The following is a 57,146-nucleotide window of genomic DNA, read 5'->3' as shown; positions in this document are numbered from 1 at the left end:
AACAATAATCCGGTCTATGTCTCCCTTATTTCCGTAGCGGAATTCTCGCCAATCTTCCTGTTTGCTCTCATTGGAGGGACTCTGGCTGACAGATGGCAGCCAAAACGGACGATGGTGGGCAGTGATGTGCTTTCTGCCCTATCCGTAGTGGCAGTTCTGCTTGCTCTGATGAACGGCGGGTGGTTGGCCCTGCTTATCGGTTCCTTCGTGTCTGCCAGCCTGTCGCAATTCTCGCAGCCTTCCGGCATGAAGCTCTACAAACGCCATGTCCCGGCTGAGCAGCTGCAAAGTGTCATGGCGTTGTCCCAAACGCTTGTCGCCATCTTTATGGTTCTGGGGCCGGTGATCGGCACCATCGTCTTTCTGAAGCTTGGCATTCATATTTCGCTTATCCTTACGGCTGTCTTATTCTTGGGCTCGTCCATCATTCTTGCTACCTTGCCGAGAGATACCGTGGACCCAAGACCGGATGCGAGCACCAGCTTCGGCAAGGAACTGACGGCAGGCTTGCGTTATGTCAGGTCGAACACGGCTTTGCGAACTCTGTCCTTCAGCTTTGCGATAGTTGGCTTTGCTTCCGGACTCACTCAGCCGCTACAGATCTTTATCGTGGTAGAGCAGCTGGGACAGGATACTGGCTTCCTGCAGTGGCTCGTCATGACGAATGGCGCAGCGATGCTGATTGGGGGTATCGCCATAATGGGATTAGCGAAAAAGGCGAAGCCGCGGCAACTGTTTATCGGCGGATTGCTGATTACTGCCTTCTGTACGGTTGGCATCGGCGCATCGACGATGATCTGGCTCACCATTCTGCTGCTCGTCATCAGCGGTTTGGTATATCCGTCCATACAAGGCGGCATTCAGACGCTTATCGTGCAAAACACGGAGATGGCTTTTATGGGCCGGGTATCCGGAGCGATTATGCCTGTTTTTATGGGGATGATGGTCATTGGCATGTCCTTGTCCGGCTATTTGAAGCACGCCTTCTCTTTAATGGCTGTCTATGCGCTCAGCGGGGTCATAATTATGGCCGGTACTGCGCTGATGCTGCGTCTTGGAAGCAAAGCGGCAGGCAAATAGGCTGCGGCACATAAATTTCTCTGGTTCGTGCAGATTAAGGAAATCGAGCAGTTGACGAGAGGAGCATAACGATGTCGTATCATAAAGACCTGCCGCAGTTTCCGGAGTCCTACTGGACGGCAACCCAGGAGGAGCGCCCCAAGTGTCCGAAGCTGACCCAAGACAGCGAAGCGGACGTTGTTGTTGTGGGCGGAGGAATCTCCGGAATAACAACGGCGTATCTGTTAAGCCAAGAGGGACTGCGTGTCGTATTGGTGGAAGCCGGCGAGATCCTGAACGGGACAACGGCCCATACCACGGCGAAAATAACGGCGCAGCATGACCTGATATTCGACGAGCTTATCCGCTCGGAAGGCAAGGAAAAAGCAAGGTTATATTATCAGGCGGCCAAAGATGCCATGAGCTTTATCGAACAAACGATCGAGAAGCATCAGATTGAATGCGGCTATGCGAAGCAGGACGCCTACGTCTATACCCATCATGTGGACTATATCGTCAAGGTGGAGAACGAAGCGAAGGCTTATCAGGAGCTTGGCATTCCGGGTGCTTATCTGGATCGCATGCCGCTGCAGCTGCCGTTGTTTGGAGCAGTACGAATGGATGGTCAGGCGCAGTTCCACCCGCTTAACTATTTGCTCAAGCTGGTCCGGGAATTCCAGAAGCTAGGCGGCCGGATCTATGAGCATACGACAGCCGTGGATGTGGAGCAGGTGGATACGCCTAAAGTCATGACGAGCGACGGTCATCGGATTACTTGCAAATACGTCGTTTCCTGCACGCATTTTCCGTTCTATGACGGCATGGGATTTTATTTCGCCCGGATGCACGCCGATCGCTCCTATGTGCTTGGATTGCGGGTGGAAGACGAGTATCCCGGCGGAATGTACTTGAGCGCGGAGGATCCGAAGCGCTCCATCCGCTACGCGCCGCTGGATGACCAGAACAAGCTGATTATTCTAGGGGGACAGAGCCATAAGACGGGGCAGGGAATCTGTACGATCAATCATTACGAAGAGCTCAGAAAATTCGCGGAGAATCAGTTCAAGCTCAAAGAGATTGCTTACAGATGGTCGGCGCAGGATCTCGCTACGGCTGACAAGCTTCCTTTTATCGGTCGGATAACGGCTTCGGCTTCTAACGTATGGATTGCGACGGGCTTTCGGAAATGGGGAATGACCAACGGGACGGCGGCTGCCCTGCTGATCCGGGACCTTATCCTGGAGCGGGAAAATCCTTATGAAGGCTTATTCTCTCCTTCACGCTCCGTGTCGTGGAAGACGGTGGGCAAGCTGATAGCGGACAATGCGGATGTGGCGAAGCATCTGATCGCAGGAAAGCTGGAGTACGTCAAGAAACGTCCGGAACAGCTTGAGAAGGATGAAGGAAGCGTGGTGCAAATTCATGGCCGCAGGGCAGGCGGATACCGGGATAAAGACGGTCGGCTGTTTCTTGTGGATACGACCTGCACCCATATGGGCTGCGAAGTGGAATGGAACAACGGGGAGAGGACCTGGGATTGCCCTTGTCACGGCTCCCGGTTCTCCATTACGGGTGATGTGATTGACGGACCGGCCGAGAAGCCGCTGGTCCGGCTATAACATACTAACGAATAAAAACCAGCAAGTATTCCCTTTTCGGGAATCTGGCTGGTTTTTTCTGCTCTATAATCAATGGCCGGTAATAAAAGTATCGCAGAGATGCTCGAGAATTTGTTCCGTCGTGTAGCCGCGCACTTCCAGCTGAAACAGATAAGACTCGCTGCTAACGCCGTTTAGCAGCATGTCGGCGCGGAATACGCTGTTTGGTCCGGATTGTCCGGATACGGCCAGCATCTCATCAAACAGCTGGACTAGAATTTCATGCAGCTCGTGATAGAGAGGGCCTTTTGTTCTGGAGCTTGGCCGGTTGGCTTGGGAGGAATCTTCCACTCCCCGCAGCAGCTGGGATTTCTTCTCCCGGAACTTCATAAATAAGGCTAGAATTCCCCGCAGTCTGGAGCCAGGGGCGTCGCTGCGGTTATCTTCGAGGTAAGCGTAAATATCCTCGAACAAGATGACCAGATTATCCTTCATCAGATCCAGGCACAGCTCGCTCTTATTGCGGTATCTGCGGTATAAGGTTCCCGGTCCGATCTGGGCCTCCGCCGCTATCTGATTCATGCTGACTTGCTCCACGCCATGCCGTTCGAACAGCTGCAGAGCCGCATTCAGAATGCGCTGACGGTTCTCGGCAGCATCCCGGCGTTCTGGCTTTGGCGGAGGAGTTGTCTCTTCTTCGTTCATGCCGATTCACTTCCTTGCGAATTGGAGTAAAGTAGGTTTGGTTGACAAACGGAGAGGTCTCCGTTTACTATCAAGAGGAGAGTTCTCCGCTTAATATTATCATAATGACTAGGAGTGTGCATAACAAATGAGCCCGAAACCAAACACGGCATTATTGGTCATGGATTTGCAGAACGGGATAGTATCGCGATTTGCGGAAAACAAGGAAGTATTGGAGCCTTTCAAGAAAGCGATAGAAGCTGCAAGAGCAAAGGAGATTCCGGTCATTTACGTACGTGTGGCCTTTAATGAAGGATATCCGGAAGTAAGCCCCCGCAATAAGTCATTCTCAGCCGTTGCTCAATATGGAGGAATGACTATCCAGGACGAAGCCACTCAAATCCATGATTCCTTCAAGCCTCAGCCAGGCGAACCGGTTGTTACGAAGTTCCGGATCAGCGCCTTTGCGGGAAGCAATCTGGAGGTTATTCTGCGGGCCAAACAGATCAACCATCTTGTTCTCAGCGGCATCTCGACAAGCGGGGTTGTCTTGACTACGGTGCGCGAAGCGGCGGACAAGGATTATGCCCTTACCGTATTGAAGGATGCATGTTTGGATGCGGACCCGGAGGTTCACCGCGTTCTTACGGAGAAGGTCTTCCCGCGGCAGGCCGAGGTTCAGACCGTAGATGCTTGGATCGAGACATTATCGTAAGATTCGGCAGGGTGCATATTGAAGGGGGCTGACGGGTATGCCGATTTGGAAAAGAAACCTGTTCGTCTGCTGGTTCGGCGTGTTCGTCGCAAGCATCGGCATGAGCCAGATCGCCCCGGTATTGCCGCTTTATATCCATCAGCTTGGCGTTACGGATACCGCGAAGATCGAGCAATATTCCGGGCTTGCGTTTGGCATTACCTTTATTCTGTCGGCTGTGTTTTCCCCTATATGGGGAATCGCAGCCGATAAATACGGGCGAAAGCCGATGCTGCTGAGGGCCAGCCTTGGCATGGCCATCGTCATATTCAGCATGGGCTTTGCCCAGAATGTGTATGAACTGATTGGCCTTCGCTTGCTGCAGGGGATCATTACGGGATACGCCTCGGCCTGTACGGCGCTGATCGCTACCCAGACCGAGAAATCCCATGCCGGCTGGGCGCTTGGAACCTTGTCTACGGCAGGGATTGCGGGCTCCTTGCTAGGACCGTCCATCGGCGGATTTATTGAATTGCATGTTGGCATGAGGAACGTATTCTTTATTACCGGCCTGCTGTTATTGATTGCATTCATTACGACTCTATTGTTCGTGAAAGAGAATTTCGTTCGAGTAGATAAAAAGGCGCAGAAAATGAAAGAAATATGGAGCAGTATTCCCGAGAAGAACCTTACCGTTACATTGTTCATTACGTACTTTGCCTTGACGTTTGCCATGTATTCCATTGAGCCGGTGTTGACGGTGTATGTCACAAGTCTGACGAGCAATACCGAACATGTTGCCTTATTGGCAGGCTTCATATTCTCCGCATCCGGGCTGGCGAACATCATAGCTGCGCCAAGGCTAGGCAGGCTGTCGGACAAGATCGGCGCACATAAGGTCATGCTGTTCGCTTTGATTGTTGCGGGTCTGTTGTTTGCTCCGCAAGCCTTAGTCCATCAGCCTTGGGAGCTTATGGCGCTCCGGTTCCTCTTGGGGCTTGCGGCAGGGGGGCTTAACCCGTCCGTTAACATTCTGATCAAGAAGATAACACCGGATGCCCTGACGGGCAGAATGTTCGGATTAACGATGTCGGCAGGATATCTTGGCGTGTTCGGAGGCTCCGTGCTTGGCGGCCAGATTGCGGCATGGCTTGGTTTAAGATATGTATTCCTCACGACGGGCGCTATTCTGCTGCTTAACGCCATGTGGGTCTATTTCAAAGCCTATAAGAAGCTGAATGCGAGAGCGGCTGAAAGCCGTTAATTTTTTTGCGAAAATGGGTTTACCTCGGAATGGATTTTTGTTATTATAACTGCAATATGAAATGCATTGACGAGACGAGTAGATAAATCAATTCTTTCCCAGAGAGCTCCGGTACGCTGAAAAGGGGCAAAGAGTTATTTATTGAAGAAAGACTCTGAGCAGCGCATCGGAACCGGCAATCCAGGGGATGGTGCGACAGGAGCTCCTGTTACAGAGCTAGAGTATAAGCATCCGGATCGCAAGATTGCAATGCCGTACTCGAAGAGGCTGATATGGCGACATATCCGCGAATTTAGGGTGGTACCACGAGTATTCCAATCTCGTCCCTGAGACTACGGTCTTGGGGGTGGGATTTTTTTATTTCATTGCAAGCAAAGGGAAATATACCGCATACATGTAAGGTACGGCATATAAAATCAGACGGAGAGGATTTGAAAACCTTATGTCACAAAAACTTAAAGTTGGTATTGTTGGCGGAACGGGCATGGTTGGCCAGCGTTTCGTTCAATTGCTGGATCAGCATCCTTGGTTCGAAGTAACCGCGATTGCGGCGAGCGCAAGCTCGGCAGGCAAAACGTACGTAGAATCCGTTCAGAACAGATGGAAGCTTGATACACCAATCCCCGAAGCAGTGAAAAATATTGTCGTGCAGGACGCTTCGAAGGTTGAAGAGGTTGCCGCAGGCGTTGATTTCGTATTCTGCGCAGTAGATATGCCTAAGAAAGAAATCCAGGCGCTGGAAGAGGCTTATGCCAAAACAGGCACACCGGTCGTGTCCAATAACTCGGCTCACCGCTGGACGCCGGATGTACCGATGGTTATTCCGGAAATTAACCCGGAGCATCTCGAAGTGATCGAAGCGCAAAGAAAACGTCTTGGTACCGAAACGGGCTTTATCGCGGTTAAACCAAACTGCTCGATTCAAAGCTACGTGCCGGCGCTTAATGCTTTGCGCGAATTTAACCCGACTACGGTTGTCGCTTCGACGTATCAAGCGATTTCCGGTGCCGGAAAGAACTTTACCGACTGGCCGGAAATGCTGGACAACGTTATTCCATACATCGGCGGCGAAGAAGAGAAGAGCGAACAGGAGCCGCTTCGTATCTGGGGCACGGTAGAGAATGGCGAAGTGGTAAAAGCCAGCTCGCCGCATATCACGACGCAATGCATCCGCGTTCCCGTAACTGACGGACATCTTGCTACCGTATTCGTGAAATTCGAGAACAAACCTTCGAAGGAAGAGATTCTTGCCCGCTGGTCCGAGTTCCAAGGACGTCCGCAAGAGCTGGGTCTGCCAAGCGCGCCTAAGCAATTCATTACGTACTTCGAAGAAGAGAACAGACCGCAAACGAAGCTCGACCGCGATATTGAAAAAGGCATGGGCGTATCCGTTGGCCGTCTGCGCGAAGACTCGCTGTATGATTTCAAATTCGTGGGCTTGTCGCATAACACGCTTCGCGGTGCAGCCGGCGGCGCGGTATTGATCGCCGAACTGCTCAAAGCGGAAGGATACATTCAACCAAAATAATAAGATATGATGCAGCAAGCTCCCCCAGACCGATGGCAAGGAGCTTGCTGTTTTGCTATTTAGAAGAGGAGGAGTGTTATTATGAAATGCGCAATTCTCGATGATTACCAGAATGTGGCTTTAAGTATGGCGGAATGGTCGAAACTGACGGACCGTCTTGAGGTTCATGCGTTTAATCGTCATTTCGAAGATAGGGAAGAGCTTGTCGCCGCAATTGAAGATTGCGAGATTATCGTTATCATGCGCGAGAGAACGCCATTCCGAAGCGATCTCCTGCAGCGTCTGCCCAAACTAAAGCTACTGGTTACGACAGGAATGCGCAACGCCTCCATTGATCTTGCGGCTGCCGCCGAGCTAGGCATTACCGTATGCGGCACAAGGGGAGGAGGAGAAGGAACAACCGAGCTGACCTGGGCGCTTATTCTTGGTCTAGCGAGAAAGCTTGTTCTTGAGAATGAAGCCGTTCGCGGCGGCGGCTGGCAAAGCACGATCGGGGTGGATTTGAAGGGTAAACGTCTTGGTCTGATTGGACTCGGCCATATTGGTTCGAACGTAGCAAGGATTGGACAAGCCTTCGGCATGGAGGTTATGGCCTGGAGCCAGAATTTGACCCCCGACAAAGCGGAAGCGGCAGGTGTTCAGCTGGCTTCCTCTAAGGAGGAGCTGCTCGAGAGCAGCGATATTGTTTCCATTCATCTTGTGTTGAGCGACCGCACGAGAGGCTTAATTGGCGCGGAAGAGCTTAAGCGGATGCGTCCGACGGCCTTTCTTGTCAATACCTCGCGCGGACCCATTGTAGACCGGGAAGCCTTGATCGACGCTCTTCGCCGCGACGGAATTGCCGGGGCAGGGCTTGACGTGTTCGAGCAGGAGCCGCTGCCGCAGGACGATCCGTTCCGCTTGCTGTCCAATGTCCTTGCGACTCCGCATATCGGCTATGTAACGGAAGCGGCGTACCAGGGGTTTTACAAGGGGATCGTAGAGGATATTGAAGCTTACTTAGCCGGCTCGCCGGTGAACGTACTAGGTTAAGCCAAGGCCAAAAAAATCCGCTCCTTCGTCACGAAGGGGCGGATTTTTGAATTGTTACGGTTTCTTCACCGTAATGCTGCCATTGTCTGCAGTAAGCTTAATTAGAGTCTTTCCGTTTCCAATAACGCTGCTGTCTTTGTACTTGCCCAGGATATTCACTCTTCCGTTATCCACATGAGTGAGGAAGGTGACGTTTGCAGGATCCGTTTCGGTTTGAATCAGAATTCTGCCATTGTTGGTTTCAAGCGTGATGTTCTGATTTAACTCTTTGGTCAACACCGTTACGGAGCCGTTTTTGGTCCTTCCGTCGAGCACTCCCGTTACATGGTCCAGCTTAATTTTTCCGTTATCGGCTTTCAACTGTACATCTTGCGAGGATATGTCGCTTAATTCGATTCGGCCATTGTCCGTAGAGGCAACGACCGAGGCAACGTCAAGCTGTTTCCCTGCGATATAGCCGTTATTATTTGCGAGTTACAAGCTCTGATATTGCTTCTCCGGAAGAGTGATGGTCAGCGTTAACGTATTATCGCCGATATTGAAGTTGAACCATTTGTCCCTCTCTTTATCGACGGAAACAGATAGGGTCGAATCCGTTACATTAACGCTTAATTGCTGAAGGTCATTGGACATCGCTTTTCCGTTTAATTGAATATTTATTTCCTGATTGTCGGATGGCAATAGCTCAACGCGCGTATTATCGGTGCGGATATCAATGGCGGCAACCTGCGCGCCGGGGATCGTTTTTTGCTCCGCGATTTCAGTCCACTCATTGCCGAAACGGTAAGTAAGCAGACTGCCCGCAAGGCCAATAACAATGAGCGCCGCCGCTAGAGCCGATAGCTTTTTCCTAGTTGTCATGCCTCAGCCCTCCTTTAACAAGAGACACATTGTATTTCAGGTAACCGATCAGCGCTTTTTTCAACGCCTTGGTGACATACAGCATAACCATCCCGAGCAGGATGCCTATTCCGCACATGCCAATGGAGACGAAGAGATCAAAGAGCATGAAGCCGTCAGGGTAAAAAAGCCATTCGACAACAACCAGAAGCGGAGAGGCCAGGAAGGTCAGCGAGACAGCCCAACCCGCCAGTATAACCCCGGCTACTCCAAGAGCGGGGCCAAGCACGATAACCAGATTGAAAAAGCTTAATCCGATGACGGCCCATGCCGCGCGAATCACGCTTTCGGCCGACAAGTTTGCCGAAGCACGCTTCACATGATAACCGGCAAGGATTTCTTTAGCGATCTGGGAAGGAGAGCCTAATGCACCGGCAATTGCTTCTTCCGATTTGCCTTCCTCTAATCCGAACAAAAAATGCTCTTCGTAATCAAGCAAAATATCCGCGCGCTCTACAGGGGAGAGCCTCTTTAACTCGGCTTCTAATTGCTGCAAAAACTTATCCTTCGTCATTGTTCACACCTTCCTTAATCAATTGATTGACCCCGCTCGCAAATTCGTTCCATTCGGTTATGAGCTCATACAAGTAGGTTCTTCCTTTGTCCGTGAGCCGATAATACTTACGCGAAGGGCCTTCCGTGGATTCCCGCAAGTAGGTTGTGAAGTACTCTTCATTCGTCAAGCGGCGGAGAATCGGGTAGATAGAGCCTTCTGAAATCTCGATCTGACTGGATATTTTTTGGACCAGCTCGTATCCATACCGGTCTTTTTTATCCAGCATGACTAGAACGCACAGCTCCAAAACGCCTTTTTTAAATTGGACATTCAATGGGTGGACACCTCGTTTATTTATAGCATGGTACTATACATTGAACAGTACCTGTTTATAACTATTGATGCTGCCAATACAATATACCATTCAGTATTATTTATTGCAAGGTACTAAACAAAAGAAAAGACCTGCAGCAAGAAGGCGCATGAATAATTTTGCATCAATTGGAAGAAAATTAGAAAACCTTCCAAATCGGATAGCAAGGAGACGACAAACATGGCGAATGATAAACCGAATCAGCCTCAGGACGAATCGCGCAGAAGGTTTCTCAAATATTCGGGCACGGCACTTGGCGGGGTAGTTCTTGGGGGAGTTATCGGCGGACTCGTAGGCTCGAATCTGAACAAAACAACGGAGGAAGAAACGCCGGCTCCGGCAGCCAAGCAACCGGCAGCAGACGCCAAAGACTATAACCAGGCGCTGATGTTCTTCAATCAGGATCAGTTTCTAACAGCCGAAGCGGCTGCGGAGCGGCTGTTCCCCAAGGATGATCTGGGACCGGGAGCGAAGGAGCTGGGGGTAGCGTTTTTTATCGACCATCAGATGGCCAGCGCCTTTGGCACGAATTCCCGCGATTATATGCAGCCGCCTTATTATAAGGCGGAGGCCACGCAGGGCTATCAGCTGGTGTTTAAGCGCAGAGAGCTGATTGCGCTTGGTCTGGATGCCATGAATAAATACAGCACGGCGAAATACAAGAAGCTGTTCGTCGAGATTGCGCCGGAAGAGCAGGATGCCGTATTGACTGCTTTTGAAACGGACAAGACGGAGATTAAGGATGTTCCGGCTTCTAACTTCTTTGCCATGTTTCTTAATCTGACGCTGGAGGGGGCATACGCTGACCCTCTGTACGGAGGAAATCGAAATATGGCGGGCTGGAAGATGAGGAATTTCCCCGGCAACCAGATGAGCTACACCGAGTACATCGAGAAAGAAGAATTCGTAAAGCTTGAACCGTTAAGCTTGCATGATCATCTTGAACTAGGGTAGAGAAGGGGTGAAGCAGTATGGCGACTAAACTTCCAAAAGTACCTGTCGTAATTGTCGGTATGGGCTGGGTCGGCGGTATTATCGCTGCAGAGCTTACGAAAGCGGGTATATCCGTTGTTGGCCTGGAGCGGGGCAAAAGCCGCGATACGCAGGATTATTATCATGTTCATGACGAGCTCCGCTATGCCTCCCGTTATGAGCTGATGCAGGATTTGTCCAAAGAAACGGTGTCGTTCCGCAATACGATGAAAATGAGAGCATTGCCGATGAGGACCTATGGCTCATTCCTGCTAGGCGAAGGCTTAGGAGGAGCAGGCGTTCACTGGAACGGACAATACTACCGGTTCCTGCCTTATGATTTCGAAATCCGCAGCAAGACGGTTGAGCGTTATGGCAAGAAGAAGATTCCGGAGAACATGACCATACGCGACTGGGGGATTACGTATGACGAGCTCGAGCCGTATTTCGTGAAGTACGAGCAGATGGCCGGCATTTCCGGGGAGAAAGAGGTTCCGTCTAATATCGGCAAGATGTCAACTCCGTTCGCTACGGCTCCGATGAAGAAATCCCCGGGGATGAAGCTGTTTGAAGATGCGGCGAAGAAGCTTGGCTATCACCCGTATGTTATTCCTTCGGCCAACCTGACCGAGGTATACAAAAATCCGGACGGGATCGAGAGAGCGCCTTGCCAATATTGCGGCTACTGCGAGCGGTTCGGCTGTGAGTACGGCGCGAAGGCAGACCCCGTGGTTACCGTGCTTCCGGTCGCCAAGCAAACAGGAAAGCTTGATCTTCGCATGCATTCCAACGTGACCCAAATCATTCACGATGGCAAAAAGGCAACCGGCGTGACCTATGTACATACCCCTACCGGGGAAGAATACACGCAGCCTGCGGACGTTGTCATCCTGGCAGGGTATCTGTTTACGAATGTAAGACTGCTGCTTCTCTCCAAGCTGGGCAGACCTTATGATCCCGAGACCGATACGGGGGCTGTTGGGCGAAACTATGCCTATCAGGTGAACGGTGCCAGCACCAGCGCCTTTTATGAGGACCGGGAATTCAACCTGGCAATGGGCGCGGGGGCACTTGGCAGCAGCATCGATGATTTCAATGGCGACAACTTCGATCATACTGATCTCAAGTTCCTGCACGGCGCGAACATCCGCTTCACGCAGACGGGACTGCGGCCGATTCAGTATCAGCCGGTTCCGGCCGGTACGCCGAAATGGGGCGCCGAATTCAAGAAAGCTTCGGTTCACAACTCGAATCGGGTGTTGTCCGTTACCGGGCAAGGCGCCAGCATGCCAAACCGTTATCACTTTCTGGATCTCGATCCGGAATATAAGGATGCCTTTGGAATGCCGCTTATCCGGATGACCTTCGACTTCGAAGATCAGGACCGCGAGCTTGTGAAATTTATTGCCCAGAAAACGAAGGATATTGCCGATCAGATGGGAGCGACCAAAACCGAGGTTCATGATTCCATCAAGCAATATAACATTGTTCCTTATCAGTCTACCCATAACACGGGAGGAACGATAATGGGATCTGATCCCAAAACCTCGGTCGTCAACAACTACCTGCAAATGTGGGATGCGGAAAATGTGTTTATCTGCGGCGCCTCAAATTTCCCGCATAACAGCGGATATAATCCGACGGCAACGGTAGGCGCATTGGCATACCGGACAGCGGAAGGCATTCAGAAATATTTGGACAAAGGCGGTTCACTCGTGTGAGTAAAGAGACGGGTACGATCGACAGCGATCTAATCAGTCATCTGTCGGAGCTCCGCAAGCGTCTCATCTATGTAGCCGGCTGGTTTATAGCTTCCCTCTGCATAGGTCTCTACGCAGCGCCGAGAATACTGACCTTTGTAAAAGGACATTTGGGTTCAATTGAAGTGGAGTGGAGCGTGTTCGCGCTCTCGGACGGCATTGCGGTATACATGAAATGCGCGCTGCTCGTCGGAATCATCCTGACGCTGCCTTTTCTGATGTACCATCTGTGGGCGTTCGCCAGGCCGGGCATGACGGATGCCGAAGCAAAAAGCACGCTGGTGTACGTTCCAACTTCATCCGTTTTGTTCATTAGCGGTGTAATGTTTGGCTATACGGTTGCTTTGCCGATGATGATCCGGTTCATGGTCAAGCTGAATCAGTCGATGGGCGCGCAAGAGGTATATGGCATCCAGCATTACATGTCGTTTCTGATCAGCTTCCTTCTGCCAATGGGGGTGGCATTCGAAATGCCGCTGGCCATGACTTTTCTGACCCGAATCGGGATGCTCACTCCAGACAAGATGAAGCAGGTACGAAAATACGCGTATGTAGGTCTGGCGGTTGTGGGAACACTTATCTCACCTCCGGATTTTGTATCCCATTTGTCCGTGACCGTTCCACTGATCATACTCTTCGAGATCAGCGCTTTTATCTCGACGCGTTACTATAAGCGGAAACTTGCCGTACAAACAACTTGATTATGGAGGTATGTTATGTTTAACAACGTAGGGGTTTCTGGGCTGATTATTATACTGGCCATCGCATTGATCGTGTTTGGACCGGCAAAGCTGCCGCAGCTTGGGCGGGCCTTTGGCGATACGCTTCGGGAATTCCGGAATTCCACCAAAGGGATCGCGGACGACGAACCTGAAGCCAAATCCAACATTATCGAGCTGGACCAGTCCAAAAACTAACGCTAAAAGGAGACAGCTGCTATGAAGATCCGTAAGCTGCTTATGATCGCCGCGCTTGCCGTTACCGTAATGGGAACTGCTGCAGGCTGCGGTTCTAACTCAGACAAGAATGACAATACCGCCAATACCGGAACGGGCAATAATGCCGGAACGGGCAACAATGCGGGAACAGGCAACAATGCCGGGAATGCCGGCGCAGGAAACAATGCTGCGAGCGGAGGCGGACAGAAGGCAATTACCGTCAAAGCGGCAAACTTCGAATTTGACCAGCCCGAGATCCGAGTCAAGAAGGGCGATAAAGTCAAAATTACGCTAAACAATGCGGAAGGCTTCCACGGCTTCGCGATTCCGGACTTTAATGTAGACATTAAAGAAAATAACGGAACAGCCGAATTTACGGCAGACAAAGCCGGCGAGCATGAATTCCAGTGCTCCGTCGTCTGCGGTGCCGGACACAGCAAGATGGTTGGCAAGCTGATCGTTGAATAAAAGAATAAAAAGTTTTGAAAGCCGCGGATTTCGCGGCTTTTTGTTTTGTGGTTGAAGTGATAAGATTGTCCTTATACTTCAGGGAATTAGAGGAGAGGCAAGGGATATGAGCAACATTCAATCAACGCTGGTGTACTGGGATACCTTGGTTCATCCCGTTTTGCATCACCGGCCTATTTATCTGGTCGCAACCGACAAGGGTTTAGTTCAAGTAACGCTGCCTCACGAGTCGATTATGGAGAATGTTCGGGCATGGGTGACGAAGAAAATTCCGAATGCCATTCTTACGCAAGAACCAGCGAAGGTAGCGCCTTATAAGCTTCAATTGCAGGAATACCTGGAAGGTAGCCGGAAGAAATTTACCTTTTCCTTGGATTTCCGCGGAACTCCGTTTCAGAATTTGGTCTGGCAAGCTTTATTTAACATCCCGTACGGAGAGATGAGAAGCTACGCGGAGATCGCGGAGAGTGTCGGTAATCCTAAGGCTGTGCGGGCGGTTGGAACGGCGAATGGCAGGAATCCGATTCCTATCGTAGTTCCGTGTCACCGGGTAATCGGGAAGAACAATACGCTCACTGGCTTTAGAGGCGGATTGCAAATGAAGGAAGAGCTGCTTCATCTGGAAGGCGTGCAGTCTTTTAAGAACATTGGACATGAGAAATATCGGTTCTAATAAATATTGTTCAAATTGAAGTAGGGGTGAGATCATTCATGCAAGAAAAAGTCGTCCAAGCGTTCGACCAACTTGCGGCTGTGTATGAACAAGCCGTCGATCATAGCAGCGGGCATAATGCCTTTTACGAACGACCGGCGATGATGAAGCTGTTGCCGGTCGATCTGACGGGCAAGACGATCCTTGATGCGGGCTGCGCTGCCGGCTGGTATACGGCACAGTTCGCAGAACGAGGTGCGCAAGTGACCGCGGTTGATCTAAGTCCGGAGATGGCGGCTGCTTGCGCAAGACGGGTAGGGGACAAAGCCCGCATATCCGTCTGCGATCTCAGTCAGCCGCTGCCCTTTGAGGATGAATCCTTCGATGTCATCGTCAGCTCGCTCACCCTTCATTACGTCAAAGATTGGGGACCCACCTTTTCCGAATTTCGCCGCGTCTTGAAGCCGGGAGGCATACTGCAATTTTCGGTTCATCATCCGTTTATGGATTATCAGCAATTCGAAAGTCCGGATTATTTCGCTCACGAACTATTGACCGATGTATGGAAGAAGAAAGAAACGGGGCCGGTCGAGGTCACCTTCTACCGGAGACCGATGATGGATATCGTTAACGCGACCTCGGAGCATTTTACGCTGAATCAAATGATCGAACCGCAGCCAAGCAAGGCGTTTATCGATCTTCCCGGCGCAGCTGACTGGTATGAACGCTGGTATGATCGTTTGATGACGTATCCTTGGTTTCTCATTGTGCGAGCACAGAAATAACAATACGCTCAAAAGTTAATATGGATCTAACACAGGACAAATACATGGTTAATATAGTTCCTTTATGCTAGAAAAAAACATAAAGGAGCCCAAACAAATGATCAAACAACAAAAAAACGAACCCGCAAGAATGCCGGAATACCGGATCAGCGAAAGCGAATCGATGCAGTACAAGCTGCTTTATCAAATTCGAATGGGCAATATGAGCACAAGCGAACTGGATAAGCTTCAATTCCTTTGCAAGAATGATCTTCACCAGCTTCGATCCGAACTCGATACCATGCTGCAAGAGCTTCGCGATATGAATAATCAAATGCAAGGCAATACTAATGAAATAAAAGAGAAAGATAAGGAAAGCATCGCTGCTTAAGAGGCAATGATGTTTTTTTTATTTGTCCGTTAGGACATATGTCCTTTTAGAAATCAGCGGCTCATCGTTAAATAAGGAGAGCAGAACAAACGAGGAGGAAGTCGAAGAATGAAAGGCATTATTTATGCTGTATTGGGCGGTGTATTCCTCACCTTGCAAAGTACAGCCAATGCGGCGATTGGCGATCACCTTGGCAGCTGGCAGGCTGCCGTGCTTACGCAAGGCACGGGATTTGCTGCCGCGTTGCTAATCGTATGGCTGTCGGGGGACCGGTCGTGGAAAAAGCTGAGTCAAGTGAAGCTGCCTTACCGGTTCGGAGGGGCATTGGCAGCCTTTATTATTTTCAGCAACATCACCGCTTTTCACCAAAATGGTGCTGCGGTGACCGTATCGGCGGTTCTGATCGCACAGATTCTGGCCACGTTAGGAATGGAGAAAGCGGGCTGGTACGGGAATGCCGCGATAAAACTCAGAACGCCGCAATGGATTGGGATCGCGCTGATGATTACCGGCATCTTATGTTTATCCTTCTGAGAGGATAAAATATCCAATAGAAGGGAGTTGCCGATATGAAAGAAATTGGGGATGCCGAGCAGATTCACCGTTACCTGAATCAATATGCGCTGGATGATGTTTTCCCAAGCTCGCTTCGACAGCATTTGGCTTTGTACCGGTTTGAACCGGAGGAAGCCCTTTGCACGCAAGGCGAAGTACCGGGATTTATCTTTTTTCTCATGCGCGGAAAAGTCAAGGTTTTTACGACATCTGCCGATGGCAATACGCTGCTTGTTAATTTCACTTCTCCGCTTGGCGTCATTGGGGAGATAGAATGCTTAAGCGAAATGGAAAATCTGAATACCGTCTCGGCGGTCACGCCGGTGGAGGCGGTTGGCTTTCATAAACGCTGGTTGCAGCTGTACAGGGAGGAAGTACCGTTTCTTCAATTCATGCTGCATCTGGTCACGGAAAAATTTTATAACAAATCGGTATCGCTAAGCTTTAATCTTCTGTATCCGGTAGAAGTACGGCTTGCGAGTTACCTTCTCTCGGTAACGACAGCCGATCATGCGATAGTCAGCACCGCTAGCTTGAAGGACATGGCGAATCTGATTGGCACCAGCTACCGGCATTTGAACCGGATTATTCTTAGCTTATGCAAGATGAATCTGATCGAACGAAGCCGCGGCACTTTGCTTGTGAAGGACCGCAAGGGTCTTGAAGCTGCTGCTGGACGGAATATATACGAGAACGGAGAAAGGAAGGAGTACTCATGATCGCAGGGATTCTGCTTGCTTTGATGGCTGGAGCGCTAATCAGCGTTCAGACCTTATTCAACAACAAAGTGAATACGGTTGTTCACTCGCATACCACAACGGCACTTGTGCTCGGGATGGGGTTTGTGGCTTCCCTATGCATGGGAGTATTATTTGAAGGAGCGGACTTCTGGGACTGGAAGGCGATGCCCGCATGGTTCTGGTTCAGCGGATTAGTTGGGATTGGCGTGGTGACCTGCGTGGTGAAAGGTGTCCGGCTTCTTGGCCCAAGCTATGCGACCACAATCGTAATGGCTTCCCAGCTTCTATGCGCATTATGGTGGGACTCCGCGGGCTGGTTCGACTTGGAGCAGGTCCCCTTCACGGCACAAAAAGCAGTTGGCGTAACCGCACTCATCGTTGGTCTATTATTGTTCAAATCCAAGCCCAAGGAGAAGATCCGACTGTTGCATGAAATCTCGTAAGCCGCATGAAGGGCGGCTTATTTTTGTGCTAAGATAGAATGATAGTTTAATGTAAGAGAGGGAAGTACATGCAGCAAGAGAACGTACAGCTAAGAATGGACAGGAATGAGGAAAGCTTCCTTCAAGGGGTAAAGGATTGCGTTCCGACGCTATTAGGTTATCTAAGCATTGGATTCGCGGCGGGAGTTGTTGGTCACACCTCGGGGCTAAGCGTGATGGAGGTTACTCTCATGTCGGTCCTGATTTATGCCGGTTCCGCACAGTTCATTATGGCCGGAATGGTGGCGGCGGAAGGTTCGATAGCGGCCATTATATTTACCGTGTTTATCGTGAATCTTCGCCATCTCCTGTTAAGCGCGGCCGTGTCGCCTTACTTCCGTCATTTGACGGCTTTCAAGACCATGCTCATAGGTTCTTTGCTTACGGATGAGACCTTTGGCGTTGCCATCAACAAGGCATCCCATACAAGAACGCTTAGCGAATCATGGATGAACGGCCTAAACGTGACGGCTTATCTGAATTGGATCCTTGCAACGATGGCTGGAGCCTTCCTTGGCCAATGGATTACGAATCCGGAGAAGCTTGGGCTCGATTTCGCCTTGTCCGCGATGTTCATTGGATTGCTGGTATTGCAATTAATAGGGCGCAAGAAGCTGGCAAGAGATTTGATCGTCATCCTGTGCGCCGTTCTCGTCGTGGTTGGAGTCAGCATGGTGACATCGGGAAGCGTGGCCGTTATTATCGCTACCGTAACCGCAGCAACAATAGGAGTGTTCATAGAACGATGGAAATAAAATGGGATATACTTGCTATGATTATTGGTGCCGCATTCGTTACTTTTCTTCCGCGCGTACTGCCGCTAGTCGTGCTCAGCCGACTGCAAATTCCGGATTTGGCGATGCGGTGGTTAAGTTATATACCCATCGCGGTTATGGCTGCATTGCTGGGTGACGAACTGCTGATGACAGACGGGAAGCTGGCTTCCTTAAGGGACAATGTTGAATTATTAGCAGCGCTGCCGACGTTCCTTGTCGCTGTTTATACCCGCAGCCTGCTAGGAACGATCATCGTTGGCGTTGTAACCGTCATGCTATTGCGGATATGGTTATGAAAGCCTGCGAAACTCGCAGGCTTTTGTTCTTTTAGTCCAAACGTACAGAAAAACGGTGTCACCTGCGAACTATTATCCAAGACAAAAGTAACAGGTTGTTGCTTGAAAGCTTGGAGGAAGTAGTATGAGATCAGCTATGCATCACAAGAAAGCCAAGAAACGAACCGTTTGGAAAAAAGTTGCCCTTGCCGTTATTGCCGCAGGTCTTCTGCTTGCCGCTGCGTGCGTGGTTATCTTCAACATGCTGGTAACAAGGCAAGATGTGTCTTTGTTGGAGGAGCCGCTGCCCGCGGCTACTATTTTTTATGATCAGGACAAAGAGGAAGCGCTGCGAATTTCGCCGAAAAAAGCCGAGGCCGTCAGCTATGACAGCTTGCCCGAGTCATTGATCGAAGCGGTTGTTGCTGTCGAAGATAAACGGTTCTTCGAGCACAGCGGCACCGATCTTCAGGGGATTGGCCGCGCCATGCTGACCAACCTCACGAACGGCAAGACGGTTCAAGGAGCCAGCACCATCACGCAGCAGCTGGCGAAGAACGTGTTTCTTAGCCAGGAACGGACCTGGACGAGGAAATGGAAGGAACTGCTGCTCGCCGAGAAAATCGAGAAAAACTATGATAAGCAGCAGATTATCACTTATTATCTGAATCAGATTTATTTTGGAGAAGGGGCTTGGGGGATCAAGAAAGCATCCGAGGTGTATTTCGGCAACCAAGTTGACGAGCTTACTCTTGCAGAGTCCGCGCTGCTTGCGGGGATCATTAAGGCACCTTCCGCGCTCTCGCCGTACAGCCATCCCGAAGAGGCGAAAGCCCGCAGGAACGTGGTGCTGAAGCTGATGAAGGATCAAGGCAAGATTGATCAGGCGACCTACGACGGTTCGATTAAGGAGCCGCTTCATATTCGCGATTCGAAACCGAGCAGCAGCGATTCCATCAAATACCCTTATTTCATCGATCAGGTGATTCGGGAGGCAGGCCAGAAATACGGATTAACGGAAAATGAAGTGCTGCACGGAGGATTGCGGATTTATACAACCTTGGACAGCAAGATGCAGGAGGCTGCCGAGCAGGTCTATTCGCAGGACAGTATATTCCCCGCAAGCAGCTCCGATCAGCTTATTCAAAGCGGAGCCGTGCTGGTTGATCCTCGGGATGGAGGAATCCGGGCTCTTATTGGCGGACGCGGCAAGCAGCCCTTCCGCGGGTTTAACCGGGCCGTTCAATTGAAACGCCAGCCGGGATCCACGATGAAGCCGATCTCCGTCTACACGCCCGCACTAGAACGGGGGTATACGCCAGAGGATACGATTATGGACGAACCGGTTAATTTCGGAGGCTATCAGCCTAGAAACGCCGGCGGCAGCTATCATGGCGAAGTATCGATCTATGAATCCGTCATTCATTCCTATAATATACCGGCGGTCTCGCTTCTCAATGAGATGGGAATAGAGGCGGGAATGGAAGCGGCTGAACGATTCGGCATAGAGCTCACCGATGCGGACAGGACGCTTGGCCTGGCGCTTGGCGGTCTTCAGGAAGGGGTATCCCCGCTTGACATGGCGGAGGCGTTTGGCGTATTTGCCAATGACGGGACCCGGATTCCCGCGCACTCCATTACAAGAATGGAGTCAGCCGAAGGGGAGATTATCGCGGATGCCGGGACAATCGGCAGCGTAAAAGTAACCGAGCCGGGGGTTGCCCAGACGATGACCGCGATGCTTGAAGGCGTTGTGAAGGAAGGAACGGGTGATGCGGCATCGCTTGGAGACCGGCCGGTTGCCGGCAAGACAGGCACAACCGAAATGCCGGGAACAGGCGGTCAAGGGATGAAGGATAATTGGTTTGTAGGTTATACCCCTCAGCTTGTTGGGGCCGTATGGCTCGGATATGATCATACCGATGCGAATCATTATTTGACGACGACCTCCAAAGCGGCTGCGGCCGTATTCCAGAAGCTGATGAGTGAAGCTCTTGCGGGGGAGTCCGTCATGGCGTTCCCTAAAGCGCCGGGGATGCCGGCAAAGCCTAAGAAAGAAGATAAACCAAAAGAGGACAAACCGGAAAAACCGGGCAAGAAGCCTAAACCTGACCATCCGGGCAAAGATAAGCCGGGGAAAGAAGACAAGAAAGACAGGCATGACGCGGACCATAAAGGCAAAGGCTAGGGAAAAGAGGATTAGGATGACGACAACAACGATGATTGAGATCAGAAACCGTTCCGAAGACGCAATCCTTGTCGTTCATGAGATTTATGGATTGAATAATCATCTTTCTTCGATATGTTCAGCACTCGCGAAGCACGGCTATGATGTTTTTGGACCGGATCTGCTTAATCGGGGTGAACCTTTTCCCTATGAACAGGAGCAGGAGGCATACAGCTATTTTATGTCCCATGTCGGATTTGAAAAGGCGGCCTCAACCATCCTTCAATTAGCCGGGGAGCTGAAGCATCGTTACCGGAATGTCTACGTGGTTGGGTTCAGCGTTGGAGCAACGGCTGCCTGGATGTGCAGCACGAATCCGAATATCTCCGGCGCGGCAGGATACTATGGTTCCCGGATCCGGAGCTACAAGGAGATAATTCCAGCTTGTCCGGCTTTATTGTTCTATCCGGAGTCAGAGCCATCCTTTGACGTGGATCAACTGATCGCGGATCTGCAGGATAAACCGGGGGTACAAGTGCATAAATCAAGCGGTCAGCACGGGTTCAGCGATCCGTATTCCGCTAAGTATGTCCAAGCCTCGGCGGATGAAGCCTTTGGGAAAATGCTACATTTTTTCAAATCCATCGGTTGAATTCGAACAACGGGTATGTTAAGATACCTGTAATTTAAGGATTGGGGTTGAAGAAATGTAGGATTTTCTTGCGATGATAAAAATCAATAAAACTAACCAGAGCCTTCAGCGATTAGGGTTGTTTTATTTTTTTATGCGCGGGAAAGTTACTACATCTTTTTCACTCAATGAATAACCCTGTCTATCCCTGTGTACGCGCAGGGGCTGGATTAGCCGTATTATTTGAGCTGTGAGAAAGGTAACTTTCTTGCAGCTCTTTTTGATTTACGGGGGGAATTCAGATGTCACTGATTAACGTTACAAACCTTACGTTTGCCCATGACGGCAGCTACGATAATATTTTTGAACATGTAAGCTTTCAGATCGATACGGACTGGAAGCTTGGTTTTACAGGACGGAACGGCAGAGGGAAGACCACCTTTATGAACCTGCTGCTTGGCAAGTACGAATACAGCGGGAATATCTCGTCAAGCGTAAGCTTTGAATATTTCCCGTTCCATGTGGAGCATCCGGAATATCTGACGACTGATGTCGTCGAGGAGATTTATCCGGATTATCAGCAGTGGGAGTTTATTCGCGAATTGACGCTGCTTCAGGTATCCGATGATGTGTTGTACCGGCCGTTTGATACCTTATCTAACGGGGAACAGACGAAAGTACTGCTTGCAGCCTTGTTTCTGAAAGAGAACAGCTTCCTGCTGATTGACGAACCGACCAACCATCTGGATATGAACGCAAGAAAGCTGGTCAGCCAATATTTGAATAGCAAGAACGGCTTCATCCTGGTCTCCCATGACCGAACTTTCCTGGATAACTGCGTTGACCATATTCTTACCATCAACAGGACGAATATCGAGATTCAGAAAGGCAATTTCTCCGACTGGTGGGAGAACAAGGAGCGGCAGGATAACTATGAGCTGTCTGAGAATGATAAACTCAGGAAAGATATCAAGCGGCTGAACGAAGCAGCCAAACGCACGAATAACTGGTCGCATGAGGTAGAGAAGTCCAAAAACGGCACAAGAAACTCCGGCTCCAAAGTGGATAAAGGGTATATCGGGCATAAAGCGGCGAAAATGATGAAGCGCTCGAAATCGATGGAGCAGAGACAGCAATCCGCTATTGAAGAGAAATCCAAGCTGCTCCGGAACCTCGAGAGCTCGGAGAGCTTGAAGATATCGCAGCTGCCTTATCATAAGCCCCAGCTTGTCGAGCTGGAGCATGTCTCGATCTATTACGGCGAGAAGGAAGTATGCTCGGATATCAGCTTCACGATTGAGCAAGGGGAACGCATCGCGTTGTCCGGCAAGAACGGTTCCGGCAAGTCCAGCCTTATTAAGCTCATTTGCGGGGAGGACCTGACTTATTCCGGAACGTTCCGCAAAGGGAGCCAGCTGAAAATCTCGTATGTCTCTCAAGATACGTCCCATCTGCAAGGGAATTTGACGGATTACGCGAGGGACAATGGAATTGACGAAAGTCTGTTTAAGGCGATCCTCCGTAAGCTGGATTTCTCCAGAGTACAGTTCGAGAAGGATATCTCCGCCTTCAGCGGAGGACAAAAGAAGAAGGTACTGATCGCAAAAAGCTTATCCGAGAAAGCTCATTTGCATATATGGGATGAACCGCTTAACTTTATTGACGTTATCTCCCGCATGCAGATCGAGGACCTGCTGCTGGAGCATCAGCCGACAATATTGTTCGTGGAGCATGACCGCGCGTTCTGCGAAAATATCGCAACCAAAATCGTCGAGCTGTGATGTCTGCCGGCGTACGGCAAGAGGCCGCCCTTTATGAAGAGGGGCGGCCTTTTGCACGGTGCAAATAGAAAGACCCCTGTCTAGAGAACAGGGGTCTACAAATGATTGCACATCATAAAGAATCATGCTATAGTAAAAAGATCTCTGAGCCGTAATTTTAATAAGACATAATTAGAACATCTTATCTACACTTTTATAATACCATGCGGCGCTGCGGGTTGTCAAATGTCAAACGTTTATTTTCGAGATTTTTTTATAATCGAGAAGGAGTGTGTTTATATTTATGATGGAGACGGAGCAAAACCGGCTAAATGAAGTCAAAGAGAAGCTTAAAGAAAAAATTGCGGAGCTGGAACCGGAGGTGACGCAGCTGTATGGTCAGGCCTCGAATATACGCAGGCACTTCTGGGAGGAAGTAACCGTCAATACGAGCACGGATGAAGATTTCGAGGAAACCTTTTTCAGCATCAATCAGCAGGCAGCCTTGTTATCCGAACGGGAGCGGACGCATGAGAGACGGCAGCAGCAATGGAAAAGCTTAAAGCGGCTCATAAAATCGCCGTATTTTGGACGGATTGACTTCAAGGAGGATGGAATTCAAGAGGCTGAGCAGGTCTACATCGGATTATCGTCTTTCCTTGCATCTGACGGAATGAACTTCCTGGTCTATGACTGGCGGACGCCAATCGCAAGCCTGTATTACGATTATTCTCCCGGACCGGCCTCGTACACTACACCGGGCGGCAGGATTACGGGCAATATGGAGCTCAAGCGGCAGTATCAGATTAAAGACGGGGAGCTTGTTAATTTCTTCGATGCCAGCGTAACGATAGGGGATTCGATGCTGCAGCAGGTGCTTGGTCAAGGTGCCAATAACCAGATGAAAAGCATTGTGGCCACCATTCAAAAGGAACAAAACGCGATTATTCGCAATGATAGCAGCCGGATGCTGATCGTGCAGGGGGCGGCCGGAAGCGGGAAAACCTCTGCCGCTCTTCAGCGTGCAGCGTATTTGCTTTACAAATACAGGGATCGGCTCACAGCCGATCAGATTGTGCTCTTCTCGCCAAATCCGATGTTCAACAGTTATGTATCTACCGTGCTTCCGGAGCTCGGCGAGGAAAATATGCAGCAAACGACCTTTCAGGAATATCTTGCTTATTGGCTTGGGGAAACGATGCGGCTGGAGGATCCGTTCGAGCAGATCGAATACGTGCTGACGCAGGAGGCTGCCGATGGGTACGATGCACGGATTGACGGCATCCGATATAAAGCATCGGAGGCATTCCTCATTTCGCTGCAGCGTTATGCCGGATGGTTAAGCAAGGAAGGCATGAGGTTTAAGAGTATTCGTTTCCGGGACCGCGATCTGATTACGGCAGAGCAAATGTCCAAGCAATTTTACAGCTACGATGCTTCCGTCCGGCTTGCTAACCGGATTATCCTGTTTCAGGAATGGATATTGAAGGAGCTGAAAAAGCTCGCGCGCCATGAGCTGATGGCGGAGTGGGTCGACCGGGAGCTTGATTATCTCGATACGGAACAATACGTAGAAGCTTACGGCGAGATATTGAGGAGGTTCCAGCGCGATGAGGAGTTGTTTGATGTCTCCGAACGTTATGCGAAAGCGCTGGACCGCGCTCACAAATTTACGAATCAGGGAGAGGATAGCGTATTTGACTTCTCCGAGCAGCAGGAGGATTTGCTTCGCCAAATGATCGTGAAGGAGCACTTCAAGCCATTGCGCCGGATGGTGAACAAAATGGAGTTCGTTGATGTGAACGGGCTGTACGCCCAGCTGTTTGACGAAGATGAAGCGTCTTTCCGCAGGATGACCGGCGAGTCCGACATACCGGCAAGCTGGTCGGAAATTTGCGGACAAACGAAGGAGAAGCTGAGCAATAAAGAACTGTTCTACGAGGATGCAACGCCGTATCTGTTCCTGAAGGAGTTAATTGAAGGCTCCAGAATGAACACGATCGTGAGGCATATCTTCGTGGACGAAGGCCAGGATTATTCTCCGTTCCAATATGCGTTTCTGAAGAAGCTGTTCCCGAATGCCCGCATGACGGTTCTTGGCGATTTCGGGCAGGCGATATTTACGCAATCTTCGAAGCTGCAGGGCGGCGACACGCCTCTTGTACGGCTGTACGGAGAGGAGAATACGACTATAATCCCGCTCCTGCGAAGCTATCGGTCGACCAAAGAGATTGTGGAGTTCACGCGCGTCATGCTCCCGGGCGGAGAGGAGATTGTGCCATTCGAGCGTCATGGCAGAAAGCCGTTGATCACAACGGCAGGAAGCCGTGAAGGATTGGTTCGGCAGCTTGTGTATGATTTGGGAGCGCTCAAGGCGGAAGGCAACGGTTCCATTGCTGTCATTACGAAGAATGCAGCCGAAAGCAGGGAGGCTTATGAGGCGCTTAAGTCGAGCGGGGTGGATGGAGTTCGCCTTGTTACTTCAGAAACTCTTATCTTCGAGTCCGGTATCATGGTTATCCCGGCGTACCTGGCCAAAGGAGTCGAATTTGATGCCGTGCTGATCTATGATGCATCGTCCAAGGTCTATAACCGCGAAAGCGAAAGAAAGCTTTTCTATACGGCTTGTACGCGCGCGATGCATCAGCTCAATCTCTACATCTGCGGGGAATGGGCTCCTTATCTAAGCTCCTTAAGCAAAGAGCTGTATGAGGTTCATTCTTTGGAATAAGCGCTCTCCAATTCAGCAAAGTACCGGATGATGCAATCGCGGAAGGATGAAGCGGCTTGAGTCAGATACCGCCCTTTTGGCCAGTGAAGAGAGATAGAACGTTCGCAATAGCCTTCCAGCAGCGGGATTGTTACCACATCCGGTCCGGTTGACCCGCCCCAAGTAATCGCCGGGAGAAAAGCCACACCTTGACCAGCCCGAATAAGACCGCGGACGGTTGCCGGATCGTCACTCTCGAACTGGATGAGAGGGGTGAAGCCGGCAAGCCGGCAGAAGGCATCCGTCGTTTCGCGGAGCGATTTGCCGGGAGGGAGACTGATGAATCTTTCCTCCTTCAGCTCCTCTAGGCTGATCCAGTCCCGCTTCGCTAAACGGTGATCGGAAGGGAGAGCGGCAACAATGGCTTCCCGGAGCAAAGAGACCGAGTTGCAGCCAGAAGGCGGAGCCGCGCCGTCCGATAAGCATAAGTCAAATTCAAAAGCATGGTCGCCAGGCAAAGCATGCTGGAGCAGATGGAATTGCGTGTCCGGCTTTGTCTTGCGGTATTCGGCGAGCAGACCCGGAAGCAGATGGGAGGAGACCCTCACATCAAGCGTGATAAACTCGGAGGGAGCGTGGGCGAAATCCTGCAGCTCCCGCTTCCCGTCCTCCAGTGCCTGAAGGGCGATATCGACCTTGCTAAGAAAATGCTTGCCCTGCTCATTAAGGCGAATCGTTTTGTTGGTTCGCTCGAACAGCTTGACGCCTAACTCGGCTTCGAGGGAGCCGATCATTTTGCTAAGAGCCGGTTGCGAGATATGCAGCCGCTGGGCAGCCTGCGTCATATGCTGCATCCGGGCTGCCGTCTGGAAGTATTTCAATTGCAGGAGCTCCATGATTTATACCAACCTTCCATATTGTCATAACTATACGGTTATGCTTGTTATGCCTAAATATATATTAGAGTTTATCGATTCTCAAGACTATAATGGTCACATCACACTTTCGGATGGGAGAATTGTTCAAGTGATTATTCAAACTTCGTCTGGCCAAGTAAAGGGCGTTCCATTAAACGGATCGTTCGTATTTAGAGGAATTCCTTATGCAGCCGCTCCAGCCGGGCAGCTCAGGTTCAAGCCGCCTCAGCCGCCGCCGGCATGGGAAGGAGTCAGGGATTGCAATCTGTATGGTCCAATCGCTCATCAGAATGTTGACCCGAACAGCATGCTCCCGGAGCTTGAACATTCGGAGGATTGCCTCAATCTCAATGTATGGACGGCTGGTCCTGTAGGTCAGCTTCGGCCCGTAATGGTCTATATTCACGGCGGAGGCTTTATATCCGGTAAAGGCGCGGATTGCGACGGTTCTCGTTATGCCGCGGAGGATGGCATGGTCTACGTCTCCATTAATTATCGCTTGGGTGCGTTAGGCTATCTTTACCTAGGCGATGTGCTTGGAGAAGAATACGCAGCTTCGGGCAATAACGGCATGCTGGATATTCTCGCCGCGCTGCGCTGGGTGCAGACGAATATTGCGGCATTCGGCGGAGATCCCGGCCGCGTCACCGTACTCGGAAATTCCGCTGGCGCCAAATGCACGGCAACGCTTTATGCCATGAAAGCTGCCGAAGGATTGTTTCATCGGGCGATTGCGCAAAGCGGCGCTACCCAATCGATTAGAGACAAGAAGACGGCTTCCGTAACGACTCGCAGGTTATTGGATGTATTGGGGCTTGGGCCCGAGGAGGCTGGAAAGCTTTTGGAGCTTCCCGCCAAGCAGTTAATAGATGCCCAAATGAAAGTTGGACCGAATACTTCAAGCAACCTGCATATGTTTGGTCCGGTTGCCGACGGCATTCATATTCCACTTAATCCGCTGGCATCGGTTAAGGAAGCGGAGAAGCTTCCGCCGCTGCTGATCGGGACCAATGAAGATGAATCAACCCTGTTTATTTTTTATGACCAGGGACTTCAGAGGCCGGATGCGGGTACTCTCGAGAGGCTATTTGGCGAGAATCGGCTTGCCGCATGGGATACGTTTTGCCGCCACTCGGAGACTTTGCCGGTACACAAGGCCTGGAGTAAAGCGTTAACGGAGCATCTCTATACGATCGGCTCGATGCAGCTGGCTGAGGCTGTTGCCTCGACGGGAACGCCGGTATGGATGTACAGGCTTGTCTATGGGGGAACGCTTGGCGCAACGCATGGCTATGAAGGAAGTCTGATTAATCATGCTGCGGATCCAGCTTGCGATCAATCAGTCCTAACGGATGATCCTCACCATGTACCGGCTGAAGCAAGGCAGCTGGCTGCGCATATGCGATTAGCCTGGAATCAATTTGTTCGTTCCGGTGATCCCAATGCCTCTGAACTGCCGATATGGCCTCATTATAATAATAAGCAATCGGTTTTGATGTTTAATCTGGATAGTCACGTTCAGGATAAGCTTACCCCTCCTGTTGGAATAGCTTGCGGGCATCAGGTTTGGAGGGCATAAGGTTATGATGCTTGTTGAAGTTACGGCTATGATGCTTTTCTTAGGGCTTTTGCTTGGCTTTGTCGGGGCAGGGGGATCGGGCTTTATCATCGCGATCTTGACCGTCATGTTTGGTTATCCGATTCATACGGCTTTGGGTACGGCTCTTGCCGCGATGTTCTTCTCTTCTTTATCCGGATCGGTCAGCCATTACCGGGAAGGCAATATGAAGCTGAAGACCGGCGCCATCGTTGGCCTGTCGGGCGCGATTGGCGCCTGGGTCAGCTCAAGCTGGTCTTCTTTTATTCCCGAGGATCAATTAGGCTGGATGACTTCGGGGATGCTGTTCAGCTCCGGTCTCGCGCTTTGGTTCAGAATGATGTACCAAGCCAAACATGCCGGTAAGGAAGCAGCGGTGCCAATGCGGGCGAGCGGTTTAAGGTTCTATATATTTGCCGCTGCTATCGGTCTAATTACAGGGGCATTGTCCGGTTTGTTCGGGATAGGCTCGACGCCGTTCATTCAGCTGGGGCTGATGCTTATTCTTGGCTTGTCCATGAGGTTCGCGGCCGGAACAACGATGCTGGTTATCATGCCGATTGCCCTTGCAGGGGGAGCCGGTTATTATACGGTTGGCTATCTGGATATCCGGCTGCTGATTGCGGTGGTAATCGGCACAGTGCTGGGCGCGTATATCGGAGCCAAGTTTACGAAGCGAGTACCCGCGTTGATGCTCAAGACCTGCATGGTGCTGACGCCTATGCTAGGCGCAGCCATTTTGCTTGCATGAAATTTGTTTACTCCTAAAGGAGACCTGCAAGTCGGCAGCGAACTTCTTACTTATTCGAAATAATCTTAAGGAGGCTGATTGCGGGTATGAGCAAAGATACGGCTTTGATGGTCATTGACGTGCAGAAGGCTATGTTTGAGGAGGCGGAGCCCCTCCATGCGGCTGACGAATTGATTGAGCGCATTAACGTGCTGCTGGCAAAGGCGAGAGCAAGCCAGATACCAGTTATTTATGTGCAGCATAATGAAGGGGAGGGAGCACCTCTCCAAACGAATACGCCGGGCTGGGAGATCCATTCCGCCATTGCGCCGGCTGCGCAAGACCTCATCATCCAGAAGCATGAGCCGGATTCCTTTTACGAGACTAATCTTCAACGGGAGCTTGAGGCAAAAGGGATCAAGAGGCTGGTCTTGTCCGGGCTGCAGACGGATTATTGCATTAACGCGACTGCCCGCCGCGCGGTTGAACTCGGCTATGACGTGACGGTCGTAAAGGATGCTCATAGCACATATGGGCAAGGCTCCGTTAGCGCCGAGCAGATTATTGAAGAACATAACCAAGCGTTTGGATCCATTGCGAAAACCAAGGAAACTTCAGCTGTCGATTTTAGTTAATGGCCTTAATCGTTACTCATATGAAGGATAAAGGGGCAGGCAGATCAGATGGGTTATATCGAAGAGGTTACAAAGGACTTATATCAATATCTTCCTCCATTGACGGGCAAAGACGATCTGGACGCGTTCTGGTCGGCTACCGTTGAACAGGCGAATAGCATTCCCTTGCAGCCTGAACGGACGGCAATGGATTATCCAAGCAAGCATGTTAAAGTCTACGATATCGCTTATAACGGTCTCGATGAGACGAGAATTCGCGGCTGGCTCCTTATACCCGCCTTTCTGAAGAAAGAATCGTACCCTTGCCTCATTCATTACCATGGCTTCTCGGGAAGCCGCGGGGAACCGTCGGAGTTCATGCATTGGGCCATGATGGGAATGGCGGTCTTATCGGTGGATTGCCGGGATCAGGGTGGTCCAACGGGCAACAGCGCAAGCTATACGCATGGATTTCTCTCGAACGTAGCCAGCAAGGGCGTACATAACAAATGGGAATATTACTACCGCTATGCGTATATGGACTGCTTGAAGGCAATTGATTTTGCCTGTGCTCAGGCAGATATTGACGCGGACAAACTGGTCATCGAAGGCGGAAGTCAAGGCGGCGCATTAGGCATGGCCGTAGCGGCGCTGGATAACCGTCCGAAGCTGGCAATGGTGGATGTGCCAAGCAACAGTAATCTGGCAGCCCGGATTGAAGGCAATCACGGAGCCTTTGGCGCGGTGGCCGAATATTTGAAGCGGCATCCGGAACAAACCGATCTAGTGATGGATAATTTGAGCTATTTCGATACGATGAATCTCGCCGATCGGATTGCTTGTCCGGTACTCGCATCGGTTGCTCTGAAGGACGAGACTTGTCCGGCTCAAATGTATTTCGCCACGTACAACCGAATCCAAGCGGATAAGGAGATCGTTATCTACCCGTTTAACGGTCATGAGGGCGGAGGGGCCAGACAGACTAAAATCAAGCTGGCTTATCTGTCCAAGCATTTCGGCGGATGGTTTGAATAAGGAAATGAGCATGGAGCTTATGTTCAACGTTATCGTTGGCATAAGCTCTTTTTCTTTTGCGAGTAGTTAACCAATTGTTCCTTATTTGACAAGTTGTCTATTACTTATATATACTTTTATTGAACAGTTGTACAATAAATAACATGCGGAGGGATTTGTTATGCGTTTGGAAGGTAAAGTAGCGGTTGTAACCGGAGCTGCATCCGGTATGGGGAAAGCCATTGCCGAGCTGTACGCAAAAGAAGGGGCGAAGGTTGTTGTCTCGGACCTGAACGCGGAAGGCGCGGAGACGGTTGTTGCAGGCATTAAAGCTAACGGCGGACAAGCTATAGCCGTAAAAACAAACGTTGCGGATCTGAACGATATTCATGCCATGATCGATACGGCTGTTCAAGAGTTCGGAACGCTGGACATTCTGGTTAACAATGCGGGAATTATGGATAACATGGCTGCAATCGGCGATGTTGAGGATGAACGTTGGGATCTCATTTTTGAAGTCAATACAAAAGGGGTTATGCGCGCGATTCGCAAAGCACTCCCGATCTTCCTGGAGAAAGGTAAAGGCGTAATTATTAATACAGCTTCAACAGGCGGCTTCAGCGGCGCTCACGCGGGCGCGGCTTATACGGCTTCCAAGCACGCCGTTATCGGCATTACGAAAAATACGGGCTTCATGTACGCGCAAAAAGGGATCCGTTGTAATGCCATTGCTCCTGGCGCAACGATGACCAACATCTCCGCCTCCATGAACAACATCAACGAGTTTGGCGCATCCCGGACAAAAGTGACGCAAGGAGTTATTCCGCGCGTTGGACAACCCGAGGAAATTGCGCAAGTTGCATTGTTCCTGGCATCGGATGAATCCAGCTTCGTCAATGGCGTTGTCCTTGCAGCGGATGCGGGCTGGACTGCAGCGTTCTAATTCGTTATTTATACAACAAGTTGCAGGCCGTTAGGTTTGCAACTTTTTTTCTTGTCAGATGATGCTATACTAGTAGGACTGGCATAAGAGGATAAACCGACAGTCATGAGGTGTAGCAGGACATGAATGAGAACGATCTGAGGATTGTAAAAACGAAGAGAGCCTTGCATCAGGCGCTTCTTGCTTTGTTGAAGAAGCAAACATTGGAATCCATCTCCGTCTCCACGTTATGCCGTGAGGCGGGTGTTAATAGAGGAACCTTTTATTTGCATTATAACGATGTTGGGGCATTGTTCGACGAGCATCTCAATCATCTGCTCAAGGATCTGGAGGAGTCATACTACGAGCCGTATAAGCATGTAACCGAGATGAACCATACGCTGCTCGATCCCGCAACCATCCGGATTTTCCACCATGTGAAGAAGTATCAGCCGTTTTACGAAATTGTTTTCGATAAAAAATCCTCGATCTCCTATTATTACTCCCTCTTTGAGAAGATTAAAGGATTGATGATCGAAAGCACCGGGTCCAGCGGAACAAGCAATACGTTTGTCATCGCTTATCTGGTTAATGCCATCATGGGCCTGCTTATTCAGTGGAACGAGGAAGGCTTCAGCCAAACTCCGGAGTATATGAGCGAGCAGCTGAGCAGTATTCTGAAATCGATGTATCAAAAGCCTGTTCATTGAGCCGCGATTTTCGCGGTTTTTTTTATTGAACTGTTTTACGGTGACGAAAAATAAAACGATTGACTTTCATCGGCGTTCTACGGGGGCTTGACTTCCTTGTGCTATAGTTAGAAGCGAGTGAGCGTTTCATGGGAGGCAAGGGATGTTTCAATATAGTTATTGCCGCGATCGTTTATTCTGCCGTGCTGGATTGGAAGGAAACGAAGGGTAAGACGAAGGGGAGGGGGGAGGCATGATCAGAAGAATGGATAGCTATTCCCCGCTTCATTTGTCTATTCTAATCTTCTTGTTTCTTGAAGGGACGGCCATCTTAATGAATTTGGCTTCCGATCTGGGACGGGATGCCTGGGTTGCTACATTCGCATGTACCTTTATCGGCAAGTTCCTGATCTGGTGGTTCTTATCCCTTATCCGCCATTCGGAACAAAAGAATATATACGGCGTATTCCAGCAGGCGCTGGGGAAAGCCGGCGGCGCCATACTTGGGATTTGCGCAACTAACCTCTTAGGTCAAGCGTTTAAGAATTAACGAACGGCTACGGGAGGCTGATGAATGATAAACGTTTCAAAAATCGTTGCCATCGCGCTTGCGTTAAGTATAATAGCAATAATAATCAGTATGATTGCGTTAGGCTATCTACTAAGCCATCTATAAGCGAAGGGGGAGGTTATTATTAATCCGGAGCTGATTAAAGTGCCATCTAGTTGGGGAATTCAGCTGTTGCAAAAATATGTGAAAAGAGAAGGTCAGAGCAAGCGGCTTGCCGTCTTGTTCCCGGGGCAAAACTATTCCTGCGAGCTGCCCCTGCTTCATTATGCCGGTAAAACCGCACTTCAGTCCGGTTATGATATTGTGTTGCTGGAATATGGGCATCAGGCAGCGAGAACCAGCCTGGATATTCAAAGCCTGACAAGATTGATAGAAGAAAGTTACCAGTCTATCCAACATCTGCTGCCGCAATATGAACATGTCGTCTTTGTCAGCAAAAGCCTTGGAACCGTTGTTGCGGGCGAGGTGCATAAAATGCTTCAAAGAGAAATTAGGCATATCTTTTTGACCCCATTGGAAAGAACAATTCCTTACTTGAATACATATGATCGTATTGTGATCTACGGTGATAAGGACGAATGGTTCAATTGGGATGCGGCGGAACAAATGGAGGATAACCGCGGCGTGTACGTCATTCCGAAGGCAAATCACGGACTGGAAACAGGGGATGTCGAAGAGCATTTGGGTATCTTAAGCTTTGTTGTGCAGCGATACAAGGAATTCTTTATTAGGGATTCGTATTGACGGAATCTTGCCATTATAGTTATTATAGATATATGAAGTCCGTGATTGGGCGAGGAATAGGAAGTTAATTTACAGGAGTAACATTGCCTAGTCTGTTCCGGCGCAATGTTCATTTTACGGCAATCACGGATATTATAAGTCTTTAAAGTCTATGTTAAATAGGAGGAATAAAGAATGAGATACGATGTTGCCATTATTGGAGGCGGACCGGCAGGTTTAAATGCGGCGTTGGTGTTGGGCAGGGCGAGACGCACGGTTGCTCTGTTTGATAACAGTCAGCCAAGAAACAAGGTCACGCATGCTTCTCACGGGTTTATTACGAGAGACGGGATTGAGCCTGCGGAATTCCGGCGCATAGCTTACGAAGAGGTTCTGGGCTATCCGACAGTCAAGCATTGGGAGACGGATGTGACGGATATTCGGAGGACCGAGGACGGATTTGCCGTTGTCACCAAATCAGGTGATGAAATGCTGGCAGGCAAGATTATTCTAGCAGCCGGTTTGAAGGAAGAGCTTCCGGAGATTGAAGGCGTACGGGAGCATTATGGAAAAAGCCTGTTTGCCTGTCCGTTCTGTGACGGCTGGGAATTAAGAGATCAACCGCTTGTCGTCATCTCGGATATGCCAAGCGCGTTTCATAAGGTCAAGCTGCTTCGGAATTGGAGCCGGGACATCATCGTATGTACCAACGGAACAACGGATGTGCTTAGCTCCGAGCAGCGGGAGCAGCTTGCGGCAAGAGGGATTCCGGTTATGGATACGCCAATCTCGTCATTAGCCGGGCAGGATGGCAGGCTGGAGAAGGTGCATTTTACAGACGGCACGTCAATTGAACGAAGCGGAGGGTTTATTGATCCCGCTCAAATTTCTAAAATCGACTTCCAAGAAGCATTGGGCTATGCCGTTACGGATAACGGAGGCATTATGACAAACGAAATGGGCATGACGACAGCGGAAGGCGTCTTTGCGGCCGGAGATACCGTGTATGTCATGCCTTCCCAATTAATCTATGCCGCGGCCTCGGGGAGCAAAGCGGCTATGGCGGTAATGGCGGAGCTGACTGAGGAGAATTGGTAATTATTATAAAGGAATTAGGCGAGTGATGCCGAATACAAACAGGAATTAATGAATAGAGGAGGACTTTGATTTGCCTTTTATTCTGAGGACGATGATGAAGGTGCTGCGGGTGCCAAACCGGACGATCTTCATTGTGGTCATCGCCTTTGTATTCGGCAGTGCCAGTATCGCTTATGCTCTTGAGCCAGCTACCTTTCATACCTGGTTTAACGCCTTATATTGGGTCATGACAACAATGGCGACGGTGGGTTATGGCGACTATTTCGCCAAGACCTTACCCGGGAAAATCTTCACTCTGTTTATTTATGTATTTGGGATTGGTCTGCTTAGCTTGATCATTGGCAAAATCATTGATTTATTATCGACTATCTATAAGCATTGGGAGGCAGGGAAATTGAATTTTCATGGGAAAGATCACATCATTATCATTAACTGGAGCAAGAAAGCCCAGTATGCCATAGAAGAGATCCTGTCCTTTTCGCCGTCCTCGCATATTGTCATCATTGATGAATCGGATAAGCATCCGGTTACGGACCGCCATGAGATTCATTTCATAAGCGGGGATCCTTCTGCGGAAGAAGTGCTGGAGAGAGCGATGATCAAGCAGGCGAAGGCAGTCATTATTTTTGCAGATACGCGGATTGACGAACCGGCGCTCGCGGACGGCAAGACGCTCTTGATTGCATCCAGCATCGAACGGCTGCATCCAAGCGTACATACGACCGTGGAGATTACGCAGGATAAGAACACGAAGAACTTCCGGCATGTTCATGTCAATGATTTCGTCCTCTCGTATGACGCGGTCTCCAGACTGGCCGTTCGCGCAGCGCTGCAGCAAGGCAGCTCGGAAATCATTAACCAGCTGATCAGCAGGGAGGTTGGGGACGATATTTACGAAATTCCGGTCAGACCGGAATGGAAAACGTACAAGGATGCCTTCCTCGGCACGCTGGAGCATGGGGCAACCCTCTTATCCGACCGAGGTGATCTTGGAATCAACCGGAAATTAAATCTTCCGATTCCCCCTGATGCCAGGTTGTTCGTCATATCGGATGAACAGACCTACCACAAGCTCCAGCGCAAATAAATTTGGACAAAACGGCAGCCAATCGCTGTCGTTTTTTATAGGTTAACCTCTATAATAGGAACAGCAGGAAGGAGAGTTAAGCATGAAAGTCATTGTTATTGGCGCGGGGATTCTTGGGGCATCGACAGCCTATCAGTTAGCCAAGTCGGGTGCCGAGGTCCTTATCATAGATCGAAAGGATAAAGGACAGGCTACGGATGCGGCTGCCGGCATTATTTGCCCCTGGTTGTCTCAACGGCGCAACAAAGCTTGGTATCAGCTTGTCAAAGGCGGAGCCCGTTATTATCCGGCGTTAATTGCTGACCTGGAGGCAGAGGGGGAAACGGATACCGGTTATGCCCAGGTCGGAGCCTTAAGTATACATACGGACATGGATAAGCTCAAAAAGCTGGAGGAGCGTGCTTATGACAGGCTGAAGGATGCTCCGGAGATTGGAAATATCGCTTGTCTGGACGAGAAGGAGACGCTGGAACGGTTCCCGCTGCTGGCAGACGAGTATTCCTCTGTTCATATCAGCGGTGCTGCCCGAGTGGATGGCAGGGCTCTTCGCGATGCTTTAATCCGTTCAGCCACGCGTCATGGGGCAGAGCTTGTTAGCGGGGATGCCGTAATCGAGCATAAATTCAACCGGGTAACGGGAGTTAAAGTCGGTTCCGCAATTTACCCGGCTGATAAGGTTGTGGTGTGTGCGGGAGCATGGGCGGGAGCTTTGCTGCAGCCCCTTGGAATAGATTTCAAAGTGAGTTATCAGAAGGCTCAGATTATGCATGTACAGCTGGAAGACACCGATCAGCAGACAGGCGGCTGGCCTGTGATCATGCCTCCGTCAGACCAGTACCTGCTCGCCTTCGATCGGCAAAGAATGGTTATTGGAGCTACGCACGAGAATGATATTTCGGGCTATGATACCCGCATTACTGCTGGCGGAATGCAGGAGATTTTGAATAAGGGGATGAATATCGCCCCCAAGCTTGCGGGCAGTACTTTCCTGGAGGTGCGGGTAGGGTTCCGGCCGTTTACCGCAGATTTCCTGCCGGTGTTTGGAGCGGTTCCGGGTTGGGACAATCTATTCACGGGCAATGGGCTTGGCGCATCCGGTTTGACGGCTGGACCATTTATCGGAAGTCAATTAGCAAAGCTGGCTTTAGGTATGGAATTAGAAATAGATGCGAGCGAATACGAGGTTCGTAAAGCTTTGGGATAAGAAGAGGGAAAGGCAGCCTGTGCAGGCTGCCTTTCTTGTTTCTATTTGGCTTGAAGGGAGTAGTTCGGATGATATTCGCGGTAGATCGGATTCTCGCCGCATACCATGAGGCCTTGACCCCAGTTCACGTGAACGTCCTCAGTCGGAAGGTCCATCGGATCGCGGTATTGGAAGAGCACGTTGCGGCGGTTGCGGGTACTGCGGTTGATATCCGAGCCATGAACCGTCAAATAGTTGAAGAAGAGGACGTCGCCTGCTTCAGCCGGGCAAGGTGTCGCCATGGAGATCGGATATTCCCGGTGATCCAGGTAATGACGGCCGACATGCGGCATCATGCCATTCTTATGGGTTCCGGGGATGACGCAGAGACAACCGTTCTCCATATCGGAATCATCCAGATGAACGCTAGCCGCCAGCATGGAATGCGTAGCATGCGGGAAGTATGGCGCGTCTTGGTGAAGAGGGAAGGCCGCACCGTTCTCCGGCGGTTTCACCAGCATCTTACTATGGTGAAGCTGAACGTTTGGACCAATCAATTGGGACAATACCGCAGCCATGTTTGAATGCGTGGCAGCGCGCGTAAACGCGGCATCCTGGTAATGAACATCATGGAAGCCTTTCAGGACCAGCTTCTTCAGTTGATCGGGAGGGAGATAGTCGCCTTGCCAGGTCGCATTCGAATCAAACTTCGATTGAGCGGCACGATTCAAGATCCCGTCAAGTGCCGTTCTCATTTGCTGAACCTCTTGCGGAGAGAATACGCCCTTGACTAGCAAATATCCATTTTCTTTGTAAAAATCTACATCGGCTTGATTAATCATTTTTTTTCGCTCCTCTACTTGATGGAATGGTAAGCGGTTACTTATACTCTGATTATAGGATTGTAGACAGGAAGTGTATTTAGCGAAAAAAGCCATCCTTTTAAGAATTTACGCCAGGCGGTGGATGATATGAATGCAGAAGCAATTGATAGAGGTCTTCGTTTTCTAAATGAATTGCTTACGCAATGCCAGACAAGCTCGCTCGCATTCCGGGTTCATTATTGGGACTGGAGACAGCTGCATTATAGCAATCATGTTCACAAGCATTCCTATTATGAGGTTTGCTATGTGCTGTCGGGCGAAGGGGAATACCAGGACGAGGATACCGTCTATGAGCTGCGTGCCGGAACGTTATTCGTATCCAGGCCGGGTATCTGGCATCAGATTCGCAGCGAGACGGGGATGAGCATGATCTATGTGGCTTATGAGCTCGATCAACAGGGTTCTCGCGCTGAAGCATACGCAAATTACGGAGATGACCTGGAAGCAGGAAATGCCGTATTTCAGGATGCTATGGACAGCCGGGCAATCCATTATTGGTTAGGGTTATATCAGCATGCTTCCTTACAGCCTTACAGTGAAACGGAGGACTTGAGAATAATGGCAGGCCTTCTGCTCGCAAGTTTGGTGCGTCCGTTTGGCCATGAAGGGAGTGGCACGCTGCCCAACCCGTCAAGGCCGGCACATTCAACCCGGTATGCGGTGCTTCGTCAATCCAAGCAATATATTAGGGATAATTTGTCGCGGCCACTGAAAATCGAGGAAGTCGCGGAATACATGAACATCTCAACGAGGCAGCTGTCGAGGCTGTTCCAATTGGACGGGGGAGATACCTTCTTGACCTATCTTCGCAATGAACGGCTGAAGATAGCGGAAATATTGCTGAAGACCTCCATTTCGCCGTTGAAGGAGATTGCCGCGCATTCGGGATTTCAATCCGTTCATTATTTTACGAACGTGTTTACCGAACAGATGGGTGTCCCGCCAGGCGAGTACCGGAGATTGCATCTGGATTAGCTTTCAAGAGAAAGCAAGGTTGAGCCAAAAAACTTGCTGCCGGCGAAAGGAATAGCCGCGCGAATCAAGAACTGTTCATAAGGATTACAACCAATAGGAAGGGATTGTTGATATGAACGTGTATAACACCGCTTCAGACGTTGCAAACCCAAGCGCAGGTCATCAGCTGGCCGATATTCCGGCGCATGATCCGTTTATCGTGGCCGATCAGAATACGCAAACCTATTACTTGTATACGGGCGGAGGCCCAAGAATTCATGGCATCGACCGGTATGGCGTTCTAACTTATAAGAGCAAGGATTTGGTTAACTGGGAAGGACCCTATGTAGTCTTTCGCGTTCCTGACGGAATATGGGCAAATCCGAAGCATGGCGCATGGGCGCCGGAGGTCCATGCTTATAAAGGCCGTTATTATCTGTTCGTAACGCTGCACAATAACGACAGGAAGCTGGAGGGGCAGGGGAACGGAGGTTACCCGCTTCAATGGCGGGGTTCCGTAATAGCGGTATCCGATTCGCTAGAAGGTCCATTTGAGATCTTAAAGCAGGATGCCCCGGTGCCGCCGCAAGAGCATATGACATTGGATGGCTCCTTGTATGTGGACGAAGAGGGCAAGCCGTGGTTGGTCTATTGTCATGAATGGGTGCAGACGGCTGACGGAACAGTTGAAGCGGTAAAGTTAACGGACGATCTGACCGACCGGGCTTCCGATCCGATTCACTTGTTCAACGGCTCGGAAGCCCCTTGGGATAACGGGGAGCATCCGGCTGACGGCTCAGAATCCGTCTATGTCACGGATGGCTGCCAATTATACCGGACCAAGGAGAATCGACTGGTCATGTTATGGTCGACGTATGATAAGGGCAGCTATGTTCAGACGATTGCCCGTTCAACATCGGGCAAGCTGGAAGGACCATGGGAGCAGCTGGAGCCGTTAGTCTATGAAGACAGCGGGCACGGCATGTTATTTCAAGATTTCGAAGGCTAGTGGAAGCTCATCTTGCACTCGCCGTTCCGAATGCCGGATTCCCGCTGCAAGCTGTATGAGGTTGTTGATGACGGAGATTCGTTCCGAATAAGAGAGAATTGAAGAAGATATAGGCTATTGCAACATCGAATCTCGATACTGCCGGGGGGTAACCCCGGTTTTTTTCTTGAACAGACGGTAGAAGAATTTGAGATCGGCATAACCGACTGCGCTTGCGATGTCTTCCACGCTGCCGCGGCTGGAGGTCAGAAGCCGGCATGCGGCATCCATGCGTATCCCTTGCACATATTCTACAAAGCTCATTCCGGTATGTCGGCGGAATAAACGGCTGAACTGCCTTTCGCTTAATCTTGCTTGCGCAGCCAGCTCGCCTAGCTTCAGCCCGGTGGCATAGTAGCTGTCGATATAAGTAATCGCTTCATCGACGCTTAACCATTGCGGACGTTCTCCGGCGGGAGCTTCAATCTGAAGTTTATGCCTGTAGAGTCCTGTTAAGATCCGCATGACAAGGGAAGCGAGAACAACCAGGTAGCCGGGTGGTCTTGCCGAGAACTCTTGATACAGCTCGCGGAACATCGCATGATATTCGCCGGTGACATCTTTAACCGAGAACCAGGATAACTTCTCGTCGGCAAAACAATCATAGATCTCCGAAGCCTGCGGAAATACGCTCCGCAATTCGTTCATATACGCGGCCGGAAGCAGACAGTTGTAGACGATTAGCGGCCGGTCTTTCTTGGGAGTCTTGGGCCGAAACACGTGACTTTGCCCGACGGGGATGAAAAATAACGTGCCATGCTCGACTGGGACAGTCTCGCCGGCAATATAGTGAACGCCAGCGCCTTCGCTGACGTAAGTAATCTCGACAAATTCATGGGAATGTTCATCCATATCAAAGCTTTCATAGGCACGGTTCACATAGATTGGAACCCCCGGCTCGAAAAAGGAAATGGCGGACATGACATACGTGCTTCGTTTAATGCTCATCGGACTAACCCCTCCCAGCCATAAAAATTAGGCTGACTCCATCGTACGTAATCGCTTGCAAGATGTCCAGATCCACCTATTAAATTGTCCGAATCATCCCCTGAAAGTTGCCCTTTCATAGCCTACAATCTAGTTAAAGATGCTCATGAGCATACAAGACGCTGGAAGGGGAAATTCGAATATGACTTTGTTACAAGTAACGAATCCGCGTTGTGAATATCAATCCAATCCTATTGGTCTTGGCGTCCGGACACCGCGTATCAGCTGGCAGCTGCAAACCGAGGATACTCACGTCATGCAGCAGGCTTACCAGATTCAGGTTTCCCGTGGCCTTGAAGGTGTGGATGAGAATGCGCTTGTATGGGATACCGGGCGTGTTGAATCCGGACAATCCGTATTGGTGGAATACGGGGGAGAAGCCCTTCAAGCGAGAGGTCGTTATCACTACCGGGTAAAAGCATGGGATAACAAAGGCCGCGAATCGGAATGGAGCGAGACGGCATTCTGGGAAATGGGACTGCTGGAAGCCTCCGATTGGAAGGCAGCCTGGATTACGCCGGACAGCGCTGCTATAAATCCGCAAGCGGAGGAGATCTTCTTCCTTCGCACGGCATTTCACGCGCGAAGCGGCATCAGCCGGGCAACCATCCATGCTACCTCATTGGGATTGTACGAACTGGAGCTTAACGGACAACGTGTTGGCGATTGGCAGTACACGCCGGGCTGGACGAGTTATTCCAGCAGGCTACAGGTGCAAGCTTACGATGTAACCGGGCAAATCCTTGCCGGAGAGCGTAACGCGATAGGTGCCGCCCTCGCAAACGGATGGTACAAGGGCGATCTGGCCTGGAACAATCAGAAGAGTATTTACGGCGATACAAGAGCTTTGCTGCTTCAGCTACACATTGATTATGAGGACGGAACCTCCGAGCTGGTCGTCAGCGATCCTTCATGGCGCGCTTCTACCGGCCCGATTCTGATGTCGGAGCTGTATCACGGCGAAACCTATGATGCCCGTCTGGAGATCCAGGGCTGGTCGGAAGCTAGCTATGATGATAAGGGCTCCGCAGCAGTCAGCGTCATTGCGCAGACGAAAGAGATTCTTGTCATGCAGGAGAATGAGCCTGTCCGCATAACCGAACGGATTAAGCCCGTCGCGCTTATTGAGACCCCCTCGGGTGAAACCGTGCTGGATATGGGACAAAATATGGTCGGACGCCTTCATATCCGAGTGGACCTCCCAGCGGGCACAACCCTTACCTTTCAGCATGCCGAGGTTTTGGATCGGGAAGGCAATTTCTACATCGGTAATTTGCGCAAAGCCAAGCAAACGGTTCGTTATGTTTGCAAAGGGGGCGGAGAAGAATACGAACCGCATTTCTCCTTCCAAGGATTCCGTTATGTCAAGGTTGAAGGCTGGCCGAAGGAAACTCCGCTGCGTCTGGAGCCGTTCACCGGTCATGTTATTCATTCCGACATGGAGCCTTCGGGTAGCTTTGAATGCTCAAATCCTCTATTAAACAAGCTGCAGCAAAACATTACATGGGGCCAGCGCGGCAACTTCCTCGACGTGCCGACGGACTGTCCGCAGCGGGATGAGCGGCTCGGCTGGACCGGCGATGCACAGGTGTTTATTCGCACGGCAGCGTTTAACTACGGGATTGCCCCGTTTTTCACCAAGTGGCTCCGGGATTTGAAGGCCGATCAGCGAAGCGACGGGGGAGTGCCGTTCGTTGTTCCTCATGTCCTGGACGAAGGCTCTTACTCCTCCGCGGCATGGGGAGATGCAGCCGTTATCTGTCCGTGGGTCGTCTACTTAAGCTACGGAGACAGACGTGTGCTTGAAGAGCAATATGACAGCATGAAGGCATGGGTCGAGTACATGCGCAAGCAAGGGCAAGACGAGTATTTGTGGAATACCGGCTTCCACTTTGGCGATTGGCTGGGGCTGGATGCCAAGGAAGGCGATTACGTGGGAGCTACGCCTCGTGACTTGATCGCTACTTGCTTCTATGCGTACTCAACAAAGCTGTTCGTCAAAACAGCAGAGGTGCTTGGCCGCACGGAGGATGCCAAAGCATACGGCGAATTATACGATCGAATCATCAACGCGTTCGAACGGGAGTTTATTACGGCTAACGGAAGACTTGCCGCCCATACTCAAACCGCGCATGTGCTGCCGCTGATGTTTGGTCTTGTGGAAGGTCCGGTACGCGAGAGGCTGGCAAGAACGCTTGCCGAATACGTGAAGGAGCAGAAATTCCACCTGACGACTGGCTTTGTCGGTACCCCGTATCTATGCCATGTATTAACCGAGAACGGCTACCATGATGTGGCGGTTAAGCTGGTCCAGCAGGAGGATTATCCATCTTGGCTGTATTCCATTCATCAAGGCGCAACTACGATCTGGGAGCATTGGGATGGCATTAAAGCCGACGGCAGCTTCTGGAGTGTCGATATGAATTCCTACAATCATTACGCTTACGGTTCGATCGGGGAATGGCTGTATCGGGTTGTTGCCGGGCTTGATTTGGATGAGTCACAGCCAGGCTATAAGCATATTGTTTTCCGTCCGCATACGGATTCGGGCTTAACTTATGCGAAAGCTTCGCATAAGTCGGTATACGGCTTAATTCGCAGCGGCTGGAGCACCGGGGCAGACGGGGCCGTCATCTATGAATTCGAAATTCCGCCTAATACGACCGCGGAAGTAAATCTGCCGGGAACAGCTCCAGCAGCTCTTTCGGTAAATGGATTCAGCATTGATCAAGCGCCGGGCGTGCTTTCTTCGCAAGAAGAGGCAGGCAAGCTTGTACTTACGCTTGGTTCGGGAATCTACCGTATTCTAACTGCGGCTAAAGTTACCGTGTAAAATAAATAAATCCGTCCCCATGGGGGTCGCTGACGAAAGACTGATTTTCGGCAGCGACCCGACAAGGGACGGATTTTTTTGTTCCCTATTAAGTTTGAGAATGAATCTGCCTGGCTACGCGCTCGCCTAATTCGATGGATGCCTTGCTAAGATAACCAAGCACCGTGCTTAGCGTTTCCGGAGCAGCGGCCGCGAGATCATGTGCCAGATTCTCGACCAGATGATCCTTCTGTTCGGGCTGCAACCGGTCATAGAACTCACCGGCTTGCGAGAAATCATCGGGCTTCGGAATCTCGGACCGCACGAGATGACCTTCCACATATCTGCCATTACCGCTGGTCTGCATGGATCCGGGGGTCCAATCCGCCTGATGGTTGACGGGCACCTTGCGGAAATCCGGTCCGATCCGATGCCGCTGAGAATCCGCGTATATATTTGCGCGTCCTTGCAGCATTTTATCGTCGGATAACTCGGCTCCGTTAAGCAGATTCGAAGGGGAGAACGCAAGCTTCTCGACCTGTTCCATGTAATTGTCAGGATTCTTGTTCAGAACCAGTCGGCCGACCGGCAGAAGCGGGTACTTGTCCTCATCCCAGAGCTTTGTGTCATCCAGCGGGTCATAGGACAGGCTTGCTTCATCCGCTGGATCCATTAACTGCACGTACAGCCCGTACTCTATTGTTTTTCCGGATGCCAGCGTATCGTACAGATCCTGACCGGCATAATCCGGATTCTGACAGCTCAGCTCGGCAGCTTCATGCCTGTCGATATACTGGACGCCTTCATAAGGAATCCAGTGGTATTTGACATAGGTGCGGACGCCTTGAGCATTCCTCCAGACATACGTGTTCACGCTATGGCCCGGGATGTGCCGCAGACTCTTCACGGTTCCGGCATCCGAATACAGCCACAGCAGAAAATGAGTGGATTCCGGCGCTCTGGCCACAAAGCTCCAGAATCGCTCGGGATCCATCAAGTTATTAATCGGCGAAGGCGACATGGCATTAATGGATTCCGGAAAGCGGATCGGATCTCTGACCAGAAACACCGGGATATGATTAAATACCAGGTCCATGACGCCTTCATCGGTGTAAAACTTGGTGGCGAATCCGCGCACGTTGCGGGAGGTATCCGGAGTGCCCTTGTTGCTTGTCGCAAGAGAGAATCTTACGGTAACGGGCACCTGATACCCGGGCTGCTGCAAAAAGCAAAGCTTGGTGTGGGCAGCCATGGAGTGAACGGTCTGGAAATAGCCAAAAGCCCCGTAGCCTTTGACATGTACAGGTCTCTCCAACATTTTATTATGTATAAAGGTCTCCATCGTCTCATGCAGAACGCTGTCCTGCTCGAGAATCGGGCCTCTTGCGCCAACGGTCTGCGAATGCAGCGTGGGCGGACTGTCAATGGCATTCCATTGCGACGGAGACAGACCGTAGGAAGGTTCTTTTTTGCCTGCCTTCTGATCAGGCTTTGGAGCATTGTTTTCCGGAAATGCTTGATTATTATCCATTCTTCAACCTCCGTTTCAAGAATCTATCCAACTTTATGTTTATTCTCTTAACTAGAGTAAAATGCTTCGGCCTGCTGCCTATTCCTTGCCGCGGCTATTTTTGGCAGCTTTTTTTATCCTGAAATGAACTTCAACGACGTTAGGATGTGTTATGATTGGACAACGACTGTAAGGTGAAACGGGAGGTAAATATTCCATTATGGCTAAAGCAAAAGTGCCGAAACGTCCAACGCGAGACGAGTTTGTGCTAGAGGAAATTGGAAATCAATTAAGCGAAGCCTTCTATGAAGCTTCAACCATTATGCTGACGATATGGGGAAGAGAAGAGCCCGTTAGAGGCATCATCAAAACCATGGATTCAAGGACGGGAAGAGTGCATGTCGAGACGTCCGCGGGGCTGGATAAAGTACCGTTCATGGATATTATGAGCGTGAGTTACCCGAGAGATTAAGACGGGGTATAATCAATTGAAATTGAACATAGGATCTAACGTTTTGTACAGGGAATTAACGTGCCTATCGGGATAGAGGTGTGTTCATGGGGGATCGCAAATCCTTTTATCTGCTGGCACCATGCTTAACGGACGAACTTCTGACGAAGGATGTGGGAATTATTCCGTACATCATGCAGAAGCATTACGGGTACAAAGCGGTATACGTAACTTATAAGCCAAGCGATGGATTAGTGGCCTGGCCCTCCCTCAGCCTGTATGAAGAGGAAGTGGATTTCGACTATCTCGAACCCGCATTCCATTATCATCCCGATCAAGCCGTTGAAACGATATTTGGAGCCAATGTCCATGATTGCAGCAATGACTTGGTTCAATACATAGAAGATCATGCAGCTGAGATTGACGTGTTATTCCTATTCGGTTTTTATCCCTTTTATTATGCGGCGGTTGACCGTTTCAAGAAGCTTAGACCTTCAAGTAAAGCGTACTTGAAGCTGGATGCCAATATTCATTGGATTAACCGGACTCCGGTTAGCGATTATTTTGCGCATTTCCTTCAGCAGTGCGATCTGATCAGCAGCGAATCCATGGTCGAATACATCAGACAGAAATGGTCTGTTCCCATATCCTATATTCCTAACGGTTATTATTCTTTTGGCAAGGAAATAGAATCCTCCGTTACTTTTGAACAAAAAGATGATCTGATTCTGACCGTTGGCCGTTTAGGCAATCCTGCTAAAGCCACGGATCAACTGCTGGAGGCATTCAAACAGGCGATTCCGTACATACCCGCAAGCTGGAAGCTTGTTCTGGCGGGGAAGGTAGAGGAGTCATTTAGGCCTCAATTGAACGATTTGCTGCAGGCGCATCCGGAGCTGGAGGGAAGAATCATTCAAACGGGGTTTGTTCGAGACAAGCAGCAGCTTCAAGCCTTGTATCGCAGGGCGAAAATTTTTGCGCTGCCCTCGTTCTACGAAGCTTCCGCCCATGTTGTGTCCGAGGCTAAGACCTTCGGCTGTTATCTCCTCGTCTCGGATATCGAATCGAGCCGGGAAGCCGCTACTAGGCATGAACGAAGATTTGATCTGTTGGATGATGAATACAAAAAAGAACATCGGGATCTGGACTACGGTTCCGTTCATGCCGCCAGCGACCCTATCGAATTAACGCAAAGATTAATCGAGGCTTGCTTGAATCAGGAGCGCCTTAAACAGGTGTGCCATAGCACGCAAGAGGATGCCCGGGAGCATTTCGATTGGGTGAAGCTATGCGGAGAGATTAATCTATTATTAGCAAATAACGCAAAGGGGTATGTTTCAGGTTGAATGACAAGGACGCGGTTATTTTGCAGTACGTAGAGGAGGAGCAAATCTTGACCAAAGCGGCGGAAAGACTATATGCCGCCGCTGCTGCGGAAATTCAATGATCTGTATCCCGAATTACAATTCAACGTGACTTGTGCCTTAAGCTCGGAAATTCTGGACCAGCTGACGGAGCAGGACATTCATATCGGAATCGTGCGCGGGAATTATAACTGGCAGGAGGCACGGCAGCTGCTGCATGACGAGCCTATCTGTCTGATCTCCCGCGAACCGATTGTGCTTGATCAATTGGCGTGTTCGTCACTTCCGAGGACGGGCTGTATTCGCTTGAACTAAAGCTGAAGAACGGCGAGCCGATTCGGAGGAATACCTGGATGCTGTATCGGGAGCATACGCGCGAGCTTGCGATCGTTGACAGATTCGTGGATTTTATGAAAACCGAGCATGAAGAATAGAGAACTCTGCTTCCAATCTGAAGCAGAGTTTTTTTATTGGGAATAAATGAACGTAGGCCATAAAAAATCTTAAGCATTAGGTATTCCCTATCAGAAATGGGTCAAGTTCTTCTGGCCGCTTATGTGCATGTGAATTGTAATCGGGGCCGTTCTGATGGTCGTCGCCCATATGATTAACTATTAAAGAGTAGTCGTAAACGAAAAAACGTGCCGGACGAGCACGTTTTTTTCTTTGTTTTCTACATGGGGAGGGAAACGGCCTTGTCTATGAAGAATAAGTTAGGGAGAAAGCCGCGTCGAAGTAATTGTGACCGCTTTCAGGCTCGTCATTTCATTCAACGATACACTCCAGGAGGACATTATGAAAATCAGAAGCTATGAATTGTTCCAAGTTCCGCCGCGCTGGCTGTTCCTGAAGATTGAAACGGATGAAGGAATAACAGGGTGGGGAGAACCGATCGTAGAAGGACGCGCAGAAACGGTGAAAGCCTGCGTCCACGAATTAATGGAATATTTGATTGGCAAAGATCCGATGAGGATTGAAGATCATTGGTCGATGATGTATCGTTCGGGATTTTACCGGGGAGGTCCAATTCTGATGAGCGCCATCTCGGGAATTGACCAAGCCCTGTGGGATATTAAAGGGAAATTCTATAATGCTCCCATTTATCAGCTGCTGGGCGGCGCCTGCCGGGATACGATGCGCGTATACGCGTGGATTGGCGGAGACCGGCCTGCCGAAGTCGCGGAGGAAGCGAAAAAAATCGCGTCCGCAGGCTTTACGGCGGTGAAGATGAACGGCACGGAGGAGCTTCAATATATCGATTCTTACGACAAAATTGACGCAGCCGTTGCCCGGATTGCCGCCGTGCGGGATGCTTGCGGACCATCGCTTGGTATCGGAATCGACTTCCACGGCAGGGTTCATAAGCCTATGGCCAAGATTCTCGCGAAGGAGCTGGAGCCATTCCGCCCGATGTTTATCGAGGAGCCGGTGTTACCGGAGAACAATGAAGCGTTAAAAGAGCTGACCAAGCATACCTCAATACCGATCGCTACCGGCGAGCGGATGTTCTCGCGTTGGGACTTCAAGCAGCTATTAAGCGACGGGGTTGTAGACATCATTCAGCCGGACTTGTCGCATGCGGGCGGCATTACCGAGTGCAAGAAAATTGCGTCAATGGCGGAAGCTTATGACGTAGCGCTGGCGCCGCACTGTCCGCTTGGGCCGATTGCTCTGGCAGCGTGTCTGCAGGTTGATGCTACCGCACATAATGCCTTTATCCAAGAGCAAAGCCTGGGCATTCATTATAACCAGACGGGCGATCTGCTCGACTATATGACGGATCCAACCGTATTTGACTATAAGGATGGTCATGTCACCATTCCGCAAGGACCAGGGCTCGGGATTGAAATTAACGAAGAGCATGTTAGAAAAATGGCGGAAGTCGGGCATAACTGGAGAAACCCGGTATGGCGCCATCAGGACGGAAGCATCGCAGAGTGGTAATAGGTTATGAAATATAAAGCCATCCTATTTGATTTGGATAACACGCTGCTTGATTATTCGCTAAGCGAAATGTATGAAGAGGACTGTACGCGAGCATAAACTGAATCTCGATGATGAAGCGAGCTGGAGTAAGTTTTGGAACACTTACTTAGGGCATAACTTCAGGCATTGGATTGACTTTGTCAATCAAGTGGGCCCTCATCGATCCATTGAAGAGGTTCTGTTTCATTCGTTCCGCGATACGATAAGCCTTAATGATTCCGCCTATGAGAAGCTTTCTGCGACTTATTGGCATCACTTTTGCAATACCTGTTATTTTGAGCCCGGAGCGGAGGAAACGATTCAGCAGTTTCAAGCTACGCATAAACGGAGCCAAGAACGCTGAGATTGACTTTTGTTTTTATAACCGAAGGTCCGAACCAATCTCGGAGGAGATTAAGCCCGAATATACGATTGGCGCATTGGAGGATCTGGCAAAAGTAATTAACGGATAGCAGCAGTACACACATAAAAAAGCTCCGGTGCCGGAGCTCTTTTATGCTTTAAAAACAATGGCAAGCACAAGGAGGAGCGTTAGTAGTTAGTCTTGAGGAGGTTTCGTTATTCGCTCTGGCCTTGTTTTTTGTGAATGCTCACCAGCTCAAAAGCTTCTTTAGGAATCCCGAGTTCTTGAGCTTTATTTTTCTTAATGACCATGGCCTGCTGTAGACTGGTGGCTTGAAATTCAATTGAAGTACCTGATGCATCCTCGAATGCGTAGTAGTTCTTTTTATTTGACATGAACGAAGCGACGCTCCTTTTCTCCTAGGATATTGTATGCTCATTGTTATTCTCGTAATTAATCAATGTCCTTATGCACTAAACCGTATTATTATTGCACCAAGCTATCCAGATCAGATTATGGATCAGGAGAAGTAAGATGCAATCTTCAGCAACTCCCGATTGATTTTATGAGCCAGGACGACTATTCTTTGTATATCGAGTCTCTTCGCACGCAGCATGCGTTAAGGAGCGTAGAGAGCTTGAAGATACAGGAATATTTGCAATTGATCTTCTCATTAAATCCTAACGGACAAGGAGAACGAAGACATGAATATTGATTTTTCTGGACAAGTAGCCCTGGTTACCGGAGCAACGGGAGAGCTTGGCCGAGTCATTGCTCGTACGCTTGCGGAGAGCGGGGCCGACATTGCTTTGCATTACCATAGTAATGAAGCAAAGGCAATTGAATTAACAAGAGAGATCGAGTCGCTCGGAAGGCGCGCTATTGCTGTCAAAGCCGATGTAACCAATCAAGAATCCATCTCGGAGCTGAAGCAGGCAGTAGAAGCTGGCTTGGGTCACGTGGATATCGTTGTGGCGAATGCAGTCGTGCAGTACAAATGGACTTCCGTGCTGGAGCAGCCGGCAGAGGACTATGCAAGCCAATTCGATTCCTGCGTCATGCAGAGCGTTTATCTGGCGAAGGCCTTTATTCCGGCCATGATCGAGAAGAAAGGCGGACGCTTCATCGGCATCAACACGGAGTGCTCCATGCAGAACTTCCCGACGCAGTCGGCTTATGTGGCGGGGAAAAGGGGCATGGACGGCATCTATCGCATTCTGGCGAAGGAAGTCGGCGAGCATCAAATTACGGTCAACCAGATCGCTCCGGGCTGGACGATCAGCGAACGCGAACGCACGAACGGCATGGATGAAAGCGCCGATTATATTAGCCGCGTGCCGCTTAAGAGACGCGGCACCGATCAGGAGATCGCAAACGCGGTTGCTTTCCTGGCTTCGGACTTGGCGAGCTTCATTACGGGAGCGTATATACCGGTTAACGGCGGCAATGTCATGCCAACGATTTAAGTATTATACGTAGGCTTGGTCTTATTATTTTTTATTAAAATCCTTAATTACTTAGAGAACATAGATAGGAAAAGCGGTCCCGCCTGGAACCGCTTTTCTATTCGTTGTGTGTCCCGAGACTCAAACTGAGAAATCACGCAGGCATTTATTCCATAACGAAGAATAGTATTATGGAATGATTCCTATCACACGAATGATGATCGTTCAGAACCTCGTTTAGAATATTGGAAGGATGTATTTCGCCACGAAATACAGCACGCCAAACGTAATAATTACATAAGCAAGGTATTTGATAAATGTAGATGCCACACGGCTTGGTTCTTGTCTTTTCTCGATATGGCGTTCTTCGTAGTTTTCCTGATGAACGGACATTCGGATCACCGTCCTCGATTTATTTTGTAATTCTTATCCTTTCAATACCCGGACGGCTGGACATTGAATCAAACCGTTTAGAACAACAAATAAGGCAGCTGATCCAAGATCAGCTGCCTTATTTGTTAAAGTTAAGGGCAGGATAGTTGCAACAGTTATCATTGGTAAACGTAGATACTAGAAGTAGTCAGGTGAGAGCGTGAGATAGAAAACGACCCCTTCGACGTAAATCATCCCAAACAAGAAGGAGCAGATGTCCATGATTGCAGATTGGAAACAAGTTGAGGAAGCTCTAAAGAATGTTGAGGTCATTGGACACGAGAACAATAAGCCTGTTTCCGTCATTGGTTATGCAGAGGATTTACGCTGCATCGGCATAGGAACGGACGCTGCGGTATTTTATTACCCCGACACCCCCAATTACGCCTATAAAGTGTATTCCGCTCAGGCATTAGAGAAAAAGGAAGTGGAATTTGATATATACAAACGTTTATCGGGATCGCCGTATTTCCCTGAATGTTACGGAACCGGAGATAACTATTTGGTCTTAAGTTTCGAACAAGGAATTACTTTATATGATTGTCTTCTGCAAGGTGTTCGCGTTAACGAGCAAGTGATACAAGACGTTGAGAATGCCCGCGAGTTTATCCGTAGCCGGGGACTGAACCCAAGGGATATTCATTTGAAAAACGTTCTATTGCAAGAGGGGCGGGGAAAAGTCCTTGACGTGTCCGAATATATCAAGGAAGGAAACGACAGCCGCTGGGAACACTTGGTATGGACGTACAAGCATTTTTATCCGCTTATTAGCGAAGTAAAGGTGCCATTATGGATTTTGGAAACGATCACGAATTGGTATAACCGGATTGATACGGCTAGCTTTGGAATCGAAGATTTCTCTAAACGTGTCAGCCAGCTTTTCTTTGGGAAACGCAAATGATTAGCTGAAAGGCGAGTTTTTGACTAACCAAAAACACATGCGTTATAGTTCTACCTGTGGAGGGAGACTAGGGATGAAGGAAAAAAAAGAAACAAGCCGGCACCTAAAGGGGAAAGCCACGAAGAAAAAGATATTCGCCGTTGCGAAGGAGCTCATCCTGGCCGAGGGGTATAACAACGTTACGGTTGACGAAATTTGTGAAAAGTGCGAAATATCTAAAGGAACATTTTATATTTACAATAAATCCAAAGAGGACATCGTTAGGAAGCTGTACCGAGACGATATGTCTGAGTACATGGACGAGCATTTTGGGAAGTATATGCGTGAGAATCTAGATGATTCTCCAGTAATTAAACTTAAAACTTTTATGATGGTTGCTTTGGGTTTTCCGCTAATCGTTGGCGCAGAGCTGACAAAGCTCACGTTCGTAATCAACTTGTCGCAGAAATCAACAGAACCTTCTTTTTTCTCGGATTGCATCGAGCAGGAGCTGTTATTCGAAGCCATTGAAGAGGGGAGATCCCGGTCGTTATTCAGAAATGACTTATCCGTAGAAGAGATCGTGAACTATGTATATTCTTTTCTGACGGGAGCCTTCATTACCTGGTGTCTTTCAGACTCCGACTACGACATTGGGAGAGCAAGCGAGAAATTCGTTGATAGTCTAATAAAGGGTCTCCAGTGATGCGCATAGCAGCGATAACGAAGCTTGAGAAATCAAGCTTTTTTGTTTTTCTTCTGCAAAGCGGAGCAGCACAGCAACCTGCCCCGCCACAAAGTCTGAAAGCGGTTTGCGGTAGAGTAAGATAGTTAACGCCTGACCATATAAGACTCCTGCCTGCAGATTCAGCATAGTAGTAGATCTCTCGATTGTTGACTGCCCCAATCAATACCCCTACCGTTTGACCTGGATTAATTTGGTATCAACCTACAACTTCATACCAACTGGGCCAAAGTATTAAGGGGATACCATTGCCATCATTACAGCTTGTTGTGTAATATGCGAAGGCAATATTCACGGTTAAATTGGTATTATTACGAAAACGAAGTCCCATTTATTGGCCTCCTATCATTAATAGAATTACAGTACATAAAGTATGCAGTTAATAGAAAAAGGAAATGGACATCAATAAAAGATTTTGACTGTACGCCTACGCCTGATCTATCAATTGAAGTCAATGATCTCGATGCTACTTTGGGAAGCATTAAGAGAGCAGGATTCCCGATTGAATATGGGCCAGCGGATGAGCCTTGGGGCGTTCGACGATTCTACGTCCGGGATCCTTTTGGCAAGCTTATCAACATCCTTTCTCATGATTAGAATTAACGCTTTCCCCTATACGGTAAACATTTATGCAAAGAAACCGGTTATAAATGGGAAGTTGGTCACTTGTACCTGCTTTCATTTCATAGTAAAAGTAGACATGTAACGAAACGGAGGTAATGAATTTTGGACATCGTCTGGTCAAATCTTATTATGCAATTGTTGGTCTTGGTTTTTATTGTTTTACTAATATGGGGATTAGTCAGAATCATAAAGCTATTAAAGAAATAGAAATGGACCGCACTGGTGTGCGGTTCATTTTGTTTCATAGTAGTTGAGGTAACTATTACGCAACATATATGCTGAATAAACGTCTAACCATTGGAAGTATCAGGAAGAAAGAGGTTCTATTTTGATGAGATTGGTTTTTGATATCTAATCTGGCTCATACCCAGACCTAATATGTTCAGTTGCTCATGTATTTCGTTGATCTGGGAATGCGAGCAGTAGATATTGATGACGTCATCTTAAATTCAATTGATATACTTATAGGGTACTACATAACGCAAAATCTTTTTCGGAAGAAACGGAATTCCGTTAAATTGCAGCGTGTAATCGGCTAAGAATCTCAAGCGAACAAGGAGCTAGGAACTATATTTGAAGGGGTTGAGTCACATGCTTTATATATTCGGAGGGCTGCCGGGCACGGGGAAGACCTCGCTGTCATCGGCTTTGGCTAGAGAAATAAAGGCTGCCTATCTCCGGGTCGATGTCGTGGAGCAGGCCATGCGGGATGCTGGATCGAGCGTTGACGGACCTGAGGGTTACAACATCTGTTATGCCATAGCTTCACAAAATCTCCGGCTGGGTCTTGACGTAATCGCAGATACGGTGAATCCCATACAAATAACTCGTCAAGCCTGGCGTGACATGGCGGTATCTCTAGGAGCTCCTTTTGTAGAAATTGAAGTGGTGTGCTCTGACGAACGCGAACATAGGCATCGAGTCGAAAGGCGTGAAGCAGATATCCCGAATTTCGTCCTGCCGACTTGGGAGCAGGTCAGGAATCGACAATACGAGGTCTGGGACAGAGATCACATCGTCATTGATACCGCAAATCAATCGGCGGATGAGAGCTTTATGTCCTTATGCCAGCAATTAAAGATCAGGCTATAAATGATCAGATCCAGGAGGAGGTGACAATGGCGAATACGAAAGATGTTCTGACACTTCTAAACTAGCTAACGCGTAAGATATCGAAATGGTTCAAATCCAGGAGGGATCGGATTGTATAAGACCGTAATCGTATTAGCCCTCTTGCTTTTTGTCAGCTCTGGTTGTTCGAAGGCGGACAATGCGGAGGTTATACGCGAATCGGCATGGAAGAGCCTATCCGCTGATGACAAAAAGGAAGTTCAAGCCAATTGGAAAGAGGCTGTTGTTGAAGCAACGAATGTGAACGAAATGCCTATTCCAAAAGGCGGGGGCAAAAGGACGGAAACAGCGAATTTGTATAAAGTATCTTTTGAATCCGATAAAGATCGAATCTCAGGACCTATACTTGTATTTGTTGATGGTGATACGAACAAGCCGGTCGGGTACAGCAAAACGGTAAACCCTTGGAATTACGAGGAGGGCTATGTAGTTGCGAAAGAGGATAGCAGGGTTTTAATTGTACGTGATAAAGTAGATTTCGAATTGTCGCTCAGCAAAATTCTGAAATCCGCTCAGCCAGATGCCATTTGGTTTACAGTAGAAAAAGCTAATTACGATGCGGTTGCGATAGGCGACCATGTAAAGGCAACCGTCGCCGGCGGTATGATTAATCTCTCTTATCCTGCCCAGGGGAAAGCGGATGGGATCAATAAAATAGATTGAACAAGGAGGAGCGGATGCGTATGGAACGGATATAGATTGCAGGAACCGATCTCACGAGCTCACAACTCGCATTAGGCGGTGTTCCGTTAGGCAGCTCGTTAGATGAAGAGGAATCTTTTGCGCTTATGGACGCTTATGTCGCAAGCGGCGGCAATATGATTGATACAGCAGAGGTCTATGCGAATTGGCTGCCAGGCACGCAAAGCATCAGCGAATGCACGATTGGAAACTGGATGAAATCCAGAGGTAATCGCAATAACTTGATTGTGACGACTAAAGGAGCGCATCCTCGATTGCCGACAATGGAGATCTCTCGCATGTCCCGTGAGGAAATTACGGAGGACGTTGACGGAAGCCTAAGGAGACTGCAGGTGGATACGATTGATTTGTACTGGCTGCATCGCGACGATAGAAACCGGCATGCGGGTGAGATCCTGGATACCTTGAATAACCTTGTTAAAGAGGGGAAGATTCGCTATTTTGGTTGTTCCAACTGGACTGCGAACAGGATTCAAGAGGCGCAGCTCTATGCCGAATCTCATGGATTGCAATCGTTCAGCGCGAACCAGCCGATGTGGAGTCTGGCTTCGGTCGATCCCTCAGCAATGGAAGATCGTACGTTGGTTGTGATGGACGAGGAGCTGCTTCATCTGCATCGCCTTGATCAGCTTGAGGATTCATTAAAGGCGGACAAGGTGCGATTTACTGAGGCGGAGATCGCTTACCTCACCTTACTGGACGATGAGACTTAATTATAAATAATAGTTAAACTGGAAGAGCCCATAAGTGTCATTCGAATTCTGCATATAGGATGGTTATGAAGTTGAGTGAAACTCCCCTAATGCCCAACAAGGGCAGTCGAAAGTCATACCGCCACTGGATTATTGTGGCGCTGTTGCTTCTCATTCCTTTTTCCGTCGCCGTCTTTGCTTATTGGCCCCGGTACTATAGCTTTACGACCCAGGGCGAGATCGTTCCGGTGCATGAGATTGATGTAGGTGGCAGCGTTAACTTCGTATATGTTCAGGAGGGCATTACGCGTAATCTCTACGAGAAATATTCAGTTGGTCTTCTTGATCCGGAAGCCGAATTCACCAAAGTCAATTCCACGGCCAAAGACGATTTCAGCGCAATGCTGGGCGTTGAGGAAGACATGCGCAATGAGACGATTTACCATGCTATTGATTCCGCCACAGATTTGACGTCCGCCCCAACGACGCAAGATCAGCGGGATGAACGGCTTCTGCAATTAATCGAAGAAACTTCGGAATATTATGGGGATTCCATCGGTCTTATGCTTGGGATCGGGCTGGTGGAGGAAGCGCTGAAGAAGGATTATTCCAAAGATGAACAGCTCATTATTGCAGGTACGGGAACGCTTAACGAGGATCATACGGTCGGCTCCGTAGGCGCCATTCGCGATAAGCTCCGTACGGCTGAGACAGCGGGTGCGGATATTTTCTTCGTCCCAAAGGATAAGGAGACGTTCGTCTATCTGGGAATCAGCAACGAGGAAGAGGCGGAACAGACCGCTGAAGAACTGAATTTGAAACTCCAAATTGTCCCTGTAGCAACCTTGGAGGAGGCCGTTGCTTTTTTGCAGCAGCTACCTAATCCTTATGTCCGGAGCGTGAACAAACCTTGAAATTGAAGTCAGAGTTGCTATCAAGCGTATTAAAAATATTGTTAGGGGTACTGGTTGGAGTCGCGTTTGTCGATTGTGCCAGTTCCGTCGTGTATGCCTTAAGTTATGAGGCTTTCACAGACTATGTTTACGGGATCTACGGCATCGTCGAGATTGTATCCACTATCTTGTACTATATCGTCATCATCATCTATCTCATCTGGATCTATCTTGTCCATAAGGATCTGAACGCGCTCTTCCCGAGCTTCGCGCGTTCACCGGGACAAGCGCTCGTTTGCATGTTGATCCCCGTGTACAATTTGTACGGTATACCGTCTATCTACAGAAGGATCGGCAGGTGTTATCTGGAAGAAACGAAGGGCGCTAAGAAGGAAGGGCGTTGGTTATGCAGCTTGGCCGCACCGCTTCTCCTATTCATGCTAACCTCC

60 protein-coding genes, 1 pseudogene and 1 other annotated feature (2 of these 62 cut by a window edge) are annotated in these 57,146 nt (G+C 49.6%); of the genes and pseudogenes, 50 read left to right on the top strand and 11 right to left on the bottom strand.

The window, feature by feature from the left end; all coding sequences use genetic code 11:
- Both M3194_RS14315 and M3194_RS14310 read left to right on the top strand, forming a co-directional pair.
- Positions 1-1,080: the 3' portion of an MFS transporter gene (locus M3194_RS14315; protein WP_251654749.1), read on the top strand. Its footprint begins 108 nt before the window's first position; only the last 1,080 of its 1,188 coding nucleotides appear in the window; its start codon lies off the left edge, out of view; its stop codon occupies positions 1,078-1,080.
- Between the two features lie 71 nt (positions 1,081-1,151).
- Positions 1,152-2,678, top strand: coding sequence for an FAD-dependent oxidoreductase (locus tag M3194_RS14310; RefSeq protein WP_251654748.1), 1,527 nt, complete (start codon positions 1,152-1,154; stop codon positions 2,676-2,678).
- A gap of 69 nt (positions 2,679-2,747) precedes the next feature.
- Here the strand turns inward: M3194_RS14310 and M3194_RS14305 are convergent, their stop codons facing one another.
- The gene (locus M3194_RS14305; protein WP_251654747.1) at positions 2,748-3,362 is read right to left on the bottom strand and encodes a TetR/AcrR family transcriptional regulator; all 615 of its coding nucleotides are present in this window, start codon (positions 3,360-3,362) and stop codon (positions 2,748-2,750) included.
- 127 nt (positions 3,363-3,489) lie between these two features.
- Here M3194_RS14305 and M3194_RS14300 point away from each other — a divergent pair, with 127 nt between their 5' ends.
- The 4 genes from M3194_RS14300 to M3194_RS14285 all read left to right on the top strand — a co-directional run bounded on the left by M3194_RS14300 (position 3,490) and on the right by M3194_RS14285 (position 7,859).
- The gene (locus M3194_RS14300; protein ID WP_251654746.1) at positions 3,490-4,056 is read left to right on the top strand and encodes a cysteine hydrolase family protein; all 567 of its coding nucleotides are present in this window, start codon (positions 3,490-3,492) and stop codon (positions 4,054-4,056) included.
- Positions 4,057-4,093: 37 nt separating this feature from the next.
- Positions 4,094-5,299 (top strand): multidrug efflux MFS transporter, encoded by a 1,206-nt coding sequence (locus tag M3194_RS14295; protein WP_251654745.1) that lies wholly within the window; start codon positions 4,094-4,096, stop codon positions 5,297-5,299.
- 57 nt (positions 5,300-5,356) lie between these two features.
- Positions 5,357-5,630 (top strand) — a binding site (T-box leader).
- A 111-nt stretch (positions 5,631-5,741) separates the two neighbouring features.
- On the top strand, positions 5,742-6,827 hold the full coding sequence (gene asd, locus M3194_RS14290) for an aspartate-semialdehyde dehydrogenase (protein ID WP_251654744.1): 1,086 nt from the start codon (positions 5,742-5,744) through the stop codon (positions 6,825-6,827).
- An 81-nt stretch (positions 6,828-6,908) separates the two neighbouring features.
- The gene (locus M3194_RS14285; RefSeq protein ID WP_251654743.1) at positions 6,909-7,859 is read left to right on the top strand and encodes a D-2-hydroxyacid dehydrogenase family protein; all 951 of its coding nucleotides are present in this window, start codon (positions 6,909-6,911) and stop codon (positions 7,857-7,859) included.
- Between the two features lie 54 nt (positions 7,860-7,913).
- Here the strand turns inward: M3194_RS14285 and M3194_RS14280 are convergent.
- From M3194_RS14280 to M3194_RS14270, 3 genes and pseudogenes are all read right to left on the bottom strand, one after another.
- A pseudogene (locus tag M3194_RS14280) lies at positions 7,914-8,720 on the bottom strand (DUF4097 family beta strand repeat-containing protein).
- Complete coding sequence (locus M3194_RS14275) at positions 8,710-9,273, bottom strand: HAAS signaling domain-containing protein (protein ID WP_251654742.1); 564 nt, start codon at positions 9,271-9,273, stop codon at positions 8,710-8,712. The pseudogene M3194_RS14280 and the gene M3194_RS14275 overlap by 11 nt, the downstream one beginning before the upstream one ends.
- Complete coding sequence (locus M3194_RS14270) at positions 9,260-9,589, bottom strand: PadR family transcriptional regulator (RefSeq protein WP_251654741.1); 330 nt, start codon at positions 9,587-9,589, stop codon at positions 9,260-9,262. Before M3194_RS14270 ends, M3194_RS14275 begins: the two co-directional genes overlap by 14 nt.
- 219 nt (positions 9,590-9,808) lie before the next feature.
- On the opposite strand from M3194_RS14270, the gene M3194_RS14265 reads away from it, so the two are divergent.
- From M3194_RS14265 to helD, 17 genes are all read left to right on the top strand, one after another.
- Positions 9,809-10,582, top strand: coding sequence for a gluconate 2-dehydrogenase subunit 3 family protein (locus M3194_RS14265; protein ID WP_251654740.1), 774 nt, complete (start codon positions 9,809-9,811; stop codon positions 10,580-10,582).
- Between the two features lie 17 nt (positions 10,583-10,599).
- Positions 10,600-12,321, top strand: coding sequence for a GMC family oxidoreductase (locus M3194_RS14260; RefSeq protein WP_251654739.1), 1,722 nt, complete (start codon positions 10,600-10,602; stop codon positions 12,319-12,321).
- The gene (gene tatC, locus M3194_RS14255; protein ID WP_251654738.1) at positions 12,318-13,061 is read left to right on the top strand and encodes a twin-arginine translocase subunit TatC; all 744 of its coding nucleotides are present in this window, start codon (positions 12,318-12,320) and stop codon (positions 13,059-13,061) included. Before M3194_RS14260 ends, tatC begins: the two co-directional genes overlap by 4 nt.
- 15 nt (positions 13,062-13,076) lie before the next feature.
- Positions 13,077-13,277 (top strand): twin-arginine translocase TatA/TatE family subunit, encoded by a 201-nt coding sequence (gene tatA, locus M3194_RS14250; protein WP_091182983.1) that lies wholly within the window; start codon positions 13,077-13,079, stop codon positions 13,275-13,277.
- A gap of 21 nt (positions 13,278-13,298) precedes the next feature.
- Positions 13,299-13,766, top strand: a complete 468-nt coding sequence (locus M3194_RS14245) for a cupredoxin domain-containing protein (protein ID WP_251654737.1) — start codon at positions 13,299-13,301, stop codon at positions 13,764-13,766.
- 106 nt (positions 13,767-13,872) lie between these two features.
- The gene (locus tag M3194_RS14240) at positions 13,873-14,439 is read left to right on the top strand and encodes a methylated-DNA--[protein]-cysteine S-methyltransferase (protein WP_251654736.1); all 567 of its coding nucleotides are present in this window, start codon (positions 13,873-13,875) and stop codon (positions 14,437-14,439) included.
- A 38-nt stretch (positions 14,440-14,477) separates the two neighbouring features.
- Positions 14,478-15,203 carry a class I SAM-dependent methyltransferase gene (locus M3194_RS14235; RefSeq protein WP_251654735.1) on the top strand — a complete coding sequence of 242 codons (726 nt, stop codon included), beginning with the start codon at positions 14,478-14,480 and terminating at the stop codon, positions 15,201-15,203.
- 97 nt (positions 15,204-15,300) lie between these two features.
- Positions 15,301-15,573: a hypothetical protein gene (locus tag M3194_RS14230; RefSeq protein ID WP_251654734.1), complete on the top strand. Its 273-nt coding sequence runs from the start codon at positions 15,301-15,303 to the stop codon at positions 15,571-15,573.
- A gap of 108 nt (positions 15,574-15,681) precedes the next feature.
- Entirely contained in the window at positions 15,682-16,107 is a 426-nt protein-coding gene (locus M3194_RS14225; protein WP_251654733.1) for a DMT family transporter, read from the top strand.
- A 35-nt stretch (positions 16,108-16,142) separates the two neighbouring features.
- On the top strand, positions 16,143-16,847 hold the full coding sequence (locus M3194_RS14220) for a Crp/Fnr family transcriptional regulator (RefSeq protein ID WP_251654732.1): 705 nt from the start codon (positions 16,143-16,145) through the stop codon (positions 16,845-16,847).
- A complete protein-coding gene (locus M3194_RS14215) occupies positions 16,844-17,311 on the top strand; it encodes a DMT family transporter (RefSeq protein ID WP_251654731.1) in 468 nt (155 codons plus the stop codon). Before M3194_RS14220 ends, M3194_RS14215 begins: the two co-directional genes overlap by 4 nt.
- Positions 17,312-17,379: 68 nt before the next feature.
- The gene (locus M3194_RS14210) at positions 17,380-18,105 is read left to right on the top strand and encodes an AzlC family ABC transporter permease (protein WP_251654730.1); all 726 of its coding nucleotides are present in this window, start codon (positions 17,380-17,382) and stop codon (positions 18,103-18,105) included.
- Positions 18,096-18,422: an AzlD domain-containing protein gene (locus tag M3194_RS14205; RefSeq protein ID WP_251654729.1), complete on the top strand. Its 327-nt coding sequence runs from the start codon at positions 18,096-18,098 to the stop codon at positions 18,420-18,422. The genes M3194_RS14210 and M3194_RS14205 overlap by 10 nt, the downstream gene beginning before the upstream one ends.
- Before the next feature lie 124 nt (positions 18,423-18,546).
- Positions 18,547-20,589, top strand: coding sequence for a transglycosylase domain-containing protein (locus tag M3194_RS14200; RefSeq protein WP_251654728.1), 2,043 nt, complete (start codon positions 18,547-18,549; stop codon positions 20,587-20,589).
- Positions 20,590-20,605: 16 nt separating this feature from the next.
- Complete coding sequence (locus M3194_RS14195) at positions 20,606-21,220, top strand: dienelactone hydrolase family protein (protein ID WP_251654727.1); 615 nt, start codon at positions 20,606-20,608, stop codon at positions 21,218-21,220.
- Positions 21,221-21,501: 281 nt separating this feature from the next.
- A complete protein-coding gene (locus M3194_RS14190; RefSeq protein WP_251654726.1) occupies positions 21,502-22,980 on the top strand; it encodes an Lsa family ABC-F type ribosomal protection protein in 1,479 nt (492 codons plus the stop codon).
- 283 nt (positions 22,981-23,263) lie between these two features.
- Positions 23,264-25,690, top strand: coding sequence for an RNA polymerase recycling motor HelD (gene helD, locus M3194_RS14185; protein ID WP_251654725.1), 2,427 nt, complete (start codon positions 23,264-23,266; stop codon positions 25,688-25,690).
- Here the strand turns inward: helD and M3194_RS14180 are convergent.
- Complete coding sequence (locus M3194_RS14180) at positions 25,675-26,565, bottom strand: LysR family transcriptional regulator (RefSeq protein ID WP_251654724.1); 891 nt, start codon at positions 26,563-26,565, stop codon at positions 25,675-25,677. The genes helD and M3194_RS14180 overlap by 16 nt on opposite strands.
- A 130-nt stretch (positions 26,566-26,695) precedes the next feature.
- Between M3194_RS14180 and M3194_RS14175 the strand changes: the two genes are divergently transcribed.
- The 11 genes from M3194_RS14175 to M3194_RS14125 all read left to right on the top strand — a co-directional run bounded on the left by M3194_RS14175 (position 26,696) and on the right by M3194_RS14125 (position 36,835).
- A complete protein-coding gene (locus M3194_RS14175; protein WP_251654723.1) occupies positions 26,696-28,165 on the top strand; it encodes a carboxylesterase/lipase family protein in 1,470 nt (489 codons plus the stop codon).
- A gap of 7 nt (positions 28,166-28,172) precedes the next feature.
- A complete protein-coding gene (locus M3194_RS14170; RefSeq protein WP_397334330.1) occupies positions 28,173-28,934 on the top strand; it encodes a sulfite exporter TauE/SafE family protein in 762 nt (253 codons plus the stop codon).
- An 86-nt stretch (positions 28,935-29,020) separates the two neighbouring features.
- Positions 29,021-29,548: a cysteine hydrolase family protein gene (locus M3194_RS14165; protein WP_251654721.1), complete on the top strand. Its 528-nt coding sequence runs from the start codon at positions 29,021-29,023 to the stop codon at positions 29,546-29,548.
- 48 nt (positions 29,549-29,596) lie between these two features.
- On the top strand, positions 29,597-30,562 hold the full coding sequence (locus tag M3194_RS14160; RefSeq protein ID WP_251654720.1) for an acetylxylan esterase: 966 nt from the start codon (positions 29,597-29,599) through the stop codon (positions 30,560-30,562).
- A 160-nt stretch (positions 30,563-30,722) separates the two neighbouring features.
- On the top strand, positions 30,723-31,484 hold the full coding sequence (locus tag M3194_RS14155) for an SDR family oxidoreductase (RefSeq protein ID WP_251654719.1): 762 nt from the start codon (positions 30,723-30,725) through the stop codon (positions 31,482-31,484).
- Positions 31,485-31,606: 122 nt separating this feature from the next.
- Complete coding sequence (locus M3194_RS14150; RefSeq protein WP_251654718.1) at positions 31,607-32,173, top strand: TetR/AcrR family transcriptional regulator; 567 nt, start codon at positions 31,607-31,609, stop codon at positions 32,171-32,173.
- Positions 32,174-32,405: 232 nt separating this feature from the next.
- Positions 32,406-32,702: a GerAB/ArcD/ProY family transporter gene (locus M3194_RS14145; RefSeq protein ID WP_251654717.1), complete on the top strand. Its 297-nt coding sequence runs from the start codon at positions 32,406-32,408 to the stop codon at positions 32,700-32,702.
- A gap of 165 nt (positions 32,703-32,867) precedes the next feature.
- Positions 32,868-33,467, top strand: coding sequence for an alpha/beta hydrolase (locus M3194_RS14140; RefSeq protein WP_251654716.1), 600 nt, complete (start codon positions 32,868-32,870; stop codon positions 33,465-33,467).
- A 174-nt stretch (positions 33,468-33,641) separates the two neighbouring features.
- A complete protein-coding gene (locus M3194_RS14135) occupies positions 33,642-34,544 on the top strand; it encodes an NAD(P)/FAD-dependent oxidoreductase (protein WP_251654715.1) in 903 nt (300 codons plus the stop codon).
- 70 nt (positions 34,545-34,614) lie between these two features.
- Entirely contained in the window at positions 34,615-35,631 is a 1,017-nt protein-coding gene (locus M3194_RS14130; RefSeq protein WP_251654714.1) for a potassium channel family protein, read from the top strand.
- A gap of 82 nt (positions 35,632-35,713) precedes the next feature.
- Positions 35,714-36,835: an NAD(P)/FAD-dependent oxidoreductase gene (locus tag M3194_RS14125; RefSeq protein ID WP_251654713.1), complete on the top strand. Its 1,122-nt coding sequence runs from the start codon at positions 35,714-35,716 to the stop codon at positions 36,833-36,835.
- A 41-nt stretch (positions 36,836-36,876) separates the two neighbouring features.
- On the opposite strand, the gene M3194_RS14120 is transcribed toward M3194_RS14125, so the two are convergent.
- Positions 36,877-37,656: a phytanoyl-CoA dioxygenase family protein gene (locus M3194_RS14120; RefSeq protein WP_251654712.1), complete on the bottom strand. Its 780-nt coding sequence runs from the start codon at positions 37,654-37,656 to the stop codon at positions 36,877-36,879.
- Positions 37,657-37,785: 129 nt separating this feature from the next.
- On the opposite strand from M3194_RS14120, the gene M3194_RS14115 reads away from it, so the two are divergent.
- Both M3194_RS14115 and M3194_RS14110 read left to right on the top strand, forming a co-directional pair.
- Positions 37,786-38,673 (top strand): AraC family transcriptional regulator, encoded by an 888-nt coding sequence (locus tag M3194_RS14115; protein WP_251654711.1) that lies wholly within the window; start codon positions 37,786-37,788, stop codon positions 38,671-38,673.
- A gap of 112 nt (positions 38,674-38,785) precedes the next feature.
- Positions 38,786-39,661: a glycoside hydrolase family 43 protein gene (locus M3194_RS14110; protein WP_251654710.1), complete on the top strand. Its 876-nt coding sequence runs from the start codon at positions 38,786-38,788 to the stop codon at positions 39,659-39,661.
- Between the two features lie 114 nt (positions 39,662-39,775).
- On the opposite strand, the gene M3194_RS14105 is transcribed toward M3194_RS14110, so the two are convergent.
- Positions 39,776-40,648, bottom strand: a complete 873-nt coding sequence (locus M3194_RS14105) for an AraC family transcriptional regulator (RefSeq protein ID WP_251654709.1) — start codon at positions 40,646-40,648, stop codon at positions 39,776-39,778.
- A 181-nt stretch (positions 40,649-40,829) separates the two neighbouring features.
- Here M3194_RS14105 and M3194_RS14100 point away from each other — a divergent pair, with 181 nt between their 5' ends.
- Positions 40,830-43,520, top strand: coding sequence for an alpha-L-rhamnosidase (locus M3194_RS14100; RefSeq protein ID WP_251654708.1), 2,691 nt, complete (start codon positions 40,830-40,832; stop codon positions 43,518-43,520).
- 88 nt (positions 43,521-43,608) lie between these two features.
- Here the strand turns inward: M3194_RS14100 and M3194_RS14095 are convergent, their stop codons facing one another.
- Positions 43,609-45,030 carry a catalase gene (locus M3194_RS14095; protein WP_251654707.1) on the bottom strand — a complete coding sequence of 474 codons (1,422 nt, stop codon included), beginning with the start codon at positions 45,028-45,030 and terminating at the stop codon, positions 43,609-43,611.
- A 199-nt stretch (positions 45,031-45,229) separates the two neighbouring features.
- Between M3194_RS14095 and M3194_RS14090 the strand changes: the two genes are divergently transcribed.
- From M3194_RS14090 to dgoD, 4 genes are all read left to right on the top strand, one after another.
- Positions 45,230-45,481: a YolD-like family protein gene (locus tag M3194_RS14090; RefSeq protein ID WP_251654706.1), complete on the top strand. Its 252-nt coding sequence runs from the start codon at positions 45,230-45,232 to the stop codon at positions 45,479-45,481.
- Between the two features lie 86 nt (positions 45,482-45,567).
- Complete coding sequence (locus tag M3194_RS14085; protein ID WP_251654705.1) at positions 45,568-46,806, top strand: glycosyltransferase family 4 protein; 1,239 nt, start codon at positions 45,568-45,570, stop codon at positions 46,804-46,806.
- Between the two features lie 72 nt (positions 46,807-46,878).
- Positions 46,879-47,139: a LysR substrate-binding domain-containing protein gene (locus M3194_RS14080; protein WP_251654704.1), complete on the top strand. Its 261-nt coding sequence runs from the start codon at positions 46,879-46,881 to the stop codon at positions 47,137-47,139.
- A 480-nt stretch (positions 47,140-47,619) separates the two neighbouring features.
- Positions 47,620-48,768: a galactonate dehydratase gene (gene dgoD / locus M3194_RS14075; protein WP_251654703.1), complete on the top strand. Its 1,149-nt coding sequence runs from the start codon at positions 47,620-47,622 to the stop codon at positions 48,766-48,768.
- 600 nt (positions 48,769-49,368) lie between these two features.
- On the opposite strand, the gene M3194_RS14070 is transcribed toward dgoD, so the two are convergent.
- Entirely contained in the window at positions 49,369-49,548 is a 180-nt protein-coding gene (locus M3194_RS14070) for a hypothetical protein (protein WP_251654702.1), read from the bottom strand.
- Positions 49,549-49,857: 309 nt separating this feature from the next.
- Between M3194_RS14070 and M3194_RS14065 the strand changes: the two genes are divergently transcribed.
- A complete protein-coding gene (locus tag M3194_RS14065; RefSeq protein ID WP_251654701.1) occupies positions 49,858-50,619 on the top strand; it encodes an SDR family NAD(P)-dependent oxidoreductase in 762 nt (253 codons plus the stop codon).
- 216 nt (positions 50,620-50,835) lie between these two features.
- Here M3194_RS14065 and M3194_RS14060 read toward each other — a convergent pair whose 3' ends face one another.
- On the bottom strand, positions 50,836-50,991 hold the full coding sequence (locus M3194_RS14060; RefSeq protein ID WP_251654700.1) for a hypothetical protein: 156 nt from the start codon (positions 50,989-50,991) through the stop codon (positions 50,836-50,838).
- 259 nt (positions 50,992-51,250) lie between these two features.
- Here M3194_RS14060 and M3194_RS14055 point away from each other — a divergent pair, with 259 nt between their 5' ends.
- The gene (locus tag M3194_RS14055) at positions 51,251-51,931 is read left to right on the top strand and encodes a protein kinase family protein (RefSeq protein WP_251654699.1); all 681 of its coding nucleotides are present in this window, start codon (positions 51,251-51,253) and stop codon (positions 51,929-51,931) included.
- Between the two features lie 73 nt (positions 51,932-52,004).
- Positions 52,005-52,616, top strand: coding sequence for a TetR/AcrR family transcriptional regulator (locus M3194_RS14050; protein WP_251654698.1), 612 nt, complete (start codon positions 52,005-52,007; stop codon positions 52,614-52,616).
- Here M3194_RS14050 and M3194_RS14045 read toward each other — a convergent pair.
- Positions 52,596-52,784, bottom strand: a complete 189-nt coding sequence (locus M3194_RS14045; protein WP_251654697.1) for a hypothetical protein — start codon at positions 52,782-52,784, stop codon at positions 52,596-52,598. The two genes, M3194_RS14050 and M3194_RS14045, sit on opposite strands and share 21 nt — an antisense overlap.
- 147 nt (positions 52,785-52,931) lie before the next feature.
- On the opposite strand from M3194_RS14045, the gene M3194_RS31665 reads away from it, so the two are divergent.
- From M3194_RS31665 to M3194_RS14015, 6 genes are all read left to right on the top strand, one after another.
- The gene (locus M3194_RS31665; protein WP_397334321.1) at positions 52,932-53,252 is read left to right on the top strand and encodes a VOC family protein; all 321 of its coding nucleotides are present in this window, start codon (positions 52,932-52,934) and stop codon (positions 53,250-53,252) included.
- 618 nt (positions 53,253-53,870) lie between these two features.
- Positions 53,871-54,371: a P-loop nucleotide/nucleoside kinase family protein gene (locus M3194_RS14035; RefSeq protein ID WP_251654904.1), complete on the top strand. Its 501-nt coding sequence runs from the start codon at positions 53,871-53,873 to the stop codon at positions 54,369-54,371.
- A gap of 111 nt (positions 54,372-54,482) precedes the next feature.
- The gene (locus tag M3194_RS14030) at positions 54,483-55,073 is read left to right on the top strand and encodes a DUF3221 domain-containing protein (RefSeq protein ID WP_251654696.1); all 591 of its coding nucleotides are present in this window, start codon (positions 54,483-54,485) and stop codon (positions 55,071-55,073) included.
- A gap of 35 nt (positions 55,074-55,108) precedes the next feature.
- The gene (locus M3194_RS14025; RefSeq protein WP_311290901.1) at positions 55,109-55,825 is read left to right on the top strand and encodes an aldo/keto reductase; all 717 of its coding nucleotides are present in this window, start codon (positions 55,109-55,111) and stop codon (positions 55,823-55,825) included.
- Between the two features lie 71 nt (positions 55,826-55,896).
- On the top strand, positions 55,897-56,718 hold the full coding sequence (locus M3194_RS14020) for a hypothetical protein (RefSeq protein WP_251654694.1): 822 nt from the start codon (positions 55,897-55,899) through the stop codon (positions 56,716-56,718).
- Positions 56,715-57,146: the 5' portion of a hypothetical protein gene (locus M3194_RS14015; protein WP_251654693.1), read on the top strand. 234 nt of this gene lie beyond the right edge of the window; only the first 432 of its 666 coding nucleotides appear in the window; its start codon is at positions 56,715-56,717; its stop codon lies off the right edge, out of view. Before M3194_RS14020 ends, M3194_RS14015 begins: the two co-directional genes overlap by 4 nt.

The sequence above is a fragment of the Paenibacillus glycanilyticus genome, from assembly GCF_023715145.1.
Taxonomy (GTDB): domain Bacteria; phylum Bacillota; class Bacilli; order Paenibacillales; family Paenibacillaceae; genus Pristimantibacillus; species Pristimantibacillus glycanilyticus_A.
The sequence above is the reverse complement of the archived record's forward strand: the minus strand, read 5'-3'. Positions and strand labels throughout refer to the sequence as shown.

Coding starts and splice junctions, on each gene's coding strand:
- M3194_RS14200 (WP_251654728.1), top strand. CDS start 18,547: ATGAGATCAGCTATGCATCACAAGAAAGCCAAGAAACGAACCGTTTGG.
- M3194_RS14305 (WP_251654747.1), bottom strand. CDS start 3,362: ATGAACGAAGAAGAGACAACTCCTCCGCCAAAGCCAGAACGCCGGGAT.
- M3194_RS14285 (WP_251654743.1), top strand. CDS start 6,909: ATGAAATGCGCAATTCTCGATGATTACCAGAATGTGGCTTTAAGTATG.
- M3194_RS14065 (WP_251654701.1), top strand. CDS start 49,858: ATGAATATTGATTTTTCTGGACAAGTAGCCCTGGTTACCGGAGCAACG.
- M3194_RS14060 (WP_251654700.1), bottom strand. CDS start 50,991: ATGTCCGTTCATCAGGAAAACTACGAAGAACGCCATATCGAGAAAAGA.
- M3194_RS14155 (WP_251654719.1), top strand. CDS start 30,723: ATGCGTTTGGAAGGTAAAGTAGCGGTTGTAACCGGAGCTGCATCCGGT.
- M3194_RS14115 (WP_251654711.1), top strand. CDS start 37,786: ATGAATGCAGAAGCAATTGATAGAGGTCTTCGTTTTCTAAATGAATTG.
- M3194_RS14310 (WP_251654748.1), top strand. CDS start 1,152: ATGTCGTATCATAAAGACCTGCCGCAGTTTCCGGAGTCCTACTGGACG.
- M3194_RS14055 (WP_251654699.1), top strand. CDS start 51,251: ATGATTGCAGATTGGAAACAAGTTGAGGAAGCTCTAAAGAATGTTGAG.
- M3194_RS31665 (WP_397334321.1), top strand. CDS start 52,932: ATGCGAAGGCAATATTCACGGTTAAATTGGTATTATTACGAAAACGAA.
- dgoD (WP_251654703.1), top strand. CDS start 47,620: ATGAAAATCAGAAGCTATGAATTGTTCCAAGTTCCGCCGCGCTGGCTG.
- M3194_RS14300 (WP_251654746.1), top strand. CDS start 3,490: ATGAGCCCGAAACCAAACACGGCATTATTGGTCATGGATTTGCAGAAC.
- M3194_RS14080 (WP_251654704.1), top strand. CDS start 46,879: ATGCCGCCGCTGCTGCGGAAATTCAATGATCTGTATCCCGAATTACAA.
- M3194_RS14170 (WP_397334330.1), top strand. CDS start 28,173: ATGCTTGTTGAAGTTACGGCTATGATGCTTTTCTTAGGGCTTTTGCTT.
- asd (WP_251654744.1), top strand. CDS start 5,742: ATGTCACAAAAACTTAAAGTTGGTATTGTTGGCGGAACGGGCATGGTT.
- M3194_RS14035 (WP_251654904.1), top strand. CDS start 53,871: ATGCTTTATATATTCGGAGGGCTGCCGGGCACGGGGAAGACCTCGCTG.
- M3194_RS14240 (WP_251654736.1), top strand. CDS start 13,873: ATGAGCAACATTCAATCAACGCTGGTGTACTGGGATACCTTGGTTCAT.
- M3194_RS14215 (WP_251654731.1), top strand. CDS start 16,844: ATGATCGCAGGGATTCTGCTTGCTTTGATGGCTGGAGCGCTAATCAGC.
- M3194_RS14225 (WP_251654733.1), top strand. CDS start 15,682: ATGAAAGGCATTATTTATGCTGTATTGGGCGGTGTATTCCTCACCTTG.
- M3194_RS14235 (WP_251654735.1), top strand. CDS start 14,478: ATGCAAGAAAAAGTCGTCCAAGCGTTCGACCAACTTGCGGCTGTGTAT.
- helD (WP_251654725.1), top strand. CDS start 23,264: ATGATGGAGACGGAGCAAAACCGGCTAAATGAAGTCAAAGAGAAGCTT.
- M3194_RS14145 (WP_251654717.1), top strand. CDS start 32,406: ATGATCAGAAGAATGGATAGCTATTCCCCGCTTCATTTGTCTATTCTA.
- M3194_RS14100 (WP_251654708.1), top strand. CDS start 40,830: ATGACTTTGTTACAAGTAACGAATCCGCGTTGTGAATATCAATCCAAT.
- M3194_RS14275 (WP_251654742.1), bottom strand. CDS start 9,273: ATGACGAAGGATAAGTTTTTGCAGCAATTAGAAGCCGAGTTAAAGAGG.
- M3194_RS14180 (WP_251654724.1), bottom strand. CDS start 26,565: ATGGAGCTCCTGCAATTGAAATACTTCCAGACGGCAGCCCGGATGCAG.
- M3194_RS14295 (WP_251654745.1), top strand. CDS start 4,094: ATGCCGATTTGGAAAAGAAACCTGTTCGTCTGCTGGTTCGGCGTGTTC.
- M3194_RS14150 (WP_251654718.1), top strand. CDS start 31,607: ATGAATGAGAACGATCTGAGGATTGTAAAAACGAAGAGAGCCTTGCAT.
- M3194_RS14125 (WP_251654713.1), top strand. CDS start 35,714: ATGAAAGTCATTGTTATTGGCGCGGGGATTCTTGGGGCATCGACAGCC.
- M3194_RS14050 (WP_251654698.1), top strand. CDS start 52,005: ATGAAGGAAAAAAAAGAAACAAGCCGGCACCTAAAGGGGAAAGCCACG.
- M3194_RS14070 (WP_251654702.1), bottom strand. CDS start 49,548: ATGTCAAATAAAAAGAACTACTACGCATTCGAGGATGCATCAGGTACT.
- M3194_RS14090 (WP_251654706.1), top strand. CDS start 45,230: ATGGCTAAAGCAAAAGTGCCGAAACGTCCAACGCGAGACGAGTTTGTG.
- M3194_RS14160 (WP_251654720.1), top strand. CDS start 29,597: ATGGGTTATATCGAAGAGGTTACAAAGGACTTATATCAATATCTTCCT.
- M3194_RS14135 (WP_251654715.1), top strand. CDS start 33,642: ATGAGATACGATGTTGCCATTATTGGAGGCGGACCGGCAGGTTTAAAT.
- M3194_RS14165 (WP_251654721.1), top strand. CDS start 29,021: ATGAGCAAAGATACGGCTTTGATGGTCATTGACGTGCAGAAGGCTATG.
- tatA (WP_091182983.1), top strand. CDS start 13,077: ATGTTTAACAACGTAGGGGTTTCTGGGCTGATTATTATACTGGCCATC.
- M3194_RS14105 (WP_251654709.1), bottom strand. CDS start 40,648: ATGAGCATTAAACGAAGCACGTATGTCATGTCCGCCATTTCCTTTTTC.
- M3194_RS14195 (WP_251654727.1), top strand. CDS start 20,606: ATGACGACAACAACGATGATTGAGATCAGAAACCGTTCCGAAGACGCA.
- M3194_RS14190 (WP_251654726.1), top strand. CDS start 21,502: ATGTCACTGATTAACGTTACAAACCTTACGTTTGCCCATGACGGCAGC.
- M3194_RS14260 (WP_251654739.1), top strand. CDS start 10,600: ATGGCGACTAAACTTCCAAAAGTACCTGTCGTAATTGTCGGTATGGGC.
- M3194_RS14095 (WP_251654707.1), bottom strand. CDS start 45,030: ATGGATAATAATCAAGCATTTCCGGAAAACAATGCTCCAAAGCCTGAT.
- M3194_RS14045 (WP_251654697.1), bottom strand. CDS start 52,784: ATGCTGAATCTGCAGGCAGGAGTCTTATATGGTCAGGCGTTAACTATC.
- M3194_RS14085 (WP_251654705.1), top strand. CDS start 45,568: ATGGGGGATCGCAAATCCTTTTATCTGCTGGCACCATGCTTAACGGAC.
- M3194_RS14120 (WP_251654712.1), bottom strand. CDS start 37,656: ATGATTAATCAAGCCGATGTAGATTTTTACAAAGAAAATGGATATTTG.
- M3194_RS14220 (WP_251654732.1), top strand. CDS start 16,143: ATGAAAGAAATTGGGGATGCCGAGCAGATTCACCGTTACCTGAATCAA.
- M3194_RS14265 (WP_251654740.1), top strand. CDS start 9,809: ATGGCGAATGATAAACCGAATCAGCCTCAGGACGAATCGCGCAGAAGG.
- M3194_RS14110 (WP_251654710.1), top strand. CDS start 38,786: ATGAACGTGTATAACACCGCTTCAGACGTTGCAAACCCAAGCGCAGGT.
- M3194_RS14210 (WP_251654730.1), top strand. CDS start 17,380: ATGCAGCAAGAGAACGTACAGCTAAGAATGGACAGGAATGAGGAAAGC.
- M3194_RS14205 (WP_251654729.1), top strand. CDS start 18,096: ATGGAAATAAAATGGGATATACTTGCTATGATTATTGGTGCCGCATTC.
- M3194_RS14230 (WP_251654734.1), top strand. CDS start 15,301: ATGATCAAACAACAAAAAAACGAACCCGCAAGAATGCCGGAATACCGG.
- M3194_RS14245 (WP_251654737.1), top strand. CDS start 13,299: ATGAAGATCCGTAAGCTGCTTATGATCGCCGCGCTTGCCGTTACCGTA.